We start from the raw sequence: 55,713 nt of genomic DNA, 5'->3' as shown, positions 1-55,713 counted from the left end.
TGCTGCCGCCGATGCCTTCCGCCGGTGCCAGCCCCGGCAGGTCGACCGCGACGCGGAATTGCGGATCGTGATGCGGGCCGGTGCGCTCGACCTCGCGATAAACCGGCGTCGGCAATCCCTTGCCCTGTGCCCATTCCTGGAGAACGGTCTTGGGATCGCGCAAGGGACGTCGCGGCTTGTGCATGCGCTCGGTCCAGTTGCGCTTGACGAAATCGGCCGCTGCCGCGTAGCCGCCGTCTAGGAAGACGGCGCCGATCACGGCCTCGCAGATGTCGCCGAGCACGCTCTTGCGCAGGCGCGCGTCGGCGCTGGAGCCGACCGAGCCGAGCTTGATGTCGTCGAGCAGACCGAGCGACTTGGCGACATCGGCGCAACTCTCCTTGCGCACCAGTTCGGCAAGTCGCTTGGACAGCTCGCCTTCGTCGGCGTTCGGGAAGGCGTGATAGAGCATGTCGGAGACGACGAGCCCGAGCACATGGTCGCCGAGGAATTCCAGCCGCTGATAGCTGTCGCCGCGCTTGCGCCCGGACTTCAGCGCGGAGACATGCGTGATGCCTTGCATCAAGAGGTTCGGATCGGCAAAGCTGTAGCCGATGCGTGCCTCGAGCCCCGCATTCGCATCCGAGCCCCTGACCTTGCTGCTCCGCACCCGCTTCTTCTTTGCGGGCGTCTTGATCTCAGGCGTCTTGACCTCAAGGGTCTTGGTATCAAGAGTCTTGGTCGCAGCTTCGCCGTCGGGGCCCGCTTGCGCCTCGGTCGGTAGGATCGCGATGTCCTTGGCTTCGTCTTTCATCGGACGATTTTGAAGAAGCGATTCCAGCGCACCGCCCAGGGCCAGCGCCAGAACATCCAGGCATGCTCGCCTTCGGCGATCGAGAAGAAGATCATCTGGGCGCGCCCGATCAAATTCTCCTGCGGCACGTAGCCGACCTGGCCGAGGAAGCGACTGTCGGTGGAGTTGTCGCGGTTGTCGCCCATCATGAAGAAGTGGCCGGTCGGCACGGTGTAGACGTTGGTGTTGTCGACGTAGCCGTTGTCGGCGCAGTCCAGCGTCTCGTAGGACACGCCATTCGGGAGCGTTTCCTTCCAGCGCTTCACCCGGGAGACGCCGCTGCCTTCGGCGCCGCAGGGGTCCTCGCCGACAAATTCGCTCATGCGCTGCCGCTCGACCGGCGTGTCGTTGATGTAGAGCAGCCCGTCCCGCATCTGGATGCGGTCGCCGGGCAGGCCGATCACGCGCTTGATGTAGTCGGTGGAATCGTCCTTCGGCAGGCGGAATACGACGATGTCGCCGCGGTTCGGGTCCGAGCCCCAGATCCGCCCCGAGAACAGCGGCGGCGAGAACGGGATCGAGTAATGGCTGTAGCCGTAGGAATATTTCGAGACGAACAGATAGTCGCCGACCAGCAGTGTCGCCTTCATCGAGCCGGATGGGATGTTGAACGGCTGAAACAGGAAGGTGCGGATCACCAGAGCGATCAGGAGAGCGTGGATCACGACCCGGATCGTTTCGCCGATGCCGCTCTCAGTTTTCGTTCCTGAAGTCACGCTCATTGCTCTCTCAATTCCGGCGGGCGGTCACAGCGCGCCCTCCTCCCGCGAACAGCCCATCGCTCGCGGCCCAAGGAGATTGTCCTGATTCTGATAATGAGGGCCAATTCCGGCGTAAAGCCGAATTCGCCCAGCCTGATTTGCGTCCGCGGACTTTTAGACGGTTGTCGGAGACCACGCAATCAAGGATCGCGTCAAAACTGCATAAGCGCTTGATTTTGAATGCGAATTATAAAATTATCGGAGCACCGTCAGGGTTTGGCCAGCGGCACGGCCGAAATGATGACGAAGGCCTGTGCCAGCGGCCAGTCATCGGTGATCGACAGGTCGATCTGCGCCGCGAACCCTTCGGGCGTCAGGGCCTGGAGCCGGGCCAGCGCCCCGCCCGTCAATTGCATGGTTGGCCGCCCTCCCGGCAGGTTGACCACCCCCATGTCGCGCCACCACACGCCGCGCCTGATGCCGGTGCCGAGTGCCTTGGAGCAGGCCTCCTTGGCGGCGAAGCGCTTGGCGTAGGTTGCCACCACCATCTTCTCGTTCTTGGCGCGCCGCTCCGCCTTGGCCCGCTCGGCCGCGGTGAAGATGCGGTCGAGGAAGCGCTCGCCATGGCGGTCGATCACCTTGCCGACCCGGGTGATGTCGATCAGATCGGAGCCGATGCCGATGATCATGCCCGGCTCCGGCCGCGGTCCATCGCCGCGCGCATGCTGCGAACCGTCTCGGCGAGACCGACGAACAGGGCTTCGCCGATCATGTAGTAGCCGATGTTGAGTTCCATGATGTCCGGCAAGCCGGCGATCGTCTCCGCAGTCGCGTAGTCCAGCCCGTGTCCGGCGTGAACCTCCAGCCCTGCTTCTTTCGCCAGCTTCGCCCCTGCCACGATCCGCCGCCATTCGGCCTCGGCCTTGTCGGCGTGACCCTCGACGACGGCGTCGCACCAGGCGCCGGTGTGGATCTCGATCACGGGTGCGCGCAGCCGCGCCGCCGTCTCGATCTGGGCGGGATCGGCCGCGATGAACAGCGACACCCGGATGCCGGCATCGTTCAGCCGCGCGATATAAGGCGCCAGCGCATTGTGCTGGCCGACGACGTCGAGCCCGCCTTCGGTCGTCACCTCCTGGCGCCGCTCCGGCACGAGGCACACCGCATGCGGCCTGGTGGCGAGCGAAATACGCATCATGTCCTCGGTCGCCGCCATCTCGAAATTAAGCGGCTTGGAGATCTCGGCTTTCAGCCGCGCCATGTCCTCGTCGCGGATGTGCCGGCGATCCTCGCGCAAATGAGCGGTGATGCCGTCGGCGCCGGCCTCGATCGCCAGCAGCGCCGCGCGCACCGGATCGGGATTGCGGCCGCTGCGCGCGTTACGCAGGGTCGCGACATGGTCGACATTGACGCCGAGGCGGAGCGGAGGTGCAGGCATTTCAGGACTCACGGAATCATAGGAATGGACCATGACGGAAGGCGTCTATCCATTAACACGTTCGGCGCGGGCGACGACCGCCTTCGCGCGCAGCTGGGCCAGGATCGCGCTCAAATGCTTGAGATCGTAGACTTCGAGATCGATCGTCGTCTCCGTGAAGTCCGGTGAGCGGCGCTGCATGCTGATGTTGTCGATGTTGCCGTCGTGCTCGGCGATCACGGTCGCGATCTGCGCCAGCGCGCCGGGTTCGTTGACATTCTCGACCTTGATGCGGGCCGGGAAGCGCTGCGGCGCGGAGTCCTCGATGTCCCAGCGCACGTCGAGCCAGCGCTCCGGCTCTTCTTCGAAATCCTTCAGGGCCGGCGCCTGGATTGGGTAGATGGTGATGCCCTCGCCCGGCGTGACGATGCCGACGATGCGGTCGCCGGGCACTGCGCCGCCATTCGGCGCAAACTTCACCGGCAGGTCGGAATTGATGCCGCGGATCGGAATCGCGACCGGGGTGCGCGGCGGTTCGAACGACTTCTCCTTGAGCTTGCCGGCAAGCCCCTTCTTGACGCCGTAGCGCGCGATGCGCTCCTCCTTGTAGTCGGGATACATCGCACGCGCGACGTGGGAGGCCTTGATCTCGCCGCGTCCCACAGCCGCCATGACGTCCTCGATCGAGGTTCGTGCTAGCCGCGGCAGCGCGCCCTTGAGCTTGTCGTCGGCATATTCGATCTTGGCGCGCTCGAACAGGCGCTCGACGATGCGCCGGCCGAGACCGACATATTGATCGCGCACCGCAGTCCTGGTGGCGCGGCGGATTGCGGCGCGCGCTTTGCCGGTGACCGCGAGCGTTTCCCAGGCGGACGGCGGCGCCGCTTGCGCTTCGGAGGTCAGCACCTCGACCTCGTCGCCATTCTGGAGCTCCGAGGACAGCGGCGCAAACTGGCCGTTGATCTTGCAGCCCACCGCGCTGTTGCCGACGTCGGTATGCACGGCATAGGCGAAGTCGATCACGTTGGCATGGCGCGGCAGCGCGATCAGCTTGCCCTTTGGGGTGAAGCAGAACACCTGGTCGTGGAACAGCTCGAGCTTGGTGTGCTCGAGGAATTCCTCGGGGTTGGCGCTCTCCGAGAGGATGCCGATGGTGTGGCGCAACCAGGCGAACGCATTGGACTCGCGCTTGAGGAATTCGGTCGGCGAGCCCACGCCTTCCTTGTAGAACACGTGCGCGGCGATGCCGCGCTCGGCGATCTGGTCCATCGCCTCGGTGCGGATTTGCAACTCGACGCGCTGGTTGCCGGGGCCGATCACGGTGGTGTGGATCGAGCGATAGTCGTTCTGCTTCGGCGTCGAGATGTAGTCCTTGAACCGCCCGGGCACGACCGGCCAGTTCGTGTGAACGATGCCGAGCGCGCGGTAGCAGGCCTCGATGTCGTTGACGACGACGCGGAAGCCGAAGATGTCGGACAATTGCTCGAAGCCGACCGACTTCCGCTCCATCTTGGTCCAGATCGAGAATGGCTTCTTGCGGCGGCCATAGACCCGCGCGCCCAAGCCCCGGTGGCGCAGATTGTTGGAGAGCTGGTCCTCGATTTCGCCGATCAGATTGCGGTTGCGTTCCGCCAGCGCATCGAGCCGCTGCATCACCACCGAATAGGCTTCCGGGTCGAGGGTCCGGAACGACAGGTCCTCCAGCTCCTCGCGCATTTCCTGCATGCCCATGCGCCCGGCCAGCGGCGCATAGATATCGAGCGTCTCCTCGGCAATGCGCCGTCGCGATTCCGTCGGCACGAAGTCCAGCGTGCGCATGTTGTGCAGGCGATCGGCGAGCTTCACCAGGAGCACGCGGACGTCGTCGGCAATGGCCAGCAACAATTTGCGCAGATTCTCGGCCTGTTTGGCCTCCCGCGACACCAGCTCCAGCCGCTTCAGCTTGGTCAGCCCTTCGACCAGCGCGCCGATCTCGGGCCCGAAGATCTGGTCGATCTCGGCCCGCGTCGCTTCGGTGTCCTCGATCGTGTCGTGGAGCAGCGCAGCCACGATGGTGGCGTCGTCGAGTTTCAGGTCGGTGAGAATCGCCGCCACTTCGAGCGGATGGGAGAAGTACGGGTCGCCCGAGGCGCGGGTCTGCGAGCCGTGCGCCTTCATGGCGTAGACATAGGCGCGGTTCAGCAGATCTTCGTCGGTGTTGGGATTGTAGGACCTGACGCGCTCGACGAGGTCATATTGACGCATCATGCGTGCGCGAGGCTTCGCCGGGCGCGCCACCGGCGCAGTCGGGGCCACGGCAACCGATTCGGTTGCGGCCTGCATCTGCGTTGGTGTGCGGCGTCGATATACCATGCCGTCCTGCCTTCAAACGGACCACGACAGAGCCCGTTGTATACATCTTAGCTCCGATCGCGCGCGTGTCCGATCAATTCAGTGACAGGGACAGGCGCGAACCGACGACGCTATGGTAACCACGAAAACGCCAACAAAAGCAAAGGCCCGAACAACGGTTCGGGCCTTTGATCAGATCACAAAGAAGTCGATGAGCGCGACGGGACGATTTACTCGTCTTCCTCGGGTTGCTCCTCGGGCGGCGCGAGGCCTTCGAGACCCTTCAGGAGCTCTTCTTCCGTCATGCGCTCAACGGCGACTTCGGTATCGTCTGCATCCACGCTTGCACCGGCGGAACCGATCAGCGGCACAGTGTCAGGCTCGGGCTCGTCGACCTCGACGAACTTCTGCAGCGAGTGCACCAGCTCCTCGCGGAGGTCCTCCGGCGAAATGGTGGTCTCAGCAATTTCGCGCAAAGACACAACAGGGTTCTTGTCGTTATCACGGTCAACCGTTAGTTGTGAACCAGACGAAATCATGCGGGCGCGGTGGGCGGCCAGCAGGACCAGGTCAAACCGGTTGTCGACCTTGTCGATACAATCTTCTACGGTGACGCGAGCCATCGACTGTCGCTCCGTTGTGGGTGGGACGAAATATGTGGATGAATGCCGGTAGTTATAGGGACCGGGAGGGTTTCGCAAGGCCAATTTGTGATTTGGCCTCGCCAAACGGCTCTGCTACCCCCACATTGGCGCTGGGATGGGTGGTTACCCGGGCCGCCGGCGAGGGCGGCGCCGGGTATGTGCAAGTTGGCCATAACTATACCTTGATTGCCCCGACTTCTCCGGATTTGCGGTTTCGACGGGTTTCGGCGGGACTTTAGAAGCGCGCGGCTTGCTGTCGCCGCGCCAACAATAAACGATCAATCACGAACTCTACGCGAGCAAACTGAATGTCACCTTCCTCTACCGACAAGATCGCGCTCTTCATCGATGGAGCCAATCTCTACGCGACGGCAAAAACTCTGGGCTTCGACATCGATTACAAGCGCCTGCTGAAGGAGTTTCAGAGCCGCGGGACGCTACTTAGGGCGTTCTACTACACCGCGATCATCGAGGATCAGGAGTACTCCTCGATCCGGCCGCTGATCGACTGGCTCGACTACAACGGCTACACCGTCGTCACCAAGGCGACCAAGGAGTTCATCGACGCCTCCGGCCGCCGCAAGGTCAAGGGCAACATGGACATCGAGCTCGCCGTGAACGCCATGGAGCTCGCCGAGCACATCGACCAGATGGTGCTGTTCTCGGGCGACGGCGACTTCCGCTCTCTGGTCGAGGCCGTTCAGCGCCGCGGCGTGCGGGTCACCGTGATTTCCACGATCGCCAGCCAGCCGCCGATGATCGCCGACGAGCTGCGCCGGCAGGCCGACGTCTTCACCGACCTCGTCGAGCTGCAGTCCAAGCTCGGTCGCGACCCGTCCGAACGCCCCGCCCCGCGTGACCGCGGCGACCGCGAGGCGCGCCACCACGCTCCGCAGTTCCTCCAGCGCGCAACCACGATGGCGCCGGCGAGGGGCGATGACGACTTCGAGGAGTGAGGCGGCCCGGTCAAGCCGCCAGCCTCTCAGCCTCGTCCCCGACCGTGACTGTCCGCTCTGTCCGCGCCTGGTCGCCTTTCGCGAGGCGAACCGCGCGCGCGAGCCATTGTGGCACAATGCACCGGTTGCGCCTTTCGGCGACATCAAGGCGCGCCTGCTGATCGTCGGCCTTGCGCCGGGGATGCAGGGCGCCAACCGCACCGGCCGTCCCTTCACCGGCGATTATGCCGGCGACCTGCTCTACACCACGCTGCTCGAATACGGATTCGCCAAGGGCCAATATCGGGCGCGTCCCGACGACGGCCTGAAGCTGGTCGACTGCCGGATCGCCAATGCGGTGCATTGCGTGCCGCCGCAGAACAAGCCGCTGCCGGTGGAGATCAACACCTGCCGGCAGTTTCTCGCCGCGAATCTCGCAACGATGCCGAACCTGCGCGCGATCGTCGCCCTCGGGCGCATTGCGCACGACACCGTGCTCAAGCCGCTGAACCTGAAGGGATCGCAAGCCCCCTTCGGCCACGGCGCCGTGCATCAGGCCGGCGCATTCAGGCTCTACGACAGCTATCACTGCTCCCGCTACAACACGAACACCCGCGTGCTGACGCCGGACATGTTCCGCTCCGTGTTCGCGAAGGTGAAGGCCGACCTCGACTAATCCCTAGACAAGCCTTTGGCCGGATTGGCCTTCAGCCAGTCCAGCACATCGCCGGCGTTCCGGTCGGGCGGAAACACCGGATAGAACACATGCGTGATCCTGGCGTCGTCGACGATCAGCGCAAGGCGCTTGATCAGCGTCAGGCCCGCAACCTCCATGGTCGGCAAATTCAGGGCGCGCGTGAGCGCCAGCTTCTCGTCCGAGAGCACCGGGAACGGCAGATGCAGCCGCGAGGCCATCTCGGTCTGGTACGCGTTGCTCTGGGTCGAGAGGCCGAACACCTGCGCGGCGCCGGCGGCCTTCAGCTCGGCGAACAGATCGCGAAACGCGCAAGTCTGCGGCGTGCAGCCGCGCGCGCCCGGGATCATGTCCCAATCGTCGACCAGCGCGATCTTGCCGGGCTCGCCGGTGCGCGGATAGGCGAACACCACGGTCCGGCCACGCAGCGCCGACAGCGCGACTGACGTGTCGTCAGTGGCGAGCAGGCTGACCGGCGGCAGCGTCATGCCTTTCAGGTGCGCGGCGCCGCCGTCATCCGCGGGGGCGGGAATCCGGGTCCAATCAACCTCGAGCAGGTTTCTCTGAGTCATCCCGCTATCCCCTCGCCCGCATCAGGCGGCCCTTCTCCCGGCTCCAGTCGCGCTTCTTCTCGGACTCGCGCTTGTCGTGCAGCTTCTTGCCTTTTGCAACCGCGAGCTGCAATTTCGCGCGACCACGCTCGTTGAAGTAAAGCTTGAGCGGGATCAGCGTCATGCCTTCGCGGTCGACCGCTCCCATCAGCTTGTTGATCTGCTTGCGATGCAGCAGCAGTTTTCGCGGCCGCTTGGGCTCGTGATTGAAGCGGTTGCCCTGAAGATATTCCGGAATGGTGGCGTTGATCAGCCAGATCTCGCCGTCCTTGGAATCGGCGTAGGATTCCGCGATCGTGCTCTTGCCGTTGCGGATCGACTTGACCTCGGTGCCGGTCAGGGCAATGCCGACCTCGATCGTATCCTCGATCGCATAGTTGAAGCGGGCCTTGCGATTTTCCGCCATGACCTTGATCGGACGTTCATTCTTGTCGGCCATGGGGGACAAACCTGATCGAGATGCGCGAGGACGCTAACAGTTTGGATGAAGCGCGCGCGTCAAGACTTCTTGAGGAGATCGCGGATCTCGGTCAGCAGCTCGACCTCGGCCGACGGCTTCGGCGGAGCGGCAGGCTCCGCCTCGTCCTTGCGCTTCAACTTGTTCATGGCACGGATCACCAGGAACAGCACGAAGGCAATGATGATGAAGTTGATCGTCAGCGTGAGGAAGTTGCCCCAAGCCAAGACGGCACCCTGCTTTTTCGCGTCCGCGAGATTTGCGGCGGTGACCTTGCTCGAAAGCGGCGTGAAGTAGTTCGAGAAGTCGAGGCCGCCGGTAACTGCGCCGATGATGGGCATGATCACGTCGCCGACCAGCGACGTCACGATGGCGCCGAAGGCCGCACCGATGATGACGCCGACCGCGAGGTCAACGACGTTGCCCTTCATGGCGAATTCGCGGAACTCCGTGAGCATCCGCGTGCCTCTTTCCTCGATCGCCATGAAAGCTCCCCGATCGGCCAGCGCGTCAGTTGATGAGGCCGGCATGAACCATTGCGCTGCGCACGGCAACGCGGGTCGGCTCGGTGACCGGCACCATCGGCAGCCGCAGCGTCTCGTCCAGCTTGCCGAGCAGCGACAGCGCGTACTTGATCGGCGCCGGATTGCTCTCGATGAAGAGGTTGTTGTGCAGCGGCATCAGCTTGTCGTGCAGCTTCAGCGCGGTGGCATGATCGCCCTTCGCCCAGGCGGCCTGGAACTCCGAGCACAGCCGCGGCGCGACGTTCGAGGTCACCGAGATGCAGCCATGGCCGCCATGGGCCATGTAACCCAGGATGGTCGCATCCTCGCCCGAGAGCTGGTTGAAGTCCTCGCCCATTGCCGCGCGCTGCTGCGAGACGCGAACCATGCTGGCGGTGGCGTCCTTGACGCCGGCGATGTTCTTCAGCTCCCACAGCCGCGCCATGGTGTCGACCGACATGTCGATCACGGAACGCGGCGGGATGTTGTAGATGATGATCGGAATCCCGATCGCGTCGTTGATCGCCTTGAAGTGCTGGTACATGCCTTCCTGGGTCGGCTTGTTGTAGTAGGGCGTCACGACCAGAACCGCGTTGGCGCCCGCCTTTTCAGCGTGCTGGGCGAGCTCGATCGCCTCCTTGGTCGAGTTGGAGCCGGCGCCGGCGACGACAGGCACGCGGCCTTTCGCTTCCTCGATGCACCATTCGACGACCTTCTTGTGCTCGTCATGGCTCAGCGTCGGGCTCTCGCCGGTGGTGCCGACCGGGACCAGGCCGTTGGTGCCCTCCGAAATCTGCCAGTTGACCAGGGAGCGGAACGCCGCCTCGTCCAGCGAGCCGTTCTTGAACGGCGTGACCAAGGCGGTGAACGATCCCCGGAATTTCGTCTTGGCTGCCATGGACTTCCTCCGTACGCGGCGATCTCGAGCAAGCCGCATTCATATCGGGTCTATCCCGCCGGTAAAAGACCCGCTTCCGTGTGACGCACGGGTTTAGGCCGCGATTTTGCCGCGGTGGTGGTGCAAACCCGGCAAAGGTAAGCGGCTGTTGGTATTTGTCCGCATATTCAATCAAATATAGCCAGATCTTGTACAGCTAGGTCTTGAGCCAATTGACTGATTCGGGGCGACGAAACGCCGTGATCTCCTTTCCGCGCGCCGCATGGCGATCCACCGGTCTGGTCGTGTGCCTGATGGCAGGGCTGTCGGCCGGCTGCGCCGCCTGGGCCAAATCCAATGAGACAACCGCGGAGACCGCCAAGGAAACCGCGAAGGAAATCGCAAAGCCAGCCGCCAAGGACACCACGAAGGGGGCGTCCAAGGGAACCGGCAAGGACATTTCGAAGGACGCCGCCAAGGGCGCAAGCAAGGGCGCGACCAGTCCACCCGCCAAGGATGCCGCGAAGAAGCCTGCCAAGGACGCTGGCAAGGATGCTGGCAAGAACGCAGCCAAGGAACCTGCAAAGGACAAGCTGAAGCCTGCGGCTGTCGCGCCGAAACCTCAGCCGGCCGCTGGCGGCTCGGTCCCGAAGACCGCACCCGCACCGGCAGCAACGGCCATCGTCAGACCGACCGCCCCGGCCTCCGCCAAGCCCGTCGCGGCTCCTGTCCTGGCTCCGGCGACCCGCCAGCATGCCGCCCCGCGCAAGCCGGTCACACCGGCTGCGGTTGCTGCGACCTCCTCGACGCCGCAAGCCGACAAGGACACGCTGGAGACCGTGATCGAGCTCGTGCGCAAGCGCAAGGCGGGCGACGCCACCAGTGCCGCGGCCACGATCTCGGATCCGGTCGCGCGAAAACTCGCGGAATGGATCATCCTTCGCAGCGAGGACAATGGCGCGACTGTGGAGCGCTACCGCGCCTTCCTGTCCGCCAATCCGAGCTGGCCCTCGCAGACCTTCCTGCGCCGGCGCCTGGAGGCCGCGATGTGGGACGACAGGCGCGACGACCAGGTCGCGTGGTCGTGGTTCGAGAACGAATCCCCCGTGTCCGCCAAGGGCCGCTTCACGCTCGCCAAGGCGATGCTGGCGCGCGGCGACCGTGCCAACGCCGAACGTCTGGTGCGCGATGCCTGGCGCAGCGACCCGATGTCGGAAGAGACCGAAAACAACGCACTCGACCAGTTCGGCGCGCTGCTGACGCCCGGCGATCAGAAGGCGCGGATGGATACGCTGCTCTACGGCAGCGAGAACGAGGCCGCATTGCGGGCTGCAAAGCGCCTCGGGGCCGGCTATGTCGCACTCGCCAAAGCCCGCATCGCCTCCCTCAAGAAAGCGCCGAACGCTCGTGCGCTGCTCGAAGCCGTGCCGCGCGAGCTGCACGGCGATCCGGGCTTCATCTTCAGCAAGATCCAGCTGCTGCGCCGCGAGGAGAAATTTGCGGAAGCCGCCCAGCTCATGCTGTCGGCACCGAAGGATCCGGGCCGGCTCTACAATCTCGACGAATGGTGGATCGAACGGCGCCTCCTGGCGCGCAAGATGATCGACACCGAGGAATTCCGCAGCGCCTATCTGATCGCGCGCGATGCGGCCCTGCCCTCGCGCGACATCTACAAGACCGAGCAAGAGTTCACCGCCGGCTGGATCGCGCTGCGCTTCCTCAACGATCCCGCGGCCGCCACCCAGCACTTTGCCCGCATCGGGATCGGCAGCGTCAATCCGACCACGCTGGCGCGCGCCGGCTATTGGCAGGGCCGCGCCGCCGAAGCTGCAGGCCGCCAGCAGGAGGCGCGCAACGCCTACGCGCGGGCCGCCGAGCAATCCACCAGCTATTACGGCCAGCTCGCACGCGCCAAGCTCGGCCTGCCGCAGATCGAGCTCAACGCTCAGCCGCGCAGCCGCGGTGCCGAACGGCTGGAGATCGTGCGCGCCGCGCAGCTGCTCTACGAGCTCGACGAGCGCGAGATGGTGATACCGTTGCTCGCCGACATGGGCGAGAACGGCGATCCCGAAGCGCTAGCCGGCCTCGGCGAGCTCACCCAGCGCCACAGCGACGCGCGCGGCATGCTGCTGCTCGGCAAGGCCGCGCTCAATCGCGGGCTGCCGTTCGATTTCTATGCCTATCCCGTCAACGGCATTCCGCAATTCACGCCGATCGGACCCGAGGTCGAGCGCAGCATCATCTACGCCATCGCGCGGCAGGAGAGCGCCTTCAATCCCTCGGTCGTCTCGCCGGCGCAGGCCTATGGGCTGATGCAGGTGACGCCGGACGCTGCGCGCTATGTCTGCAAGCGGCACGGCGGGACCTACGATCTGGGGCGTCTGAAGAACGATTCGGCCTACAACGCCACGCTCGGCTCGGCCGAGCTCGGTGGACTGCTCGAAGACTATCGCGGCTCCTACATCATGACCTTCGCCGCTTACAATGCCGGCCGCGGCAGTGTGAAGAAGTGGATCGACCGCTACGGCGATCCGCGTGACCCCAAGGTCGACGCGGTCGACTGGGTCGAGCTGATCCCGTTCTCCGAGACGCGCAACTATGTGCAGCGGATCATGGAGAACCTTCAGGTCTACCGCGCCCGCTTCGGCGGCGGCACCCGGTTGCAGATCGAGGCTGATTTGCGCCGTGGCGCCGGCAGCGTGGAATAGCGGCGTGCCTATGAGACTCGCTTGCGGCGATCCGATAACAAGGTATCCGCGCGAGGGGGTAACGCGGTCAGCTCCCGGCGTTTGAGGCGGGGCCATCAACATGGGCCGGAGTGCTCCAGACCGTACGGTGAGAAGCTGAACGAGAAGATCGTGCAGGGCGGATCGGGCGCGCCTCAATAAGAGAAGAAAAGAACTACAAACATGGATCAGGCAATGTTGAGCGTCGCCCGTGCAGTAGAGGCGGGCGCGACGACGATGAAGGGTGTGATCGACGCCACGGGACTATCTCGTCTCAAAATCGAACGTGCGTTGAATGCGCTGGAAAAGCAGAAGCTGCTGGTCCGCGACGGGCAGGGTTTTCGCGGAACCAGCCCGACGAGGACAGCCCAGCCAGCCCGGCAATGCGGCTCGTGCAATGCCTGCTGCGATATCCTCGAAGTGGCGGCCGTCGACAAGCCGGTGAACCAGCTGTGCAGGCATTGGCAGACGGGCACTGGATGCACCATCTACGAGCGCCGTCCGCAGATGTGCCGTTCCTTCGTCTGCGCCTGGCTGCAGGGCCATCTGGATGACGACTGGTTTCCGGCGAAATCGGGCATCATCGTGCATTTCAGCCAGGACGCGGTCAACGTTACCGTCGATGACCATTGCCCCGATCGCTGGCGGGAGGAGCCCTATTTCAGCAAGCTCGCCGAATGGTCGCTGAATGGCATCAAGAGGATCGGAAACCGCGGCTACGCGACCCTCGTCGTCTCCGGTGCCGGGCGGTTCCTGCTGCTCGGGCGAACCGTCGTTCCGGAGCCGACGCTGTTCGGCACCGCGTTCCTCCCGCTCACCGCCGACACATTTCGATTCTGGCGGGCGAAATCCCCGGAGCATCTGCAGCGGCTGCACGAGCGCATCGCCGAGATCGAGCGGATCAGACAGGAATTCGGCTCCTGCACAATTCCCTCGAATGAGGACGACGATCCGCAAGCCCCCTATCGGCCGGCGCTTCTACGGCTGTCGCACCACGCCTAAACTCCGACGTCGTCGACGCGGCCTAACCCGCTCTATGCCGCTCGACTCGCGCTGGTTGCGGTCTAGACGGGCAGACCACGTTGGACGCCGTGGTGGCCATGAATCTCAAGGACCTGCCGGCGCCTCCGCCTCTTGCCGCGGCGGCTGAAGTGGTCTTGATCGCGCGATCCGAACCCAGCTCTTGATCACCCAAAGCTACTGATCATTCCACACTCCACTCGTTCTTCAGAACATGTCGGAGATCCGTGGTCCGCCTGGTGCAAAAAAAGCCCCGGCGGTTTCCCGCCGGGGCTCTCTGTCAGGTCGTTAGACCGAACTTACCAGTTGCGCTGAGCGCGGAGGAGCAGAACGAGCGTGTCCTGATCCTTCAGCTCGTACACGGCGGCCGGCTTGGCCGTCGTGCCGGCACCAGCGTAAGCAACCGTACCAGCGTACTTCTGGTCCAGATGGGTCCAGGAGAGGTCGGCCGAGAACGTCAGGTTCTTGACCGGGGTCCAGCGAGTGATGACACCGACCTGGCCGATGGCGAAGTCAGGATTACAACCCGTCACGCCCGCCAGGCCGCCGAACACGCCGCCAGCACCGCCAGCGCCGCAGAGGGTGGTCTTGGCAAGAGTGCCGTACTGCGCCTGAGCGTAAGCACCGTAGATCGCGGTGTTCCAGTATGGATCCCAGTTATGGGTGTAGGCACCGCGGAAGCCCCAGGTCTTGACGGTTTCCTGACCGCTGCCGGTCACGAACACGGTGTCCGGAGCGATAGCGAAGCCGACGCTCTGGTAGGCAACGCCGGAGCTGCCGAACATCGAGTAGCTGCCGCCCGCCAGGTTCTGGAAGTTGTAGCGGGATGCGCCGTCGGTGTAGACGCCCTGGATGTTGATCACGTCACCCGCGCCAGTCGGGATGTTCTTGATCGACAAAGCGAGCTGAGCAGCCCAACCCCACTTGTCGTCGGGATGGCCAGTCGGCTCGGTGGCGCCGTAGTAGGCAACGTGGTTGTCATGCGCAGCGACCGACGCCTGGAACAGACCCCAAGCCTGGTCGACACGGACCATACCGACGAGGTTCGGCGAACGCGAACCGCCGATGGCGTTGGAGCCATACGAACCGCCGATCATGCCAGCCGCAGTCGCGCCAGTCATGTTCAGGTTGCCAGCCTGGTAATAGGCCGTCGCATCTTCAGCCGAGAACGACGCCGTCACGCCCTGACCGAAGTCAGCGGTGTAGGTGAACTGGTTGACACCAGTGACCGTGCCGGAACCGCCGACGAGGCTGTCGAAGTTGTTGCCGGGATAGTTGGTCCAGGGCGCGTCGAACTGCGACACGGCCTTACCCATGGTGAAGCCAGCGAACTGGATGAAGGCGTAGTACACGCCGAGCGAACCGCCGGAGGTCGCGCCGTCGGTGCCGTTGACGGCCGAACCAACGAGCGCCGGGGCGGCGCCGGAGGTGTTGAGCGCCAGCGTGCTGCTGTAGGCAGTGGTACCGGTCGCGCTGCCGGTGCCGGCGTAGTTGCCGGTGGTCCAGGAGAACACGCCGTCGAAGAAGGTACGGACGACGCCGTACTCGGTCGCGGTGCGCGTGTCGATGTTGAGATCTTCACGAGCGCGCATGGTGTAGTAGTTCGTCAGACGGTTGCGCGCGCCGTTGTTCGACGTGAGCTGACCGCTGAAGTCCGAGTTGGTGTTCAGCGCGACTTCAGCGCGCAGATAACCACCCAGCTTGATGCAGGTGTCGGTGCCGGGGATGTAGTAGAAACCCGCACCGTACAGGGAGCAGATCTTCACGTATTCGACCGCTTTGGCCTTCACGGGGAGATCGGCTGCCTGCGCTCCGCCAACAGCGAGCAGACCCGCCGCGGAACCGAGCAAAAGGCTCTTAACCAACTTCATGTTAAACCTCCAAGTTTGCCATAGGGAAGGTTCCGGATCCGCTGGGTGAAGACACCCTAAGGTTGGTTCCCTTGTCCCTTAAATTCACCGCTTAGTCGCTTCGCGCCTTCGGACACACCCGCTGAACGCGAGGGACTTAAGCGAACCACCTAAGACGGGACGACCTCGGGATGCCCCCCTCCGTCGCTCAGTCACAATTACCGAACCCCCTTGCACACACAACAACAGAACGCTTCAGAACCGGCCGATCGAGCGTGTTTTCCAACGGGTGTTGCACAAATAACACGCAGATGTGATCAGGGCGACTTTGTAACACTTTGAATCTGCTGATCTTTTTCGACGGGTTTAATCTGCCATCAAAAGTTCCGGCACCAGCCCCTCACATTCGTGGAGACGCCTCGCTGTGGGTCTGGGCGCCCGAATCGTGGAATCAACCAGGGACTCGCCGCGCGCCAGTCCTTCGGGAACTGGCTGGCCTGACCATCAAGCGGCTGCAAGATTGACAAAATATCGATCTGCGCATCGTCGATCGCTTGAAGGACTTCACCGTCGAGCTTGTCTCGCAATCGACAAAGCGATGAAATGACTCTTCGAGCCGCTTGCGGAGATCGCTGTTGTCGTCAGGACCGATTGAAAACGCGTACGTCTCGAAGCGGTCGGGATATTGCCTATCGATATCTCGCAGTGAGCTACCCAGCTGGATGCTCTACGTCCTGACTATTGTAAGATGAGATCCGTAGCGGCGGAGTCCTGACAGTTGAAGAATGAAACAGCGTGCCAGATCATCCCTGCTTTGATTTCCAAAGCCGTTTCCACGGAAAGAGAAATCGCCAGACAAGGCCCTCCCTGGTTGCGGCGACGCCTGGCGCGACGGGGCAGATCCTCGGCCGGCGAGCGAGTTATCCCGACTAATAGTGAGAGCGCCCTTCCCGCAGCCCTGACACGGGGCCCCGTCGGCCGATCTGAGGGCAATCACCGCTCATAGTTTGTGGCGAATCGCGGAAGAGACAATCAAATCAATCGCTTGCAAATGAATCACTTGATAGAGGCGGTCGGCGACGAAGGCAGTCGTCCCACACGCGGGCCATCCGATCCAATTTGAAAGCAAAATCAATCGTTTATATGGATGAAGGGAGCCTTTATGCGCGTCAGAACCACTCTTAATACAAGCGCCAGAACCTCCAGCTTGGCGTCCGTTATCGCTGCGTTACGTTCTCGGCCCGAGAGCAAACCGCCTGGTTTCGGAATTCGCTGGGAATATTCGAGCAAAAACACACGCTTCCAAATTGACCAGCCCAAGTAATTAGATGCATAAGGCTCGCACCGGAGAGGTGGCCGAGTGGCTGAAGGCAACGCTTTGCTAAAGCGTCATACGGTCTCAAGCTGTATCGAGGGTTCGAATCCCTCCCTCTCCGCCACTCCGCAGCTTGTCCGGCCCGAAGACATGGGTAACGGAACGTACCTAAGACATGGGTGACAGCCTCGTGCCGAACGGGTTGTCGAGAGGTTGCAGGGTTTTCTGCTCCGGGTCGAAGTATCCCAGATCATAGTGCAAGGGCGCGATCTGAATCCGCCGCCTCTGATCTGCGCCCAGTCATCTCGTCGAGATCGCTCACGCCGCTCGGAATCCCGGATGGCGGACCACGAGGGAACCCGATTAGCGAAAATCAGGTTCGCCTGCGACCGCCGGGACGTGATTCACCGCTCAGTGGGCGGAGACCCAGGCCCTCGCCTCGCGCTGGGCGGCCGAGATGTCGGCGTCCGACATCTGCCCGGCGACCTCCTGGCGCAGCGTCACGGCGTCCTTGCGGCCCTTGAGCGCGGCGAGGTTGAACCATTTGTGCGCGGCGACGAGATCAACGAGGCCGGCGCGTCCGCTCGCCCAATAGAGGCCGCGCTCGAACAGCACGTCCGACAGCGCGCCTGCGTCGATCGGCGTCGCGGTCTCCAGATCGAAAGTACCCTGAAACATAACGCATCCCCTTTTTTCTTATGCCGTCTCGTACCCCGAGCGCGGCTCCCGTCCGATCAACTGTTCAACTCATCCCCGAGGCTTTTTGCCCGTGCCGTTTGCCGGCTTGTTGGAGGTAATGATGGCGGGCAAATTTGAATGGCAGTTTAAGTATCGCGATGAAGCAGACGTAAACGCGCCCGCGCCAGGCGCGCACGACAAATGCAAGAAATCCCTATTTTGCAGGGACTTCTGCAATTCGTCAGATTCGGTTTACCTTGGGATTTTGGGAGAACGATAACCATTGCGCACGGTGACCCGCGTCCTGTGGTGTCCCCGCCCGCTGTCGTCACCGTATTCCAGAAACAGCAATGGTCCCACGAGAAGCTGCGGGGTACTGGATCGCCCGGTCGGAGCCGGGCGATGACACCGCAAATGGAGAAGAGGTGCGCGAACTGCCTGCAATTGCGCTGCAGCCTCCCTGCTCAAGTAGGGCGCGCATATGAAGAAGTATATGGCTGGAAGCTCGACTGCGGCCATCCTTCGAGACGCCCGCCTGCGGCGGGCCCTCAGGATGAGGGATGAGGATGCGGCAGCATCAACGCAGATGGATGCAGCCGAGCCTCATCCGGAGGGGACGGCTAAGCGGTCCTCTCGAAGGACGAGGTGCTCGCTCAGGCGCCGCTGACGTCATATGCGACAACCCTGACTGCTCAAGGGCAGAACGGCCACATCGCGGTCAGATCAACAATGTCGGGATATGGGAATGCCGGCAATACCCCGGCCTCATGAGAACGAGGGCGTCGGCGAACACGTCAGGACCAGATTCCACGTTGGCCGAAGGCCGCCTGTGAAATTGCGGAGCCCCTTACGGAGAGCCGCACCGAACGAAGAAAACTTGTTTCTTCTGCCGGACCGGACTTAGCGAGCGAACCCGCGAAGAGAACGATCCGACCGTTGACCTGATGTCTCGCCGACACCCTCTATCGTCGACCAGAACCTTTTGAGAGGCGCTGATGACGTGCCGGCTCTCTAGGAGCCGGCAACTTCAAAAAGCGAAGTTACTTCTTCTTGGCGACCTTGCGGGTCTTCTTCGCAGTCTTCTTCACTGCGCTCTTCGCCTTCTTCGCCTTCTTTGCCTTCTTAGCTTTCTTGGCCATGTTGCCCTCCGATGTGTGAGATGGCTTAATCGCTGCATGCAGTCGGGGATCGAGTGCACACTCATCCCGAATACACCAACACAACGAAAAAAACAGCGTCTCGCTTAAAGAAGTGTTGACGGCGAAACGCGCCTGCGCTGGCGAACGCGATGCAAACGGACTGCATGAGGTGTGCTTGCGATCGCAGAGAGTGCCCGCGGCATCGACGTTTGCAAAAGATGCGATTGTAGAAAAACACTATGCAGCAAGTATTTTCTTGCACGCGTGCATCGCGCACGATCGTTGCAATGATGCATCCTGCCGATCGCGCGAGCGCCTCGCGAAGGCGCTTCGCGGACTCTGAGTCGCGACTTTTGGCAACGAAAATATTTTCATGATTAACGGCGCGAGCGCTCGTCAGAGCGCGTGCAAGTCGCCGTTTTGCGCGAATCGCGTGACGGCGATTCGGTCGGCGTGTCGCGTTCGATCGGGATGAAGTTCGTCGCAGAGGATGTGCGCGAGCGTCGCATCGCGAACCGAAAGCGAGGTGACGACGCCTGTCCGTCACCTCGTTCGAACGCGCGAGGTCAGATGCCGAGCTTGGACTTGAGCAGCTCGTTGACGCTCTGCGGGTTGGCCTTGCCGCCGGATGCCTTCATCACCTGGCCGACGAACCAGCCGAGTGACTGCGGCTTGTCCTTGACCTGCGCCGCCTTGTCGGGATTGGCCGCGATGATGTCGTCGACAACCTTTTCGATCGCCGAAAGATCCGTGACCTGCTTCATGCCGCGGCTTTCGACCAGTGCGCGGGGATCGCCGCCCTCCTGCCAGACGATCTCGAACAGATCCTTGGCGATCTTGCCGGAGATCGTACCCTCGCCGATCAGGTCGATGATCCCTGAGAGCTGTGCGGCATCGACCGGAGAGTCCGTAATATCCCGGCCTTCCTTGTTGAGACGACCGAACAGCTCATTGATCACCCAGTTCGCGGCGACCTTGCCGTCGCGCGCGCGGTTGGCGAGTTTCTCCAACACGGTCTCGTAGAACACTGCACTCTCGCGCTCGGCGACCAGCACGCTGGCGTCGTAGGCCGACAGGCCGAGATCCGCGACGAAGCGCGTCTTCTTCTGGTCCGGCAGCTCGGGGAGCTCAGCCTTCAACTCGTCGACGAAGCTTTGCGAAAACTCCAGCGGCAGCAGGTCGGGATCGGGGAAGTAGCGATAGTCGTGCGCCTCTTCCTTGGACCGCATCGACCGCGTCTCGCCCTTGTTGGGGTCGTAGAGCCGGGTCTCCTGGTCGATCGCGCCGCCGTCCTCGAGGATTTCGATCTGGCGCCGGGCCTCGTACTCGATCGCCTGGCCGATGAAGGTGATCGAGTTCATGTTCTTGATCTCGCAGCGGGTGCCGAGCGGCGCGCCGGGCTTGCGCACGGAGACGTTGACGTCGGCGCGCAAGGATCCCTTCTCCATGTCGCCGTCGCAGGTGCCGAGATAGCGCAGGATCGAGCGCAGCTTGGTCACATAGGCCTTGGCCTGCTCGGCATCGCGGATGTCGGGTTTCGACACGATCTCCATCAGCGCCACGCCGCAGCGGTTGAGATCGACATAGGACATGGTCGGCGACTGATCGTGCAGCAATTTGCCGGCGTCCTGTTCCAGATGCAGCCGCTCGATGCCGATGGTGGCGGTCTTGCCGCCGTCCAGTTCGACCACGATCTCGCCTTCGCCGACGATCGGCGACTTGTACTGGCTGATCTGGTAGCCCTGCGGCGAGTCTGGATAGAAATAGTTCTTGCGATCGAACACCGAGCGCAGATTGATCTGCGCGTTCAGCCCGAGGCCGGTCCGGACAGCTTGTCTGACGCATTCCTCATTGATCACAGGCAGCATGCCCGGCATCGCCGCGTCGACCAGCGACACATGCGAGTTCGGCTCGCCGCCGAATGCGGTGGAGGCGCCGGAGAACAGCTTCGCGTTCGACGTCACCTGAGCGTGGACCTCCAGGCCGATGACCATCTCCCAGTCACCGGTTGAGCCCTTGAGAAGTTTGTGGGGTGCGGCAGGTGCGTTCATGGCTTGCTCCCGAGCAGCGTGGCAGCGATCCGCTCCCACTCTGCCTGTAATGAATCCGTTGCCACGGGCTGGCCGGCCTGGCGGTACCAATAGCCGGCGTTGCCGAGGTCGCCCTCGACCCGGTGCAGATAGGCGTGCACCCAAGCGGCCGCGCGGCCGCTCTCGTCCTGGACGATCTTGTGCGCCTCGTCCCAGTCGCCCTTGGCGGCCCACCATAGTGCGGCAAGTGGAGCGCTGAGGTCCGGCGGCGGCGCGGCGCCGTCGAGGCTGGCGATATACGCCGCCATCTTCACCACCATTTCGCCGGCGTGAAGCGGCCGGCGGCCTGCTCGATCACCTCGCCGAGCGAGAACAGCGTCTCCTCGTCGAAGGGACGGCCGATCAGCTGCAGGCCGAGCGGCAGGCCCTGCGCATCCTTGCCGGCGGGCACAGCGATGCCCGGCAGGCCCGCCATGTTCACGGTCACCGTGAAGATGTCGTTGAGGTACATCTCGACGGGGTCCGCGCCGCCTTTCTCGCCGATGCCGAAGGCCGCCGACGGCGTCGCCGGCGTCAGGATCGCGTCGACGCCCTTGGCGAAGCAATCCTCAAAGTCCTTCTTGATCAGCGTGCGCACCTTCTGGGCGCGCAAATAATAGGCGTCGTAATAGCCGGCCGAGAGCACGTAGGTGCCGATCATGACGCGGCGCTTCACCTCAGCGCCAAAACCTTCTGCACGGGTGTTCTCGTAGAGTTCGTTGACGTTCCGGCCCTGCTCGCGCAGGCCGAAGCGCACGCCGTCATAGCGCGCGAGGTTGGAGGACGCCTCCGCCGGCGCCACGATGTAATAGGCCGGCAGCGCGTATTTGGTGTGCGGCAGTGACACTTCAACGAGCTCGGCCCCGGCCGCTTTCAGCCAGGCCGCGCCCGCTTCCCAAAGCTTTTCGATCTCGGCCGGCATGCCGTCGAGACGGTATTCCTTGGGAATGCCGATCTTCATGCCCTTCACGGACTTGCCGATCGCGGCCTCGTAGTCCGGCACGGCTATGTCGACCGAGGTCGTGTCCTTGGGATCGTGGCCAGCCATCGAGCGCAGCAGCATCGCGGCATCGCGCGTGCTGCGCGCGATCGGACCAGCCTGGTCCAGCGAGGAGGCAAAGGCGACGATGCCCCAGCGCGAGCAGCGGCCATAGGTTGGCTTGATGCCGACGGTCGCGGTGAACGCCGCCGGCTGGCGGATCGAGCCGCCGGTGTCGGTCGCGGTCGCGCCCATGCAGAGCAGAGCCGCCACGGCGGAGGCCGAGCCGCCAGACGAGCCGCCCGGCACCAGCGTCGTGTTGGAGCCATCACGCCGCCAGGGATTGCCGACCGGGCCGAAGCACGAGGTCTCGTTCGACGAGCCCATCGCGAACTCGTCATTGTTGAGCTTGCCCAGCATCACCGCACCATCGCGCCACAGCTGCGAGGTGATCGTGGACTCGTAAGTCGGCACGAAGTTGCCGAGGATTTTCGAGCACGCCGTGGTGCGCACGCCCTTGGTCGCGAACAGGTCCTTGATCCCGAGCGGAATGCCGGCAAGCGGCCCCGCGTCACCCTTGGCGATCTTCTCGTCGACGGCCTTCGCCATGTCGCGCGCGCGGTCGGGCGTCTCCATGACGAAAGCATTGAGCACGCGGGCGGCTTCGATCGCGTTCAGATGCGCGTCGGTCAGCTCGAGGGACGTGAAAGTCTTTGCCGCGAGGCCCTTGCGGGCCTCCGCGAGCGTCAGCGATGTCAAATCGGTCATTTATTGATCGGGCTGCAGAAGAACGGAGACAGGGATTTGTCGTTGGCCGGGTCGTCTTTCTTGGTGGCCGCTTTCGCAGCCGCCTCGATCTCGTCGAGCACGGCATTGACGGCGACGTTGGGGTCGGCAGCCTTGCCCTGCCGCTCCATCTTGTCGAGATAGTTCATGTAAGCCTGATAGGCCTTCTCGTCGTCGCAAAGCATGCACATCGGACTTCGTCCTGAGACTCTTTTGACGCGTTTTCTTTACGCGAACCGGCTTCCACTTCGCTCGAAAACGCTACGTAAATTACTCAACAACCTTCGGCACCAGGAAGAAGTGGCCTTCGGTCGCAGGTGCGTTGGCAACGATATCGTCGGCGATCTCGCCGTCATTGACCACATCCTGCCGCTTCTTCATCTGCATCGGGGTGACCGAGGTCATGGGCTCCACGCCCTCGACATTGACCTCCGAGAGCTGCTCGACAAAGGCGAGCATGGCGTTGAGCTCGCCCTGCAGATGCGGAACCTCGCCCTCGGAAACCGCAATGCGCGCCAGATGCGCGATGCGGCGGACGGTAGCGGCGTCGACGGACATTATATAAGGCCTCTCACGGCAAAACCTATGTGCCGTATAGCAGAGGCCGCTTTTGCGCCGCAACCGGCGCCAGCGCATGATCCGGAAAAGTGTGCAGCGGTTTTCCGAAAAGATCATGCGCAAACAAGAACCTAAAGCACGATGAGGCTTCGCCCGAAGCTCATCGCGCTTTAGGGACCTATCCGCCCAACGCCTTCATCCGGGCAAGCGCCGATTTGGCGAGATCCCGGGTCAGTTCAGCTGCCGGGACCTCGCGGCCCAGGGCGATCGCCTGCCCGGCCCAGAGATTGGTGAAATCCACCCTGCCCTGCTTCTCGGCCGCAGCCTTGAGCGGTCCCAGCGCCGTTGCGGCATGGGGAAATGGCGGCGCGTCCGGCGAAATCGGGCCGGCCTCGCGCATCAGGCGGTTCTGAACGCCGCGCGCCGGCCGCCCGGTCATGACATTGGTAATGACGGTGGAATCATCCTGTCCCTCGGCGAGCGCCGCACGGGCCGCCGCACTGACCTTGGATTCCGGGCAGCGCAGATAGGCACTTCCGATCTGCACGCCGGCCGCGCCGAGCGCGAAGGCGGCTGCAATGCCGCGGCCATCCGCAACGCCGCCGGCCGCAATCACTGGGACCTTCACCGCGTCGACCACCTGCGGCACCAGCGCAAAGGTGCCGGGCTGTTCCGAGATCTTGTCGGTCAGGAACATGCCGCGATGGCCGCCGGCCTCCGCGCCTTGGGCAATGACGGCATCAGCTCCGTGCTGCTCGAGCCAGACCGCTTCGCTCACAGTGGTCGCCGACGAGATGACGAGACATCCTGCCGCCTTGACCCGCTTGAGCAGCGCGGCCTCGGGCAGACCGAAATGGAAGCTGACGATCTCCGGCTTCAGCTCCTCCACAACCTCGCAGAAGCCGGCGTCGAACGGCGCGCGGTTCGCGGCATTGATGGGTGCGGCGGGATCGAGGCCATGCTCATTGTAGTAGCCCGCGAGGCGCTGCTTCCAGCGCGCCTCCGCCTCGGCCGTGAGCTCGACCGGTGTGTGGCAGAAGAAATTCATGTTCACCGGCGCGGAGACGCGCTGCCGGATGATGTTGACCTGCTCGCGCGCTTTCTCCGGCGACAGCATCGCGCTCGGCAGCGAGCCGAGGCCCCCGCCTTGCGCAACGGCGATCACCAGCTCCGCGTCCATCACGCCGGCCATCGGCGCCAGCACGATCGGGAATTCGGTCTTGAAGAGATCGATCAATCGACGGTTCGGCCACATGGTTGTTCTCTCGCAGTTTAGGCGGACGCGCTGGAATTACGCCGGCCGGTTAGCAGTTGCTCGGCCTCGGTCGCGATCCGTTCGACGATTTCGGCGGCGGACGGAATATCATTGATCAGGCCGACGGCCTCGCCGGCAAAGACCGCGGCGACCTCGAAATTGCCAGCGGCCCTTGCCGCGGCATATTCGACGGTCACCTCGGCGGCGCGCTGCATCAGCTCGACCTCGCGGCCGGTCCAGCGCCTGATATGATCGTTGACCAGCGTTCGCGCGGTGAACGGGGCCGGCCAGAACAGGCTGCGTGACCAGTCGACGATGACGCCGCGCACCGTGTCATTGGGATCAGCGTCGCGAATGCGCTGCTTGGCTTCCTCCGCGCCATTGGCCTCCACGCTCGCATAGAAGCGCGTGCCGATCAGCACGCCGGAGGCGCCCAGCATCATCATCGCGGCGAGCCCGCGACCATCGGCAATTCCGCCGGCGGCAACCACCGGCACGCGCCCGGCCGTGAGATCGACGATAGCAGGTACGATATCGACGGTTGTGCGCGATGCGCCGTGACCGCCGGCTTCGGTACCCTGCGCGATCAGGATGTCCGCACCGGCATCCAGTGCCTGCTTCGCCATGTCCTCGCTCTGCACCTGGCAGATCAAGCGCGCCCCGCACGCCCTGATGCGCGCTGCAAATTGTGCAGGATCGCCGAATGACAGCATGATCGCTTGCGGATTGGCGTCGAGTGCGATGTCGAGAAGTCTTGGCTGTCTTGCCAGGCTCCACGTGATGAAGCCGATACCGAACGAAGCAAAGCCGCTTAGTTGCCTGGTCTCGGCCTCGAGCCGTTCCTGATCGCCGTAGCCACCACCCAGGATCCCGAAGCCGCCGGCCTCGCTGACAGCCCGTGTCAGCCGGCTGCCGGCGATCGTGTCCATTGGAGCCAGCAGGATCGGATGCTTGATCCCCAGGAGCTGGGTCAGCGGCGTGGTGATCGGCATGGCTCCTCCGCTCTCGACACGAATATTAGTCTAGAATACCATTCTCCAAAATTGATTTCTTACGAACGCTGCCATCTCAAAAGAGAAACGATATTATGGAACTCAGCGACCTCCAGACCTTCGCTGCCGTCGCCCGGACCGGGGGGATCACCCGCGCGGCGGAAGAGCTCAACACGGTGCAGTCGAACGTCACCCAGCGCGTGAAGGCACTGGAAGCCGAGATCGGCACGCCGCTGTTCGAACGGCACAGCCGCGGCATGACCTTGACCGGTGCGGGCAAGCGCCTTTTGCCCTACGCGCAACGGATGTCCGCATTAGCGCGCGAGGCCGTGCTCGCCGCCTGCGACGACGGCGAGCCCAAGGGACCGCTCGCGATCGGCTCGATGGAAACGACCGCAGCGGTGCGGCTGCCGCCGCTGTTGGCCGATTTTCATCGCCGCTTTCCCGCCGTCCGGCTGAGCCTGCGCACCGCACCCACCGCCGACCTCGTCGCCTGCGTGCTCGAAGGCACCCTCGACGGCGCCTTCGTCGCAGGTCCGATCGTGCATGCCGATCTCACCGCGACAAGCGCGTTCCGCGAAGAGCTGGTGCTGGTCAGTGCGCGGCGCTGGGCCACGCTCGCCGAGCTGCGCGCCGGCACGCCGGAGTCGGGCCCGACCGCACTGACGTTCCGCACCGGCTGCACCTACCGGCAGCGGCTGGAACAGATCTTTGTCGAGCTCGGCTGGCCGTCAGCCGCACGCTTCGAACTCGGCACGCTCGACGGCATGATCGGCTGTGTCGCCGCCGACATGGGCGTGACACTGCTGCCGCGCGCCGTGGTCGAACGCAGTGCGATCAACGGCAGCGTCTCGATCCACGCGCTGAGCCATTCGCACGCGCAGGTCGAGACGCTCTTCATCCAGCGTCGTGCCGGACATCAAACCAGTGCACTGAACGGATTTGCCGCCTGCCTGAAGCAAGACGACGACGTCATCGCGGCCTGAGATGCCAGCGCCGCAGCGCCACGACGGCCCAGATCGCCTCGACCACGCCAAACGGCCAGGCTCCTTGCAGGAAGCCGTAAGCCGAACCGAGCACGCAGGCCATTGCGAACGTCAGCACGAACCAGTGGCTGCGGTCTTCCAGGGCGTAAGCGACCAGCATCGCTGTCACGGCGAACAAGCCGAATAATGTCAGCGCATCCATGTTCCGGGTTCACTCCGTAGCGCGACGCGTGATATGCGCTAACACCATGCCGGCTCTTATCCTGCCTCTCGTCGATGCTGCAACCCACTGGCCCGAACGCGGCGGGTTGGTCGGCCTTGATCTCGGCACCAAGACAATTGGCGTTGCCGTCTCCAATCCAGACCGCCGGTTAGCTACCGGCGTCGAAACGATCCAGCGCAAGGCGTTCAAGCAGGATGCCGCCCGGCTGCTCGCGATCGCCAGTGAACGCAAGGCCGTCGGCTTCGTGCTCGGCCTGCCCATCAACATGGACGGCAGCGAGGGCCCGCGCGCGCAATCGACCCGGGCGTTTGCCCGCAACCTCGCCGGTCTGACCGCGCTGCCCATCGGCCTCTGGGACGAGCGCCTGTCGACCGCCGCGGTCGAGCGCGAGCTGATCGGCATGGATGTCAGCCGCGCCAAGCGCGCCGAAGTGATCGACGAGCACGCCGCGATCTTCATCCTGCAAGGCGCGCTCGACCGCCTCGCCAATCTGCGCGCAGCCCCGGGGCCTGACTGATCCATGGCCGTCGTGATCGCGGCGCTCCTCCCCGTCTTTATTCTGATCGTGCTCGGCGTGGTGCTGAAGCGCACCCTGATGCGGCTCGATACGCAATGGAACGGGCTGGAGCGGCTGACCTATTTCGTGCTGTTTCCGATGCTGCTGATCCAGACGCTGGTGAAGGCCGACCTGTCCAAGGTCCCGGTCGCAGGCGTCGGCGGCGCGCTGCTGCTCTCGGCGCTCGCGATGTCGCTGCTCTGCCTCGCGCTCCGCCCGGCCCTGTCGCGGCTCGATATCGACGGCCCCGCCTTCACCTCGATCTTCCAGGGCGCGATCCGCTGGCAGACCTATGTGGCGCTGTCCGTCTCCGCCAATATGTTCGGCGAGGTCGGGCTGGCGCTCGCCTCCGTCGCGATGGTGGCGATCATTCCGCTGGTCAACGTCCTCAGCGTCGCGGTGCTCGCCCACTACGCAGCGCCGAAGAAGCAATCCGCGCGCACCGTTGTCATGACGGTTGTCCGCAATCCCCTGATCTGGGCCTGCGTGATCGGGCTCGTCGTCAACGTCATCCACCTGCCGCTGCCGAAGATCTGGCATGAGGTGGCAGACGCACTCGGCCGCTCCTCGCTCGCCATCGGCCTGCTCGTCACCGGCGCCGGACTGCATCTTGAAGGCCTGCTCCGCCCCAGCACGGGTGCCGCTATCGGCGTGGTGTTCAAGCTGGTGCTGATGCCGATGGTCGCGCTGGGGCTCGCCGTCTGGTTCGGACTGTCCGGCGACAGCCTTGCGATCGTCGCGATCTGCGCCGCGGTGCCGACCTCGACCAGCGCCTACGTGCTGGCCCGCCAGATGGGCGGCGATGCACCGCTGCTGGCGCAGATCATCACGCTGCAGACGATTTTGGCGGCGATCACCATGCCGATCGCGATCGCGCTGGTGGCCTAACTCCCCAGCCACATCGTCAGCACCACTGCCGTCAGATTGTTAAGCGCGTGCAGCACGATCGTGAGCCAGAGCGAGCTGCTGCGGTAGCGCATGTAGCCGAACCACAGGCCGATGGAGAAGACCTCGGCGAGGAAGTACAGGTCGTATTGTAGATGCACGACCGTCCACACCAGCGACGACAGGATGATGGCGCCGGGCACGCGCAGGAAGCTCGCCGACCAGCCGCGAAACAGAAAGCCGCGGGCGAGGACCTCTTCGGACATCGGAGCGGCCACGCTGAAGGCGAACAGCAGCATCAGCGCCGCGCCCTTGTCGCGACCGGATTTCAACAGGTCGGTCATGAAGCCCGGCGTCGCCTCGCGGCCCAGACTCCGCGACATCGTCTCCCAGGCGACCACGATCAGGATCAGCCCGACGGCGCCGAACAGGAGTTGCTTCCAGGACGGCCAATAGAACGCGAGATAGTCGACGAAGGAGGCCTTCTTGATGCGGATGGCCAGCCACACGGCGGCCAGCGTCGCCGGCAGGCCCATCGTGACCGAAAACGCGAGCGACGCCGGCTCGCGACCGATGTGCTGCATCGATGCGAGGTCGATTGGGTCACGGGCGACCCAGACCAGATAGACGATGGCCCCGATCTGCCCGACGAACATGGCTGCGAAGATGGCGATGCCCCACAGCGCCGTGCCCCAGAACTTCCAGACTCGCGGCGGCGCCGGCGTCTCGGTGAGCGGCGGCAGATCGGGATTGAGGGAGTCCATCAGGAGGCTTTCGTTTGGCAGGCTCACGGCAGCGCCCGCTCCAGCAGCGTGCGCACGTCGCCGCTCTCGAGCTCGACCGCGCCGTACATGCTGGCGTGGTTCGTGGCGAGGCGCGTGGCAGCGAACAGTTCTGCTTGACGCGGTGACACGCCGTTGAGCGCGGCGGCGGCCGCAAGCAGCGCCAGCTTCTCGACCGCAAGGCGCGCTACGCGCTCGCCGTCCGGGCGGCCGAAGGTCTTGCCGATGAATCCCGCAGTCTCGCCTGCCCCTGGCAGACCTTTGGTCTCGGCAGCAAGCGCTTGCAGGACCGATACCGCTGCCTCCGGCTCGCGCGAGAGCGCGCGCAGCACGTCGAGACACATGACGTTGCCCGAGCCCTCCCAGATCGCGTTGACCGGCGACTCCCGGTAGTGCCGCGCCAGAATGCCGTCCTCGACATAGCCGTTGCCGCCGAGGCATTCCATAGCTTCGTAGAGAAACGGCGGCGCGCTCTTGCAGGTCCAGTATTTGATCGCAGGCGTCAGCAGCCGCATGTAGGCGGCCTCCGCCGGATCGAGCGGCGTCCGATCGAAGGCGCGGCAGAGCCGCATCACCACAGCCGTGCTCGCCTCCACATGCAGCGCCATGTCCGAGAGTACCGCCTGCATCAGCGGCTGATCGGCGAGATGTTTCTGGAACACGCTGCGGTGCCGGGTGTGATGCAGCGCGTGGGCGAGCCCCGAGTGCATCAGGCCGACCGAGGCGATCGCGCAATCCTGCCGCGTCATTTGCACCATCTGGATGATGGTACGGATGCCCTTGCCCTCATCGCCGACGGCTTCCGCATAGGCACCGACGAACTCAACCTCGGATGACGCGTTGGAGCGGTTGCCGAGCTTGTCCTTCAGCCGCTGGAACTGGATCGCGTTCACCGAACCATCCGGCGCGAAGCGCGGCATGAAGAAACAGGTCAGTCCCTGGTCCGCCTGAGCCAGCACCAGGAAGGCATCGCACATCGGCGCCGACATGAACCATTTGTGGCCGGTGATACGGTAGGCGCCTCCCTCGCGCACCGCGCGCGTCATGTTGGCGCGCACGTCGGTACCGCCCTGCTTCTCGGTCATGCCCATGCCGAGCGTCATACCGCGCTTCTCCCACCACGGCGCGAAGCTGGGATCGTAGCTTTTCGTCGACAGCACCGGCATGACCTTGGCGCGCAGATCAGGCTGCATCGCCAGCGCCGCAACGGAGGCGCGCGTCATCGTGATCGGGCAGAGATGGCCGGTCTCGACCTGCGAGGCCATGTAGAATTTTGCCGCGCGGATGACCTCTGCGGCATCGCCCGCGGGTCTTCCATCCGCAGTCCAAGTCGAATTGTGCACGCCGGCACGGGCGCTGTGAGCCATCAGCTCGTGATAGGCCGGATGAAACTCGACCTGGTCGCGCCGATTGCCCTTGGCATCGAAGGTGCGCAGCTTCGGCGTGTTCTCGTTCGCGACGCGCCCCCGATCGGCCATCGCAGCCGAGCCCCAATGCTTGCCGAACTCCGAGAGCTCCGGTTCCGCCGCCGCAGCGCCATTGGCCCTGACCGCCGCGACCAGCGGCTGATCCACGGCGAAGAGATCGGCGTCCTCGAACGGCGGCGACTGGTTGAAGACCTCGTGGGTCGCGAAGCTGGGCTGGGTCATCTCGTGTCCTCGGCGCGGAATCAGTTCCGCCGCGGCTGGATCGGGAAATCATACGGCGCACCGCCCGCTCCCGGCAGCGAAAAGTGCCACCACTCCTTTGCATAGTTCACAAAGCCTTGCCTTGCCATCGCAGCCACCAGCCGCTTGCGCCAGGCGCGCTGATCCGGACTGATCGTTGGTGCGGCGGTATGCCCTTTCACGTCGGTGCAGTCATAGCCGGTGCCCATGTCGACGCTGCCCTCCGGCAATCGCGCCTCGACCGGTGCCGTGCAGTCCGCGTAGGTCTTTGACGGGTCGTATTTGCCTGAATTGTCGGCGTTGAGATCGACCAGCGTGAGATCGAGCGCTGCGCCCGTCGAATGCTGCGAGCGGCTTGCGATGTAGCCGAGGCGGAACAGCTCGGTCTTGGGAATTTTGGGATTGTAGCGCCGCTCGGCGGCCGTCTCGTGGCCGTTCTGCGACCACCTGACCATGTCGAGCGAGGCCCGCGCCGGCCGGTAGCAGTCGAACATTTTCAGTGAGAGATTTTGCGCCGCCAGTTCCTGCTGGACCGCCTTCAGCCGCAGCCCAACCTCCCGCTTCACCACGCACTCGCCGGCCCCGTAGCCGGCGAGCGGACGGCCGACGAAATTGTTCGAGGTGGCGTAGCGGATGTCCTGGATGATGCTGGGCTCGATGTCGTGCAAATAGACGAAACCGCCGGGAAGCGATTGGGCGTGGGCCCCGGAAACAAAAGCCGCGACCAAGAGCGCTGTTAGAGTTGTTTTCAGCGGAAATCTCCCCTTCGTCATGGCCGGGCTTGTCCCGGCCATCCACGCCTTTTCTGCGACAGCACCTTAAGAACGTGGATGCCCGGGACGTCTAGCGCGAAGACGCGCTTCGCGCTTCGGCCCGGGCATGACGGAGAAGACGGGGACAGCTCACGCCAGCGATAAGACCGACAGATCGGGGGATAACTCCCCGCCCGGGCTTTGGCCCTTGCCCCCCCGGCCATCCCCGCCTATAGCTCTCGCTTTAATGACATCGAAATCGACCTTCGTCCTCGGCCACCGGCATTTGCTGGGCATCGAGGGCCTTTCCGCGGCCGACATCACCGGCCTCCTCGACCTGTCCGAAGAATATGTCGAGCTCAACCGCCAGGTTGACAAGAAGCGCACCGTCCTGCGTGGACGGACGCAGGTGAACCTCTTCTTCGAGGCTTCCACCCGGACCCAATCGTCGTTCGAGCTCGCCGGCAAACGGCTGGGCGCCGACGTCATGAACATGTCGGTGTCCTCCTCGTCCATCAAAAAGGGCGAGACGCTGGTCGACACCGCCATGACGCTCAACGCCATGCACCCGGATATCCTGGTGGTGCGCCATCACGCCTCCGGCGCGGTGGAACTGCTGGCCCGCAAGGTCGACGGTTCCGTGATCAATGCCGGCGACGGCGCGCATGAGCATCCGACACAAGCCCTGCTCGACGCGCTGACCATCCGCCGCAACAAGGGCCGGCTTGAGGGCCTAGTCGTCGCGATCTGCGGTGACGTGCTGCATTCGCGCGTGGCCCGCTCCAACATCATCCTGCTCAACGCGATGGGCGCCCGCGTCCGCGTCGTCGGCCCCTCCACACTGCTGCCGCCCGGCATCGAGCGGATGGGCGTCGAGGTCGCGCGCGACATGCGCGAGGGGCTCAACGGCGCCGACATCGTCATGATGTTGCGGCTCCAGCGCGAGCGCATGAACGGCTCCTTCGTGCCGTCGACCTCCGAGTATTTCCATTATTTCGGGCTGGACCAGAAGAAGCTCGCCTACGCCAAGCCAGACGCCCTTGTCATGCATCCCGGCCCCATGAACCGCGGCGTCGAAATCGACACCGCGGTCGCGGACGGCGCGCAGTCCCTGATCCGCGAACAGGTGGAGATGGGCGTGGCCGTGCGCATGGCGGTGCTGGAAGCGCTCGCCCGCAACCTGCCGAACGCGTGATGCTCATGTTGACCGACCGCCGACCCATCCTGCTTGCCAATGCCCGCCTCGTCGACCCCAGCAGGGATTTCGATGGCCCCGGCGATGTCCTGATTGCCGACGGCATCATCCGGGAGACCCGCCGCGGCATTGGCGCTGCCGGCGTCCCCGAGGGCACCGACGTCGTCAACTGCGCCGGCAAGATCGTCGCCCCCGGCCTGATCGACATGCGCGCCTTCGTCGGCGAGCCCGGCTTCAGCCATCGCGAGACCTTTGCGTCCGCGAGCCAGGCGGCTGCGACCGGCGGCATCACCACCATCATCTGCCAGCCCGATACCTTGCCGGTGATCGACAACTCGGCGACCGTCGACTTCGTGATGCGTCGCGCCCGTGACACCGCGATCGTCAACATCCAGCCGATGGCGGCGCTGACCAAGGGAATGCACGGCGAGGAGATGACCGAGTTCGGCCTCCTCAAGGCAGCAGGCGCGATCGCCTTCAGCGACTGCGACAAGAGCGTGAGCAATGCGCAGGTGATGCGCCGCGCCTTGACCTACGCGCGCGATTTCGACGCGTTGATCGTGCACTACACCGAGGATCGCGATCTCGTCGGCGAAGGCGTGATGAACGAGGGCGAGTTCGCCTCGCGGCTCGGCCTGATGGGCATCCCGAACGCGGCGGAAGCCGTGATGCTGGAGCGCGACATGCGCCTGGTCGCGCTCACCGGCGGCCGCTATCACGCGGCGTCGCTAACCTGCATCGAGTCGCTCGACGTGCTCAAGCGCGCCCGCGACGCCGGCCTTGCCGTGACGGCCTCAGCCTCGATCAACCACCTTGCGCTGAACGAGAACGACATCGGCCCTTACCGTTCGTTCCTGAAGCTGTCGCCGCCGCTGCGCACCGAGGACGACCGCCGCGCGCTGGTCGCCGCCGTCGCCTCCGGCCTCGTCGACGTCATCATGTCCGACCACAACCCGCAGGACGTCGAGGTCAAGCGCCTGCCTTTCGCAGAAGCAGCCCCCGGCGCCATCGGGCTGGAGACCATGCTCCCGGCGGGCCTGCGCCTCGTGCACAATGACGAATTGGACCTCAAGACGCTGATCCGGGCGATGTCGACCCGGCCGGCCGAGATTTTGGGATTGCCTGGCGGAACCCTGCGCACGGGCAGCCCCGCCGACGTCATCGTGATCGACCCCGATGTGCCCTGGGTGGTCGATCCCGCCGACCTCAAATCGCCCTGCAAGAACACGCCGTTCGACGAGGCCCGCTTTACAGGCCGCGTGGTGCGCACCATTGTCGGCGGACGGACAGTGTACGAGCATGTCTGACGTGCGGAGCTGCAGCCAGGGAATTTGCAGACATGGCGCTTGAACTGTTTCTGCCGGTCGCTTTCGTCATCGGCTACCTGCTCGGCTCGATTCCGTTCGGGCTGATCCTGACCAGGCTCGGCGGCACGCAGGATCTGCGGTCGATCGGCTCCGGCAGCATCGGCGCCACGAACGTGCTGCGCACGGGGCGCAAGGGCCTTGCCGCCGCGACCCTGCTGTTCGACGCGCTCAAGGGCACCGTGGCCGTGGTGATCGCCGGCTACATCGCCGGTCCCAACGCCGCGATGCTGGCCGGGCTCGGCGCCTTCCTCGGCCATCTCTTCCCGGTCTGGCTCAAGTTCCGCGGCGGCAAGGGTGTCGCCGTCTATATCGGCATTCTGCTCGGGCTGTTCTGGCCGGCCGCGCTGGTGTTCTGCCTGCTATGGCTCGCGACCGCCTTCACCACCCGCTATTCCTCGCTCTCTGCGCTGGTGGCGTCCTTCATCACGCCGCTGTTCCTGTGGTGGTTTGGCCATCTCGCACTAGCAGCGATGGCCGCGGTGCTGACGCTGCTGCTGTTCTACGCCCATCGCGAGAACATCAAGCGGCTGCAATCGGGCAAGGAAAGCCGGATCGGCGAGAAGACATAAGCCGGGAATCCACGGATACCGCGGCACCCCTTCTGCATTATATCTCAAATGGTGTTCGCAACTTGCAGCCGAATCACGGCTGTATGGACGAACGGGTTCCTGGCTTGGCCCTGACGTGGGCATGGCTCTACGCGGTTGCTCAGAATGAGCGAGAAGATTGTCAGCGCGCAAGACGATGGCGATTTGCGAGGTGCTGCCTGCACCGCGGCAAGCCGGCTACTCTCGACGACGGACATCTGGTCTGGTGCGCCCTCGCCGCTTGTCGCTCCAGCGCCTGCTTCCGTCCCACCTCCACCGCGCGAGCCCGATCCGATCGTGGAAGCGGGGAAACCAGCCGAAATCCTAACTGCAGCGCCCGTCACGCACGATCGGACCCCGCGGCAATGGCCGCCGCGAAAATTGTCGCTGGCGCTTCAGGGCGGCGGCACCTTCGCTGCTTTCACCTGGGGCGTGCTGGAGCGGCTGCTGGAAGAGCCATCGATCGCGATCGACACCATCAGCGGCGCCAGTGCCGGCGCCATCAACGCGCTGTTGCTCGCGTCCGGTTTCGCCGAGGGCGGCCGTGAAGGCGCCCGCGCGCGGCTGAACCGGTTCTGGATCCGGCTGATGCACGAAGCCTCGTTCCGATCGCTGATGCTGATCGGCGGCTTCTCGCCGGCGGGAAGCTCGGTCGCGTTCGGCCCGACGCTGCGCTCCGGCCAGTTCGATCCGTTCGATCTCGATCCGCTGCGGCAGGCGCTGTCGCGCGACATCAATTTTTCCGCCTTGCGCGACCCGCGCTGCCCGAAGCTTCTGATCGCGGCGACCCGGATCCGCGACGGGCAGCAGCAGATCTTCCGCAACGACGTGATCACCGCCGACGTCGCGCTGGCCTCGACCTGTCCACCGCTGGTTCATTGCGCGGTCGAGATCGACGGCGAGGCTTATTGGGATGGCGGCCTCGGCGGCAATCCGCCCCTGCTGCGGCTCGTGCAGGACACGACGAGCGCCGAAATCCTGCTCGTCCAGGCCACGCCGGCGCGCGACAGCTACGTGCCGATCACGCTCGCCGCGATCGACCGCAGGCTGGATCAGATCGCGGCCAACGCCGCCCTCAATGCCGAGATCGCGGCGATCGAATGGGCGCAATCGCAGGCCGCATCGTCGTTGCGGCTCTCCAGGATCGCCGCGGAAGATTTCGTGGACGGCCTGGCGCAGCGCTCATCGACCGATCTCGGCCGCGGCTTCATTCGCGCGCTGCACCGGAGCGGCCGCGAGGCTGCCGGGCGCTGGCTCAAGCAAGGTCCAGATCACAGCGCAGCGCCGGCCGCATCCGGCCAGCGCATCGTCGCTCTCGAACCTGCGCTAGCCTGATTTCGCCAGCGCCTGCTCCAGGAACCACGCCGTCGCCAGCGCATGCGCGTCGTTGCCGAAGCGCGCGATCACCTGCACGCCGATCGGCAGGCCATTGGCCTTGAGCACCGGCACGTTGACGCAAGGGTTGCCCATCAGCGTCCAGAGCCTGTTGTAGCGGGGGTCGCCGGTGCTCGCGAGCTCCTTGGCCGGCGCCGTGCCCGGCGCCGAATAGGTCAGCAGCGCGTCGAACCCCTCGAACAATTCGCCAATCTCGCGGCGGCCGTGGCGGCTGATCCGGCGTGCGTCGTCGTAGTCCTTGGGTGTGAGACCGACCGTCGCATCGAGACTGGCGCGCAGCATCGGCGCGATCTCGTCGTGGCGTTCGGAAAATTCCCAGGCGAGCGCGCGATGCGCCTCGAAGTCCTGAATCACAGGGTGGATGCGCCAGGCCTCCTGCACCGCCTGCGGCAGATCGATGGTCTGCACGCTGGCGCCAGCCCGCGTCGCCGCCTTGATCGCGGCCTGCAGCCCCTCCTCGGCGGCCGGCTCCACGGCGCCGGCAAACTCCTGCCTGATAACGCCGATGCGCGGCGCCTTCGCCGGGACGATGCCGGCGAATTCGGTGCGGCCGGTCATTGCCAGCAGTCCGCGCGCGAGATCTTCCGCGCGGGCGCCGAACAGACCGACGGTGTCGAGCGCCCACGAATAGCATTTGACGCCGACCGTCGGCAGCATGCGGAACGAAGGCTTGATCGCGGCGGTGCCGCAATAGGCGGCGGGCCGGATCACCGAGCCGCCGGTCTGGGTACCCAGCGCCAGCGGAATCATGCCGGCACCGACGGCCGCGGCCGAGCCCGAGGACGAGCCGCCCGGCGTATGCCCGAGGTTATGCGGATTGAGCGTCGGGGTCGGATCGCGCGAGGCGAATGCCGTGGTCGTGGTCTTGCCGATGATGGTGGCGCCCGCCCGCTTCAGCATCATCACCACAGGCGCGTCCGCGCGCGGCTGCCAGCCGCGATAGATCGATGATCCCATCTCGGTCGGGAAATCGGCGGTGTCGATGATGTCCTTGATCCCGACCGCGATACCGCGCAACGGGCCAGAAGCTTGCGCCTTCGCGGAGCTGTCGTGACGGACGAAGGCATGGACGTCCTTCTCCCGCGCCTCGATGGCTGCATGCGATTGCGCGATGGCGGCCTCGGGCGAAAGCTCGCCCGCTTCGATGCGGCGCTGGAGGTCGGCGAGTGAGATCATGGGCAATACCCTTCTTATTGGGATCGCTTTTAGCATCGGGGCAAGGTCGCGCAAGCGTACGTCACTGTTGCCCACGCCCTCAGGTTGTTCCATGCTGTCCCTGCAAGGAGCCGCCGTGGACGCCATCAATCCAAGTGTAGAGCTGACCGAAGCCGACAGGATCGACCGCCTGCGGCTGATCCGGTCCGACAATGTCGGGCCGCGCACGTTCCGGTCGCTGGTCGAGCATTTCGGCTCGGCGCGCGCGGCGCTGGAGCGGCTGCCGGATCTCGCACGCCGCGGCGGCGCGCAACGATCGGCGCGCATCTGCAGCGCCGACGAGGCGAAAGCCGAGCTCGCCGCGAGCCGCAAGTTCGGAATTGCCTGGCTCGCGCCCGGTGAGGACGGTTATCCGGCGCGGCTGGCAACGCTCGACGATGCGCCGCCGCTGCTCGCCGTACGCGGCGACAATGCAACGCTGACGCGACCGATGATCGCGATCGTCGGCTCGCGCAACGCATCCGGCGCAGGCTTGAAATTCGCCGGTCAGCTCGCCCGCGAGCTTGGCGAAGCCGGCTTTGTCGTCATCTCCGGCCTTGCCCGCGGGGTCGACCAGGCCGCGCACCGCGCCAGCCTCGAGAGCGGCACCATAGCCGTGCTCGCCGGCGGACATGACTGCATCTATCCGCCGGAGCACGGCGATCTGCTGGCCTCGATCCTCGACCGCAAGGGTGCCGCGATCTCCGAGATGCCGCTCGGCCACGAGCCGCGCGCCCGCGACTTTCCCCGCCGCAACCGGCTGATCTCGGGCGCCGCGCTCGGCGTGGTCGTGGTGGAGGCGGCGCACCGCTCGGGCTCGCTGATCACCGCGCGCATGGCCGCCGAACAGGGTCGCGAAGTGTTCGCCGTGCCGGGCTCGCCGCTCGACCCGCGCGCCGCCGGCACCAACGATCTGATCAAGCAGGGCGCGACGCTCGTCACCGAAGCGGCCGACGTCGTCAACGCGGTCGCACCGATCATGGAGCGGCCGCTGATGCGTACCGCGCGCGAGCCCGACAGCGAGCCGTTCGAGAGCGATCCTCAAGGGCACGACCGCGACCAGATCACCGGCCTGCTCGGCCCTGCCCCTGTCACGATTGACGATCTCGTGCGGATGTCCGGCGCCTCGCCGGCCATCGTGCGTACCGTGCTCTTGGAACTCGAGCTCGCCGGCCGGCTCGAACGCCACGGCGGTGGCTTGGTCTCGCTGCTTTAAGGAGTGGTCCGCTCGTCGAAGCGCGTACGCGCCGCGGCGATCTGCTGCTGATGCGTGATCGCCCATTCGCCGAGTGCCTTTACCGGCTGCTGCAGTCCCCGGCCGAGATCGGTCAGCTCGTAATCCACCCGCGGCGGAATGGTCGGGAAGATCGTGCGTGTGACCAGGCCGTCACGCTCGAGCCCGCGCAGCGTCAAGGTCAGCATCCGCTGCGAAATGCCATTGATCATGCGCTTGAGCTCGTTAAAGCGCTTGGGCCCGTCACTTAGCATCATGATGACGAACACGCTCCATTTGTCGCCGACGCGCGCGAGGATCGAGGCGACGCCGCGGCAGTCCGCATGGTTGGGATCCGGCCTTGGTGAGGCGGGCAAATCGATGTGCGCAGGTTTCAGGGATGTGCCCATGGCTCAAAAAGGTGCGTTCTTGCGGGGATTTCGATAGTCACTCATGTAGCTCTGGTTACAAACTTATACCAGGGTGATCCCGAATGAAACTCCTCCACATCGACTCCAGCGTGCTCGGCCCCCACTCCGTTTCGCGGCAAGTCTCCGCCGCCATCGTCGACCGTCTCAGGCAGGCGACGCCATCGCTCGACATCGTCTATCGCGACCTGACGCAGAGCCCGCTCGCCCATCTCTCCGGCTCGCATCTGGCGGCCGCGCAAGGCGCGCCTGCGCCGGCGGAGCTCGGCCCCGATCTCGCCGCCAGCAAGGCCGCGCTGGACGAGTTTCTTGCCGCCGACATCGTCGTGATCGGCGCGCCCATGTACAATTTCACCATTCCGAGCCAGCTCAAGGCCTGGATCGACCGGGTCCTGGTGGCGGGGAAGACGTTCAGCTATGGGGCCAACGGCCCGCAGGGCCTTGCCGGCGGCAAGCGCGTAATCTTCGCGGTTTCGCGCGGGGGCTATTACGGCGCGGGCTCGCCCGCCGCGTCGCTGGAGCACCTCGAAAGCTATCTGCGTGGCGTGTTCGGTTTCATGGGGATTCATCATCCCGAATTCATCAGCGCCGACGGAATCCAGGTCGGCCCGGAGCATCGCGAGAAGTCGCTCGCAAGCGCGCTCGAGGCGGCGACCGCCCTCCGCGCGGCCTGATAACGCGCACATCATCAGCCGCCGCAACATCGCTTGCGGCGGCTGATCGACCGGTGCGCGATCGGCGAAGCTAAAACCAGGCGCCCTGAATGCCCAGGATGACGGCGACGAGGGAAACGAACAGGCCGATGCCGGAGAAAAGAGCGACCCCGACGAACTCGGAGGTGTCGGAACGCTTGGCAGGAACGGCGGAGTTTTCGGTGTAAATACGCGGTGCTGAAATCGGGGAAATAATACGAGCTGCCTTTGGCATATCGGGCTCCCTTGAAATGAGTCTTCGTGACCCCCTGCCCGTAAAAGTGTCTTGGCAGCGCAAGCGAAGGTTCAATGCCTCCCGCAACGTTCAGAAAACACAGCTCGCGAGACGTGGGAACCGGCCGGCGCAACCGCTCGCCGCTGCGCCGACCGATTCAATTTGCACCAAGATTGATCAGCCGCGATAGATCGGCGCGCCGCTCGGAGAGGCAACCGCGCCGCCATCGACGAAGATTTCCTGGCCCTGCACATGCGCGGAATCGTCGGAGGCGAGGAACAGCACAGTCTTGGCGACGTGATCTGTTTCACCAATGCGCCCCAGCGGCGTCGTCAGCGCGATCCGCTTCTCGAACGCCTTCTCGGCTTCGGGCGTCGCGGTCGCGGGTCCCCAGATCGGCGTGCGGATCGCACCGGGCGCGACCACGTTGACGCGAATGCCCCGCGGCGAGAGCTCCGAGGCCATGATCCGCGCCATCGCCCGCACGCCGGCCTTGGCGGCGCCATAGGCCGAATAGCCGGGAATGCCGAGCACGGAGATCACCGAGCCGTTGAGGACGATGGAAGCATTGTCGTTGAGATAAGGCAGCGCGGACTGAACGGTGAAGAACACGCCGGTCAGATTGGTGCTGATGACCTTCTCGAAGACCTCCAGCGTGGCCGACCCCAGCGGCGTACCGCCGGCGATGCCGGCATTGGCGAACAGGATGTCGAACTTGCCGAACTTTTCGGCGCCCTTCTTGATCGCAGATTCGGTCGCGGCAATGTCGGTGGCGTCGGCGGCGAGCGCGAGCGCGTTCGGCCCGAGCTCCTTCGCGGCCGCCTCGAGCGTCTCCTTGTTGCGCCCGGTGATCACCACCTTGGCGCCCTCGGCCACGAACAGCTTTGCCGTTGCCAGTCCAATGCCGCTATTGCCGCCGGTGATCAGGGCCGTCTTGTTCTTCAGTCTCACGTTCGCCTCCAGTGGTTTCATCATAAAACTACGATTGCCATCTAGGCCACCTGGTTTTAAGATGCAACCACAAGAGCGCGTGAACGGTGACAGGACCGTGCGATCGCGAAAGGACCAGATCATGGTGAAACGGACGAGCTTCGAGGGGGACGCCTGCCCGATCGCGCGATCGCTGGAGGCGATCGGCGACCGGTGGTCCCTGCTGATCATCCGCGAGGCGCTGTTTGGGCTGCGCCGCTTCGGTGAGTTTCAGAGCAAGCTCGGCATGGCCAAGAACATCTTGTCGACGCGGCTGCGCGCGCTGGTCGATCACGGCATCCTGACCACGGCCCCCGCCTCCGACGGCAGCCCTTACGAGGAATATGTGCTGACGCCGAAAGGCCGCGGCGTCTTCCCGGTGTTGGTAGCGCTGCGCCAATGGGGCGAGGATTTCGACGATCGCCCGTCGGAGATCGCGACCATCCTGGTCGATCGCGAGAAAGGCCGACCGGTGAAGAAGCTCGAACTGCGCGCGGAGGACGGGCGATTGCTCAGCCTCGCGGACACCTCGCTGAAGCCGCGGCCTGCGCCGCGGCGACGGTCAGCGGGATAGCGGTGCGCTGTCTCTTCAACGTCGTCCTGGCGACCGATTCCGCTCGGTCTTCGCGGCTACGACAGCCCGCGATTGCTCCGCAGGTTGACCCACTTTCATCGAAGGCGGGTCGGCATGTACCCGAGCGTCCCAACTCGCAATATGGCGTGGCGGACTTGTACAAGCCATCGACAGCGTCAAAGATGGCGAGGTCCCACCAAACTGGCACCACCATGCCCCTGCTCGCCATCACCTATTTTTCCATCTCGGGCACCACCGAGAAGCTGGCGCATGCGGTTGCGCGCGGAGCAGATGGCAAAGCGCAGGTCACGCTGTGTCGCATCACCGGCGGCGACATCGTGTCAGGCCGCTTTCAGAATGAGAGCTTACTGGAGACGATCGATGGCGCCGACGCAGTTGCGTTTGGCAGCCCGACCTATATGGGCGGGCCAGCCGCTCAATTCAAAGCGTTTGCCGATGCTTCAAGTGATCGATGGAGCCAGCAGCGCTGGGCCAACAAGATCGCAGCCGGGTTCACCACGGGCGCCTGCGCAAGCGGCGATCAACTCCACACACTGTCCTACTTTTCCATTCTGGCCGCGCAGCACGGCATGCTCTGGTGCGGACTGGATATTCCCGGTGGCGAGGATCCGAGCGGCCGCAATCGTTTGGGCAGCCAGCTTGGTCTGGCAACACACTTGATTGACGGCTCGTTGCCGGAGAGCGACCTCGGCACGGCCGCATATCTCGGCCTGCGATTGGCCAAAATGGCAAGCCGCAACGGCTAACCGCACCGTCGTTGGAGCAGTACATCGCCCCCTTCACGACAGCCTGCGCTTGCTCCTCAGCCGCAGATGCTCGTCCGCCTCGAGCTTGGTCATTCCCAGGAGATAATGCAGCACGTCGAGCCTGTGCCGTTCGGCAAGCTTGCGCAGGGCCCCGACCTGCTCGGCGATGAAGGCGACCGCCTCCTCGACGCCGCCCTCCCCCGGTTCCTCGTGACGCAAGCCTCCCCCCGCGCGCGATGCGGCGCCCGCCCGTTTCTTTCCTGGCTTAGTCACCAGCCCCCACCCGAATCCATGCCCCGCGGCAACATTACGCCGACATCGACCGCAACTCAAAGGTGGTATTTTGCAACTTTCTCGATATGAAACTTTTCCCATCGGGAGGGCTCTCAACAGCCCTCGATTTGACAGCGACGGCCTCACCACCCATGTTCGGGACGAAAGGGCCGACCCGAATCTCATCGAATTCGGCCCCAAATTTCCCCATAAGTTACTGGAACTACATGAATATCGTCATTGTGGAGTCGCCGGCGAAAGCCAAGACGATCAACAAGTATTTGGGCTCGTCCTACGAGGTTCTGGCCTCGTTTGGCCATGTCCGCGACTTGCCGGCAAAGAACGGCTCCGTCGATCCCGACGCCAATTTCAAGATGATCTGGGAGGTCGACCCCAAGGCGGCCGGCCGGCTCAACGACATTGCCAAGTCCCTCAAGAACGCCGATCGCCTGATTCTCGCCACCGACCCTGATCGCGAGGGCGAGGCCATCTCCTGGCACGTGCTGGAGGTCCTGAAAGAGAAGCGCGCGATCAAGGACCACAAGATCGAGCGCGTGGTGTTCAACGCCATCACCAAGCAGGCGGTGACGGACGCGATGAAGAATCCGCGCCAGATCGACGGTGCGCTGGTCGACGCCTATATGGCGCGCCGCGCGCTGGACTATCTGGTCGGCTTCACCCTCTCCCCCGTGCTGTGGCGCAAGCTGCCGGGCGCCCGCTCGGCGGGCCGCGTGCAGTCGGTGGCGCTGCGTCTGGTCTGCGACCGCGAGCTCGAGATCGAAAAGTTCGTTGCGCGCGAATACTGGTCGCTGATCGCGACCCTGCTGACGCCGCGCGGCGACGCCTTCGAGGCCCGTCTCGTCGGCGCCGACGGCAAGAAGATCCAGCGCCTCGACATCGGCACCGGCGCGGAAGCCGAAGACTTCAAGAAGGCGCTGGAAGCAGCCGCCTACGCGGTGACCGCGGTCGATGCCAAGCCGGCCCGCCGCAATCCGCAGGCCCCCTTCACCACCTCGACGCTGCAGCAGGAAGCCAGCCGCAAATACGGCTTTGCGCCGGCGCACACCATGCGCATCGCGCAGCGGCTCTATGAAGGCATCGACATCGGCGGCGAGACCACCGGACTCATTACTTATATGCGTACCGACGGCGTGCAGATCGACCCGTCCGCGATCACCCAGGCCCGCAAGGTGATCGGCGAGGATTACGGCAACGCCTATGTGCCGGACGCGCCGCGTCAGTACCAGGCCAAGGCCAAGAACGCCCAGGAAGCCCACGAAGCGATCCGGCCGACCGACATGTCGCGCCGTCCCGACAGCATGAGCCGCAAGCTCGAGTCCGACCAGGCGAGACTCTATGAACTGATCTGGAAGCGCACCATCGCGAGCCAGATGGAATCGGCCGAGCTGGAACGCACCACGGTCGACATCACGGCGAAGGTCGGCGGCCGCACGCTGGACCTGCGCGCCACCGGCCAGGTCGTCAAGTTCGACGGCTTCCTCGCACTTTACCAGGAAGGCCGCGACGACGAGGAGGACGAGGACTCCCGCCGCCTGCCCGCGATGAGCCCCAACGATGCGCTGAAGCGGCAGTCGCTCGCCGTCACCCAGCACTTCACCGAGCCGCCGCCGCGCTTCTCCGAGGCCTCGCTGGTCAAGCGCATGGAAGAGCTCGGCATCGGCCGGCCCTCGACCTATGCCTCGATCCTCCAGGTGCTGAAGGACCGCGGCTACGTCAAGCTCGAGAAGAAGCGCCTGCACGGCGAGGACAAGGGCCGCGTCGTAGTCGCGTTCCTCGAAAGCTTCTTTGCCCGCTACGTTGAATACGACTTCACCGCCAATCTGGAAGAGCAGCTCGACCGCATCTCCAACAACGAGATCTCCTGGCAGCAGGTGCTGAAGGATTTCTGGACCGGCTTCATCGGCGCGGTCGACGAGATCAAGGATTTGCGCGTCGCGCAGGTGCTCGACGTGCTCGACGACATGCTGGGACAGCACATCTACCCGCCCCGCACCGATGGCGGCGACATCAGGCAATGCCCCAGCTGCCGCAACGGGCGGCTCAATCTCAAGGCCGGCAAGTTCGGCGCCTTCGTCGGCTGTTCGAACTATCCGGAATGTCGCTACACCCGTCAGCTCGCCGCCGACGGCGAGGCAACGGCCGATCGTTCGCTCGGCCAGGACCCGGATACGGGCCGCGATGTCTGGGTCAAGGCCGGGCGGTTCGGCCCCTACATCCAGCTCGGCGAGCAGAAGGATTATGCGGAGGGCGAGAAGCCGAAGCGCGCAGGCATTCCGAAGGGGATGTCCCCTGGAGATGTCGAGCTCGAGCTTGCGCTCAAGCTGCTGTCGCTGCCGCGCGAGATCGGCAAGCATCCGGAAACCGGTGAGCCGATCACCGCGGGTCTCGGCCGCTTCGGGCCGTTCGTGAAGCACGAGAAGACTTATGCCAGCCTCGAGGCCGGCGATGAGGTGTTCGACATCGGCATCAACCGCGCGGTGACGCTGATCGCGGAGAAGATCGCCAAGGGCCCGAGCCGCCGCTTCGGCGCTGATCCCGGCAGGGCGATCGGCGATCATCCCACCCTCGGCACCGTCACGGTAAAGGGCGGCCGCTACGGCGCCTATGTCACCGCGGGTGGCGTCAATGCCACGATCCCGAGCGACATCGAGAAAGACGCCATCACGCTGCCGCAGGCAATCGCGCTGATCGACGAGCGTGCGGCCAAGGGCGGCGGCAAGAAGCCGAAGAAAGCGGCGAAGCCGGCCAAGGCCAAGAAGGCTGCGGCGAAGGCCGCCGACGGCGATGACGCCGCACCAAAAACCAAAAAGCCGGCCGCGAAGAAGGCGGCCAAACCCAAATCCGAATCCACCAGCAAGGCGCGCGCAGCCGTGTCGTCGACGGCCAAAACGTCACCGACCAAGGCAGCTGGCGCCAAAGCTCCGGCCAAGAAAAGTGCCGGCACCAAATAGAGGCTAAGTGAAACGCAAGAATGACCGTGGCTTTCCCGACAGGGCAGCCATCGTCGCCTTCATCAAGGCAAATCCCGGAAAGGTCGGAACCCGCGAAATTGCACGCGAGTTCGGCCTGAAGAACGCCGACCGCATCGAGCTCAAGCGCATGCTGCGCGAGCTCGCCGACGACGGGCTCGTCAAGAAAAAGCGCCATACGATTTCAGAGCCGGACAGCCTCCCGCCGACGCTGGTCGCCGACATTACCGGCCGCGACGCCGACGGCGAGCTGGTCGCCTCCCCCACTGAATGGGACGAGGTCGAAAGCGGCGAGCCGCCAAAGATCCTCATCACGATGCCGCGCCGGCCGAAGCCCGGCACCGCGGCCGGCGTTGGCGATCGCGCGCTGCTGCGGGTCGAGCGATCCGACGAGACCGAAGGCCCGGCCTATCGCGGCCACATCATCAAGGTTTTCGACAAGACCAAGAGCCGCATCCTCGGCGTCTTCCGCAGCCTGCCCGAAGGCGGCGGACGGATCATCCCGGTCGACAAGAAGTCCGCCGACCGCGAGCTGAACATCGCCCCGACTGAGACGCACGGCGCGCAGGACGGCGATCTCGTCAGCGTCGACATCATCCGCTCGCGCGGCTTTGGGCTGGCGTCAGGCCGCGTCAAGGAGAAGCTCGGCTCGGTCAAGTCGGAGAAGGCGATCAGCCTGATCGCGATCTACGCGCACGACATCCCGCTGCAATTCCGTCCCGCGGCAGAGCGCGAAGCCGAAGCGGCGGAGCCGGCCAATCTGAAGGGGCGCGAGGACTGGCGCGATGTGCCGCTGGTCACCATCGATCCGCCGGATGCCAAGGATCACGACGACGCGGTACACGCGCAGCCGGATCCTGATCTCAACAACAAGGGCGGCTTCATCGTCGATGTCGCCATCGCCGATGTGAGCTTCTACGTGCGACCGGGCACCGCGCTCGACCGCGATGCGCTCGATCGCGGCAACTCGGTCTATTTCCCCGACCGCGTCGTGCCGATGCTGCCCGAGCGCATCTCCAACGATCTCTGCTCGCTGGTGCCGGGCGAGCCGCGCGGCGCGCTCGCGGTGCGGATGATCATCGCGCCGGACGGGCGGAAACGGTCGCACAGCTTCCACCGCATCCTGATGCGCTCCGCAGCCAAGCTGAACTATGCGCAGGCGCAGGCCGCGATCGACGGAAGGCCGGACGACACCACCGGCCCCCTGCTCGATCCAATCCTGAGGCCGCTTTATGCCGCCTATGCCTGCGTCAAGCGCGCGCGCGACGAGCGCGATCCGCTCAATCTCGATCTGCCCGAGCGCAAGATCCTGCTCAAGCCCGACGGCACGGTCGACCGCGTCGTCGTGCCCGACAGGCTCGACGCGCACAAGCTGATCGAGGAGTTCATGATCCTCGCCAATGTCGCGGCAGCCGAGATGCTCGAGAAGAAGTCGCTGCCGCTGATCTACCGGGTGCATGACGAGCCGACCCTGGAAAAGGTCCACGCGCTCGCGGAATTCCTGGCGACGCTGGACGTTCCGTTCGCGAAAGGCGGCGCGCTGCGCCCCGCTCTGTTCAACCGCGTGCTGGCGCAGCTCGAAGGCCACGACCACTTTCCGCTGGTCAGCGAGGTCGTGCTGCGCGCCCAGGCACAGGCCGAATACTCTTCGGAGAATTACGGTCATTTCGGCCTGAATTTGCGCCGCTATGCGCATTTCACCTCGCCGATCCGCCGCTACGCCGACCTTGTCGTGCACCGTGCGCTGGTTCGCGCGCTCGGCCTCGGCGAAGGCGCGCTGCCCGACACCGAGACGCCGGAAACGTTGAGCGAGGTCGCAGCTCATATCTCAGTGACCGAGCGGCGCGCGATGAAAGCGGAGCGCGAGACCGTCGACCGCCTGATCGCCCATCACCTCGCCGACCGCATCGGTTCGAGCTTCCAGGGCCGCGTCTCCGGCGTCACGCGCGCCGGCCTGTTCGTCAAGCTCGCCGAGACCGGCGCCGACGGCCTGATCCCGATCCGATCCCTCGGCACGGAATATTTCAACTATGACGAGGGCCGCCACGCCCTGGTCGGCACCCGCAGCGGCACCATGCATCAGCTCGGTGATGTTGTCGACGTCCGCCTGATCGAGGCGGCTCCGATCGCAGGCGCGTTGCGCTTCGAGCTGCTGTCCTCGTCCGGCGAGACCGCACCGCGGGGCCGCAGGTCCTCCGGTCCGCAACGCCGCCGCTCGTTCAAGGCGCACCCCGGGCGCAGTCCTGACAAGAAGCGCAAGCCGGACAAGCCGAAGAAGCCCGGCAAGGGGAAAACGGCCAAGGGAAAAAGCAAGGGCAAGGGCCAGAAGGGCAAGGCATGGTGACGACGAGCACGGCGCCGAAGATCTGGACCCGCGACACCGGCCTCGTCGAGAAGCGCGACGTCTTTGCTGCGATGAGGCGCGGCTTTCGCGGCCGCTGCCCGCGCTGCGGCGAGGGAAAGCTGTTCCGCGCCTTCCTGAAGACCGCGGATAACTGCTCCGTCTGCGGCCTCGATGTCACGCCGCATCGGGCCGACGATTTGCCAGCCTATCTCGTCATCGTCATTGTCGGGCACATCGTGGTGCCGACTATTCTGTGGATCGAGACCAACTATACGACGCCGGTCTGGATCAGCTTCGCGGCCTATCTGCCCTTCACCTTCGTCGCCTCGCTGGCACTGCTGCAGCCGGTGAAGGGAGCCGTGGTCGGATTGCAATGGGCTCTGCGCATGCACGGGTTTGACGAGAACCCGACGGATGGTATTCCGCCGGTGTAAGCAAAATAAACAAGTAGTGGTTTGGGTGAGGACATGACGGATACGTCGCAGGCAGCCGACAAGGCAAAGATCCACGAGGGCAAGGAAGCCGATCATCATCCCTATTTCCGCCCTAGGGATGCCGCGACACTGATCCTGGTCGACCGCAGCGGAGCCATTCCAAAAGTCCTGGTCGGCAAGCGCCACGACAAGGTGGTGTTCATGCCCGGAAAATTCGTTTTCCCGGGCGGCCGCGTCGACAAGGACGATTATCGCGTACCATGCGCGGCGCCGATCACCGCCGAACTGGAAGCCAATCTCGCCAAGGGCAGCCCGAAGACGCCGGCCTCCCGCGCAAAATCGCTGGCGATCGCCGCGATCCGCGAGGCCTGCGAGGAAACGGGTCTCTGCCTCGGACGCAAGGCCGAGGTAAAGACAAAACTCGAAGGCGCCTGGAAGCCGTTCGCGGATGCGGGCCTGTTGCCGGATCCCTCCAGCCTGTTCCTGATCGCGCGCGCAATCACCCCGCCCGGCCGCGTCAAGCGGTTCGACACGCGCTTCTTCACGGCGGACGCCTCCGCGATCACCCATCGCGTCGACGGCGTGATCCACGCCGATGCCGAGCTTGTCGAGCTGGTCTGGGTCGAGCTCGGCTCGAAGCCGCTCGCCGATCTGCATCCGATGACGCGCAATGTGCTCAACGAGCTCGACGCGCGCCTTGCCACCGGCCCGCTCCGCCACGATGCGCCGGTGCCGTTCTTCCATTTCTACGGCGGCAAGATGCAGAAGGATATTTTGAGCTGATCAGTTCGTGACGTCCGCATTGTCCGCGTCGGGCTCGGTGCCGACATAGTCGCGCGCGGGAAGGTTCAGCACTCGCCCGAGCTCGCTGGCGAAGCGACTGGCTTCCTCGCGCTTGGTGAAGCTCATCAGCGTGATCGGCTCGGTCCCTTTGTTGCCGCAGAGATTGACATCATATGTCGTCAGCTCCGGATCGTCGTCGTCGGTAATGCTGATGAAATGATAATCGGCGAGATCGCGATGCTTGCGAAAATTCAGCGGGCCGAACTGCCTGGTGATGACGATCTGGCGCAGCGTCTCGTTCAGCACGACGAAGGTGCGAAAGGTGAGCAGGATGATTCCGGGGATGCCCACGAGCAGCCCGAGTCCCGTGAACACCACCACCGGCATGAGATCATCGGCGAGCCGCCCAAAACCGGAGAAATCCTGCCGCAGGCCGAGCGCGACATTCCACAGCAGATAGAAGCTCGCCGCCAGCAGCGGCAATGACAGCAGCCGCCCGACCCAGGGCATGGGCCGGTCGATGCGGACGATGCGCCCGTCCACGGTCATTGCACCTGCCATCGAAGGTCTCCTCGGGAGCGAAAGTCATGGCTTGGTCGGAGTGAGCCGTGGATCGGTTCGATGGGACTCTTCCGTCATTCCGGGCGCGGCCCGGAATGACGCGAATGTGCTCAGGGCGTCGCGAAAAACAAAATAATCTTCCTACCTCCCCCGATGGCGGAGTTCCGCGGCGTGCCTATGTCTTCGGGAACGACACCAAGAACGGACACCGGGCGATGGCACAACGGCAACTCAAGCTTGGCGCGTTCATGCGCCCGATCAGCATCCACACCGGTGCCTGGCGCTATCCCGGGGCTTGGCCGGACGCCAATTTCAACTTCGGCCACATCAAGACGCTGATCCAGAAGCTCGAGGCCGGCAAGTTCGACGCCTTCTTCATGGCCGATCACCTCGCCGTGCTGAACATGCCGGTCAATGCGCTCAAGCGCAGCCACACGGTCACCTCGTTCGAACCCTTCACGCTGTTGTCGGCGCTCTCGGCCGTCACCGAGCGGATCGGCCTGATCGCGACGGGCTCGACCACGTTCGACGAGCCCTATCACGTCGCACGGCGCTTCGCCTCGCTCGACCATCTCAGCGGCGGGCGGGCGGGCTGGAACATCGTCACCACCTCGAACCCGGATGCGGCGCTGAATTTCGGCCTCGACGACCACATGGAGCACGCCGAGCGCTACAAGCGCGCCCGCGAGTTCTACGACGTCGTCACGGGCCTGTGGGATTCCTTTGCCGACGACGCCTTCGTGCGCGACGTCGAAAGCGGCGTGTTCGTCGATCCCGCCAAGATGCATGTGCTCGACCATCACGGCAAATATCTGAAGGTGCGCGGTCCCCTCAACATCGCCCGCCCGGTCCAGGGCTGGCCGGTGATCGTGCAGGCCGGCGCCTCCGAGGACGGCAGGCAGCTCGCCGCCGAGACCGCGGAAGCCGTCTTCACCGGCGGCGGCAGCCTTGCCGACAGCCAGAAACTCTATGCCGATATCAAGGGCCGCATGGAGAAGGTCGGCCGCGATCCTGAACACCTCAAGATCCTGCCCGGCGCCTTCGTCGTGGTCGGCGACAGCGTCGACGAGGCCAAGGAGAAACGCGCGCTGCTCGACAGCCGCGTGCATTACGACAGCGCCATCGCCTCGCTCTCGGTCATCCTCGGCACGGATGCCTCCGGCTTCGATCCGGATGGGCAATTGCCGGAAATCCCGGAGACCAATGCCAGCAAGAGCGGTCGCCAGCGCATGGTCGACCTCGCGGCCCGCGACAAGCTCACGGTGCGCCAGCTCGCCCAACGCGTCGGCGGCTATGGCGGGCTATCCTTCGTCGGCACGGCCAAAACCATCGCCGACCAGATGGAGGAATGGCTGGTCGGGTGCGGCTCCGACGGCTTCAACATCATGTTCCCGTTCCTGCCTGCCGGCCTCGACGATTTCGTCGACAAGGTGGTCCCGGAGCTGCAGCGCCGCGGGATTTTCCGGAAAGAGTACGAAGGGCCCACTTTGAGAGAGAATCTGGGCCTGCCTCGGCCCAAAAACCGGTTCTTCGAGGCGTAATCGGCCTGATCTGGGTGCTTTTCGAGCCCTAAAATCTTGACATCAGGCGGTTTCTGGCTAGGTTGCCGGCCAACGCGGGCCATTTGGCCGGCTCCAGATTCCCTTCATTCCTGAGGTTCTGAACATGGCCAAAGCGGTCACCATCAAGGTCAAGCTCGTGTCCTCGGCCGACACTGGCTTCTACTACGTCGCCAAGAAGAATTCGCGCACCATGACCGACAAGCTGGTCAAGAAGAAGTACGACCCCGTGGCGCGCAAGCACGTCGAATTCCGCGAAGCCAAGATCAAGTAAGATCGCGGAACGTAGAAGACTTTTGCGGGGCCCTTTCGGGTCCCGTTTTATTTTGGCCCCTCTCTCGTGTCCGGATACGCAGCAGCGCCCCGTGGACGTGACGCTACGCTGCGAGCTGGGCACAGCGAGTCATGGCCAGATTTTTTTCAACCTTCGGTTGCTCGCTCCCGAATGTATGTTACCGTGCACTTGCCGGGCGGAAATTTCCGTCCGGATTTGGAAGGACATGGTCATGAGATTCGCATCAAGCCTTGTCGTGCCTTCAACCATCGCTGTCTTGTCGACCGTCTTGCTGTGCGCGCCGGCAGCGTCGCAAATCCCAACCGGCTCCGCCGCCACGATTCCTCCCGTCACGGTCGACGCGCCGAAACAGGTGGCAAGGCCGCACGTGTCGGAGCGAGGAGCAAACACAATTGCGCCGCGTCGGACTGCCTCAACAGCTCAAACGTCAGTCGCGCGAACGCCTTCGTATGCGCCGGGTTCTGTGATGGGGAGGATTGCCAGCCTGGAGAAAGTCGCCAGCAGCTGCAACGGTGGCTGTGCATCAAGCTTCCCAAGCGGCAAAGATCCCTGGGTTGGATGCAGCGTGTCGGGCGGCAACATAGACTACGGACCTTTCTCGCCGACCTGCCGAGACACCATCACCCACAAATCCTACCTGGACTGCGTCGAAACCAGGACGTTCCTGGGCGACAACCGAAACAAGGCTCACTGGTTGTGCAGCAGTCTGGCCGCCGGCAACAGGTTTAAGGTCGCCGATCTCAAGCGGTCAGGACGCACGCGTTAGTCCATCCCGTCCGCCGGCTTTCTGGCGCAGTTGAACTTAGCTCTCCTGTCGTAAGTTCGCGGACGTCACGGAGCTTGAATGGGCTTTTTCTGGCCCGTCTTGGGCGCTCGCGTGTCCCGGGCGCGCTGCAACGCGCAAGCGTTGCTGCGCAGAACCGGGACCCAGAAAGCCACACAATACAACCAGCGACTGGGCCCCGGCTCTGCAACGCACCGCTAAAGAAGCGCCGCGCTGCGCCGGGGCACGAGAGCGCGAGGAAGCGTGCTTCTGGAACTGTCGCCTCCGCTATGCGCTCCCGCTTCGGCTGATCACCGAGACGATCAGGGCGCTGCGACTGCAACCGTTTCTTCGATAATCCTCAGTTGTCCATTTTCGCTGGTCAGTATGGATGAGTAATAACCGTGAAACGGACGGTCTCCTACCTTGGCCTCCCATGTTCCAGCGTTGAGGACAAAGCTCGCTGATCTGAAGGCCATGTTCCCTCCGTTGGGTTCGCTATTGTGAATTGATATCGCTCAGCGCCGTTCGACAACTGAGCGTTGCTGCACCTCAATAAGCGCGGCAAATAAGTCGTCTGCTAAACCTGCACTTCCGCTTTCGTACCCTGGCCATTTCGAACCAGACGCGGCTCCGTTCCCGCCAAAAGCCTTTGGATGTTGGCACGATGGCGGATGATCACGTAGAGGCCGCCTCCGATCACCAGCAACCGATACGGCAATGGGTGCTCGACCGCGCAGACAAGAACGATTGACGTCAAAGCCGCGAGCATCGAGCTCAAGGAAACGATCCTGGTCATAGCCAGCACGAGGCCAAAGACGGCTGCAGCCCCCAATCCGACGGGCCAAGACATCGCCAGCAACACACCGAGCCCCGCGGCAGCCGACTTGCCGCCCGTGAAGTTCAGCCAGATCGATCGGCTATGTCCCAACAGCACAGCAAGTCCAGCCAGACAAACAGCCCATGGCACCCAGACATGCAGATCAGACGCTGTCGGCGGCGGGGATATTTCCGCGTACAGCCAAGGGCAGAACGAACGCGCGACGATGATGGCACCCACGCCCTTCAGCACATCGCCGACGAGCACGAACAAGGCAGCCCCCTTGCCGAGAGTGCGCAAGACATTCGTTGCCCCGGTGGACTTGGAGCCATGCCTTCGGATGTCGATGCCCCTGAGCAGCTTCCCCGCCAGATGGCCCGTGGGGACCGAGCCAAGGAGATAGGCGATCAACAACCCAACCGCGCCCGCTGTCCAAAAAGCCATGGGTTTTGGATCCAGTTTCCTGAACGCTGTTTTATCCCCGACTTCGTCTGACCGCTATACGTCACAAGTGGCCGATCACGGCCCCGAGGCTGCGACTGCGATCGAAGGTCTCTGCAGGTTGAAACGCGATGATAATGTCCGGCTGCCCCCGCGACGGGAAGGGTTCCTTTTTTCTCGCCGCCGGTGTTTCATCTGCGCGGCGGAGAACGGACATGCAGGGATCGCTGGGGGAAAAGATCGGTGAAGGCGCCTTCTCCGAGGCCTACGCCTGGGCGCCCGGTCAGGTCGTGAAGCTGTTTAAGGCCGGCGTCTCTCATCTGCTCGGCCGACACGAGGTACGCATGATCCGCGCCGTGCACGCCGCCGGCGTCCCCGTGCCGGCGGTGTTGGGAGAGGTGACGCTGGACGGGCGCTTCGGCATCGTGCTGGAGCGCCTCGACGGACCGACCCTGCGGCATCTCTCGCGCACCGGCGCGGTGACGTTCGAACAGGCGGGCGCGATCATCGCGGCTCTGGCCATGTCTCTTCACAAGACGTCGCCACCGCCGGAGCTCCCCTCCATGCGCGCGTATATGGAGAGCGAGTTGCGGCACGACGACGGCAAGGTCCCGAAGCACGTCGCCACTGACATCCTCACCCTGATCGATCGCCTGTCGACCGGCGGCGGGCTTTGCCATTGCGACCTTAGCCCCGGCAACGTGATCATGACTGCGGAAGGCCCCAAGCTCGTCGACTGGACCTTCGCGATGCGCGGGCCCGCCGCCCTCGATCTTGGGTTCTTGCATGTCATCCTGTCCGAGCTCGGCCCGAAAATAGCCGACAATCCGGAGCGGCCGCGCGCGACCAATGCGGCGGCGCAATCCGAATATGCGCGGCTGGCCGGCATGTCTCTGGCGGAGTTGACGGCGGCAATGGAGCCGTATTTGCCTATCGTCCGCACCTTCGTCGTCCTCGGAAACGTGGTGCCTGCGCTGCGGGAGCAACTGATCCAGCGCATCGAAGCGGGGCTGCGCGCGAAAGACTGAACCGTCCGCAACCTCGATTCCTGTTCGCCGTCTCAAGGCGCTCTCGATCACCGAGCAAATCTCGGCAGCCAGTGGAGCCGTTTGGCACAATCGGGTTGTATCGGGAGGCGGCCCTCGCGCTTGGTACAGCCAAAATCGGCATTCTTGGTCCTGTTTTATAGCCGGGCGCAACGCATCTATTCGCTGACGACCGGCGACCGGAGCGATCCCTATCCATCAGGATGAGTGGGAGCCCCGGTCAATGCGGAGAGCGGAGATTGCGGACACGAAGACACGAGTTCCACACAGCCTGACATTCTGTGGATGCCGGTGCGTCCACGCTCTTTGCATTATTCGCCCAAGAGACAAATGACCGAGGAGATAATTCCCATGAAGGCGATCGTTGTAACGGACCAGGCCGCAGGAAGGGCCGGGATGAAGCTCATGGACCGGCCCGAGCCGCAGGCAGCGATAAACGACGTCGTCGTTCAGGTTCATGCGTCGGGATTTGTACCGACTGAGCTGGCGTGGCCCTCGACCTGGACCGATCGCCTCGAACGTGACCGAACACCGTCGATCCCTGGGCACGAGCTGGCCGGAGTGGTCTCCGCCCTCGGATATGGCACAACGGGACTATCAGTCGGACAGCGGGTGTTCGGCCTCGCGGACTGGTATCGCGACGGCACGCTGGCCGAGTATGTGGCGATCGAGGCACGCAACCTTGCACCGCTGCCGGGCGACGTCGACTTTACGGTAGGTGCGAGTCTGCCGATCTCGGGCCTGACGGCGTGGCAAGGGCTGTTCCAACACGGCCGCCTTCAGGCGGGGCAAAGCGTCCTCGCACACGGCGCGGCCGGCGCAGTCGGATCGATGGTGACGCAACTCGCACGAGAGGCCGGCGCCTACGTCATCGGCTCTGGACGCGCCGCCGACCGTCAGACGGTGCTCGACTTCGGCGCGAAGGAGTTCGTCGACCTCGACAACGATACCCTGAAGGACGTGGGCAAAGTCGATCTGGTCTTCGATGTCATCGGCGGTGACATCCAGAAGCGATCCGCAGCACTGATCCGAGCCGGAGGAACATTGGTGACGATCGTGGGGCCGGCCGAGACGCGGCCCTCCGATGGCCTGGCGGTCGACTTCGTCGTCGAGTCCGATCGAGCCCAACTGAGTGAGATCGTACGGCGGGTGCGGGACGGACGACTGCGGACGAACATCGGCAACGTCTCGACCCTCGATGATGCCGTCGCCGCGTTAAATCCGACCAAGCGACGCAAGGGGAATACGATTATCCACATTCGTCCCTGAGAGACGCACGCCCATTGATGCGCGCGACCGGCCGGCGATCACCAGCAGCTCGGATGCCCGCTGGATTATCCGCCGCGATGGAGACGAAGCATGCGCTTCCGCCCTGCCAGGGCGTGTACTCATTAAGCGGCCGCCCGCCAGATGTCCGGTTTACCGCCAACATCGGCCGCAGACCTGAAGGCCTTCGAGGTCGCAGATGGGCCACAGGACTAAACCGCTCGCGCGGTAGGCACGACGGCCGGCAGCGCGGCTGAGAGGATAGCGCAACGAGGCGTCCTGTCTTGAGATGAGGGGTTCGC

53 protein-coding genes and 1 tRNA gene (1 of these 54 only partly in view) are annotated in these 55,713 nt (G+C 64.3%); 24 read left to right on the top strand and 30 right to left on the bottom strand.

The genetic code is table 11. The features are described from left to right. From rnc to rpoZ, 6 genes are all read right to left on the bottom strand, one after another. Positions 1-793 carry the 5' portion of a ribonuclease III gene (gene rnc / locus IVB36_RS28335; RefSeq protein ID WP_085357520.1) on the bottom strand. Its footprint begins 74 nt before the window's first position, so 793 of the gene's 867 nt are visible here — the first part of the coding sequence; it begins with the start codon at positions 791-793; its stop codon lies beyond the left edge, outside the window. Continuing rightward, on the bottom strand, positions 790-1,554 hold the full coding sequence (gene lepB / locus IVB36_RS28330; protein WP_018458408.1) for a signal peptidase I: 765 nt from the start codon (positions 1,552-1,554) through the stop codon (positions 790-792). Before lepB ends, rnc begins: the two co-directional genes overlap by 4 nt. 248 nt (positions 1,555-1,802) lie before the next feature. After that, positions 1,803-2,222, bottom strand: coding sequence for a holo-ACP synthase (gene acpS, locus IVB36_RS28325; RefSeq protein ID WP_007611179.1), 420 nt, complete (start codon positions 2,220-2,222; stop codon positions 1,803-1,805). Further along, a complete protein-coding gene (locus tag IVB36_RS28320) occupies positions 2,219-2,971 on the bottom strand; it encodes a pyridoxine 5'-phosphate synthase (RefSeq protein WP_026233571.1) in 753 nt (250 codons plus the stop codon). Before IVB36_RS28320 ends, acpS begins: the two co-directional genes overlap by 4 nt. A gap of 45 nt (positions 2,972-3,016) precedes the next feature. After that, the gene (locus IVB36_RS28315) at positions 3,017-5,302 is read right to left on the bottom strand and encodes a bifunctional (p)ppGpp synthetase/guanosine-3',5'-bis(diphosphate) 3'-pyrophosphohydrolase (protein WP_026233572.1); all 2,286 of its coding nucleotides are present in this window, start codon (positions 5,300-5,302) and stop codon (positions 3,017-3,019) included. A 209-nt stretch (positions 5,303-5,511) separates the two neighbouring features. Further along, positions 5,512-5,904 (bottom strand): DNA-directed RNA polymerase subunit omega, encoded by a 393-nt coding sequence (rpoZ, locus tag IVB36_RS28310; RefSeq protein WP_007603391.1) that lies wholly within the window; start codon positions 5,902-5,904, stop codon positions 5,512-5,514. A gap of 329 nt (positions 5,905-6,233) precedes the next feature. Here rpoZ and IVB36_RS28305 point away from each other — a divergent pair, with 329 nt between their 5' ends. After that, on the top strand, positions 6,234-6,881 hold the full coding sequence (locus IVB36_RS28305; protein ID WP_007603390.1) for an NYN domain-containing protein: 648 nt from the start codon (positions 6,234-6,236) through the stop codon (positions 6,879-6,881). Further along, complete coding sequence (locus tag IVB36_RS28300; protein WP_026233573.1) at positions 6,862-7,536, top strand: uracil-DNA glycosylase; 675 nt, start codon at positions 6,862-6,864, stop codon at positions 7,534-7,536. The genes IVB36_RS28305 and IVB36_RS28300 overlap by 20 nt, the downstream gene beginning before the upstream one ends. On the opposite strand, the gene IVB36_RS28295 is transcribed toward IVB36_RS28300, so the two are convergent. From IVB36_RS28295 to dapA, 4 genes are read right to left on the bottom strand one after another with little or no spacing between them, the layout of a single operon-like run. After that, positions 7,533-8,126 (bottom strand): peroxiredoxin, encoded by a 594-nt coding sequence (locus IVB36_RS28295; RefSeq protein ID WP_085351429.1) that lies wholly within the window; start codon positions 8,124-8,126, stop codon positions 7,533-7,535. The genes IVB36_RS28300 and IVB36_RS28295 overlap by 4 nt on opposite strands. A gap of 4 nt (positions 8,127-8,130) precedes the next feature. After that, positions 8,131-8,604 (bottom strand): SsrA-binding protein SmpB, encoded by a 474-nt coding sequence (gene smpB, locus IVB36_RS28290; RefSeq protein WP_007603387.1) that lies wholly within the window; start codon positions 8,602-8,604, stop codon positions 8,131-8,133. 59 nt (positions 8,605-8,663) lie between these two features. Further along, positions 8,664-9,107, bottom strand: coding sequence for a large conductance mechanosensitive channel protein MscL (mscL, locus tag IVB36_RS28285; protein ID WP_085351428.1), 444 nt, complete (start codon positions 9,105-9,107; stop codon positions 8,664-8,666). A 25-nt stretch (positions 9,108-9,132) separates the two neighbouring features. Further along, a complete protein-coding gene (gene dapA, locus IVB36_RS28280; protein ID WP_007603384.1) occupies positions 9,133-10,023 on the bottom strand; it encodes a 4-hydroxy-tetrahydrodipicolinate synthase in 891 nt (296 codons plus the stop codon). Positions 10,024-10,316: 293 nt separating this feature from the next. Here dapA and IVB36_RS28275 point away from each other — a divergent pair, with 293 nt between their 5' ends. Together IVB36_RS28275 and IVB36_RS28270 are read left to right on the top strand one after the other, a co-directional pair. Then, positions 10,317-12,710 (top strand): transglycosylase SLT domain-containing protein, encoded by a 2,394-nt coding sequence (locus IVB36_RS28275; RefSeq protein ID WP_247377568.1) that lies wholly within the window; start codon positions 10,317-10,319, stop codon positions 12,708-12,710. Positions 12,711-12,911: 201 nt separating this feature from the next. Continuing rightward, positions 12,912-13,730: a YkgJ family cysteine cluster protein gene (locus IVB36_RS28270; RefSeq protein ID WP_026233575.1), complete on the top strand. Its 819-nt coding sequence runs from the start codon at positions 12,912-12,914 to the stop codon at positions 13,728-13,730. A gap of 317 nt (positions 13,731-14,047) precedes the next feature. Here the strand turns inward: IVB36_RS28270 and IVB36_RS28265 are convergent, their stop codons facing one another. After that, positions 14,048-15,619: a porin gene (locus IVB36_RS28265; protein ID WP_085357377.1), complete on the bottom strand. Its 1,572-nt coding sequence runs from the start codon at positions 15,617-15,619 to the stop codon at positions 14,048-14,050. A 1,325-nt stretch (positions 15,620-16,944) separates the two neighbouring features. On the opposite strand from IVB36_RS28265, the gene IVB36_RS28260 reads away from it, so the two are divergent. After that, positions 16,945-17,037 (top strand) — tRNA-Ser (locus tag IVB36_RS28260). Between the two features lie 287 nt (positions 17,038-17,324). Here the strand turns inward: IVB36_RS28260 and IVB36_RS28255 are convergent. From IVB36_RS28255 to IVB36_RS28220, 8 genes are all read right to left on the bottom strand, one after another. After that, the gene (locus tag IVB36_RS28255; protein WP_085351418.1) at positions 17,325-17,591 is read right to left on the bottom strand and encodes a hypothetical protein; all 267 of its coding nucleotides are present in this window, start codon (positions 17,589-17,591) and stop codon (positions 17,325-17,327) included. 1,705 nt (positions 17,592-19,296) lie between these two features. Continuing rightward, a complete protein-coding gene (gene gatB, locus IVB36_RS28250) occupies positions 19,297-20,781 on the bottom strand; it encodes an Asp-tRNA(Asn)/Glu-tRNA(Gln) amidotransferase subunit GatB (RefSeq protein WP_247338488.1) in 1,485 nt (494 codons plus the stop codon). Further along, the gene (locus IVB36_RS28245; RefSeq protein ID WP_085383246.1) at positions 20,778-21,080 is read right to left on the bottom strand and encodes a hypothetical protein; all 303 of its coding nucleotides are present in this window, start codon (positions 21,078-21,080) and stop codon (positions 20,778-20,780) included. Before IVB36_RS28245 ends, gatB begins: the two co-directional genes overlap by 4 nt. After that, positions 21,071-22,546: an Asp-tRNA(Asn)/Glu-tRNA(Gln) amidotransferase subunit GatA gene (gatA, locus tag IVB36_RS28240; RefSeq protein WP_085351415.1), complete on the bottom strand. Its 1,476-nt coding sequence runs from the start codon at positions 22,544-22,546 to the stop codon at positions 21,071-21,073. Before gatA ends, IVB36_RS28245 begins: the two co-directional genes overlap by 10 nt. Further along, positions 22,543-22,755, bottom strand: coding sequence for a hypothetical protein (locus IVB36_RS28235; RefSeq protein ID WP_085351414.1), 213 nt, complete (start codon positions 22,753-22,755; stop codon positions 22,543-22,545). The genes gatA and IVB36_RS28235 overlap by 4 nt, the downstream gene beginning before the upstream one ends. Before the next feature lie 79 nt (positions 22,756-22,834). Next, complete coding sequence (gene gatC / locus IVB36_RS28230) at positions 22,835-23,122, bottom strand: Asp-tRNA(Asn)/Glu-tRNA(Gln) amidotransferase subunit GatC (RefSeq protein ID WP_007611211.1); 288 nt, start codon at positions 23,120-23,122, stop codon at positions 22,835-22,837. A gap of 178 nt (positions 23,123-23,300) precedes the next feature. Next, positions 23,301-24,377 carry a nitronate monooxygenase family protein gene (locus IVB36_RS28225; RefSeq protein ID WP_085351413.1) on the bottom strand — a complete coding sequence of 359 codons (1,077 nt, stop codon included), beginning with the start codon at positions 24,375-24,377 and terminating at the stop codon, positions 23,301-23,303. Between the two features lie 17 nt (positions 24,378-24,394). Further along, positions 24,395-25,369, bottom strand: coding sequence for a nitronate monooxygenase (locus IVB36_RS28220; protein WP_085351412.1), 975 nt, complete (start codon positions 25,367-25,369; stop codon positions 24,395-24,397). 95 nt (positions 25,370-25,464) lie between these two features. On the opposite strand from IVB36_RS28220, the gene IVB36_RS28215 reads away from it, so the two are divergent. Further along, positions 25,465-26,355, top strand: coding sequence for a LysR family transcriptional regulator (locus IVB36_RS28215; protein WP_085351411.1), 891 nt, complete (start codon positions 25,465-25,467; stop codon positions 26,353-26,355). Here IVB36_RS28215 and IVB36_RS28210 read toward each other — a convergent pair. Then, the gene (locus IVB36_RS28210) at positions 26,342-26,557 is read right to left on the bottom strand and encodes a hypothetical protein (RefSeq protein WP_247338487.1); all 216 of its coding nucleotides are present in this window, start codon (positions 26,555-26,557) and stop codon (positions 26,342-26,344) included. The genes IVB36_RS28215 and IVB36_RS28210 overlap by 14 nt on opposite strands. 46 nt (positions 26,558-26,603) lie before the next feature. On the opposite strand from IVB36_RS28210, the gene ruvX reads away from it, so the two are divergent. Beyond that, entirely contained in the window at positions 26,604-27,095 is a 492-nt protein-coding gene (gene ruvX, locus IVB36_RS28205) for a Holliday junction resolvase RuvX (RefSeq protein ID WP_007603328.1), read from the top strand. Positions 27,096-27,098: 3 nt separating this feature from the next. Further along, complete coding sequence (locus IVB36_RS28200) at positions 27,099-28,022, top strand: AEC family transporter (RefSeq protein WP_247338486.1); 924 nt, start codon at positions 27,099-27,101, stop codon at positions 28,020-28,022. On the opposite strand, the gene IVB36_RS28195 is transcribed toward IVB36_RS28200, so the two are convergent. The 3 genes from IVB36_RS28195 to IVB36_RS28185 are packed head-to-tail and all read right to left on the bottom strand — an operon-like array spanning position 28,019 to position 31,241. Next, positions 28,019-28,783 carry a type II CAAX endopeptidase family protein gene (locus IVB36_RS28195; RefSeq protein WP_018458318.1) on the bottom strand — a complete coding sequence of 255 codons (765 nt, stop codon included), beginning with the start codon at positions 28,781-28,783 and terminating at the stop codon, positions 28,019-28,021. The two genes, IVB36_RS28200 and IVB36_RS28195, sit on opposite strands and share 4 nt — an antisense overlap. A 23-nt stretch (positions 28,784-28,806) precedes the next feature. Further along, entirely contained in the window at positions 28,807-30,450 is a 1,644-nt protein-coding gene (locus tag IVB36_RS28190; protein WP_247393833.1) for an acyl-CoA dehydrogenase family protein, read from the bottom strand. A gap of 20 nt (positions 30,451-30,470) precedes the next feature. After that, complete coding sequence (locus tag IVB36_RS28185) at positions 30,471-31,241, bottom strand: M15 family metallopeptidase (protein WP_247338484.1); 771 nt, start codon at positions 31,239-31,241, stop codon at positions 30,471-30,473. A gap of 226 nt (positions 31,242-31,467) precedes the next feature. Between IVB36_RS28185 and IVB36_RS28180 the strand changes: the two genes are divergently transcribed. The 4 genes from IVB36_RS28180 (at position 31,468) to IVB36_RS28165 (ending at position 35,704) form a co-directional block, all read left to right on the top strand. Then, on the top strand, positions 31,468-32,415 hold the full coding sequence (locus IVB36_RS28180; RefSeq protein ID WP_007603315.1) for an aspartate carbamoyltransferase catalytic subunit: 948 nt from the start codon (positions 31,468-31,470) through the stop codon (positions 32,413-32,415). Then, the gene (locus IVB36_RS28175; RefSeq protein WP_198959261.1) at positions 32,415-33,722 is read left to right on the top strand and encodes a dihydroorotase; all 1,308 of its coding nucleotides are present in this window, start codon (positions 32,415-32,417) and stop codon (positions 33,720-33,722) included. Before IVB36_RS28180 ends, IVB36_RS28175 begins: the two co-directional genes overlap by 1 nt. A 32-nt stretch (positions 33,723-33,754) precedes the next feature. Then, positions 33,755-34,351, top strand: a complete 597-nt coding sequence (plsY, locus tag IVB36_RS28170; protein WP_247338482.1) for a glycerol-3-phosphate 1-O-acyltransferase PlsY — start codon at positions 33,755-33,757, stop codon at positions 34,349-34,351. A gap of 144 nt (positions 34,352-34,495) precedes the next feature. Further along, the gene (locus IVB36_RS28165; protein ID WP_247338481.1) at positions 34,496-35,704 is read left to right on the top strand and encodes a patatin-like phospholipase family protein; all 1,209 of its coding nucleotides are present in this window, start codon (positions 34,496-34,498) and stop codon (positions 35,702-35,704) included. On the opposite strand, the gene IVB36_RS28160 is transcribed toward IVB36_RS28165, so the two are convergent. Next, positions 35,696-36,940 carry an amidase gene (locus IVB36_RS28160; protein ID WP_247338480.1) on the bottom strand — a complete coding sequence of 415 codons (1,245 nt, stop codon included), beginning with the start codon at positions 36,938-36,940 and terminating at the stop codon, positions 35,696-35,698. The two genes, IVB36_RS28165 and IVB36_RS28160, sit on opposite strands and share 9 nt — an antisense overlap. Positions 36,941-37,031: 91 nt before the next feature. On the opposite strand from IVB36_RS28160, the gene dprA reads away from it, so the two are divergent. Further along, the gene (gene dprA, locus IVB36_RS28155; protein ID WP_204511389.1) at positions 37,032-38,174 is read left to right on the top strand and encodes a DNA-processing protein DprA; all 1,143 of its coding nucleotides are present in this window, start codon (positions 37,032-37,034) and stop codon (positions 38,172-38,174) included. On the opposite strand, the gene IVB36_RS28150 is transcribed toward dprA, so the two are convergent. Continuing rightward, on the bottom strand, positions 38,171-38,581 hold the full coding sequence (locus IVB36_RS28150; protein WP_018458326.1) for a helix-turn-helix domain-containing protein: 411 nt from the start codon (positions 38,579-38,581) through the stop codon (positions 38,171-38,173). The genes dprA and IVB36_RS28150 overlap by 4 nt on opposite strands. A gap of 83 nt (positions 38,582-38,664) precedes the next feature. Between IVB36_RS28150 and IVB36_RS28145 the strand changes: the two genes are divergently transcribed. After that, entirely contained in the window at positions 38,665-39,273 is a 609-nt protein-coding gene (locus IVB36_RS28145; protein ID WP_018458327.1) for an FMN-dependent NADH-azoreductase, read from the top strand. 70 nt (positions 39,274-39,343) lie between these two features. On the opposite strand, the gene IVB36_RS28140 is transcribed toward IVB36_RS28145, so the two are convergent. Both IVB36_RS28140 and IVB36_RS28135 read right to left on the bottom strand, forming a co-directional pair. Further along, positions 39,344-39,526, bottom strand: a complete 183-nt coding sequence (locus IVB36_RS28140) for a hypothetical protein (RefSeq protein ID WP_018458328.1) — start codon at positions 39,524-39,526, stop codon at positions 39,344-39,346. A gap of 177 nt (positions 39,527-39,703) precedes the next feature. Next, positions 39,704-40,477 (bottom strand): SDR family oxidoreductase, encoded by a 774-nt coding sequence (locus tag IVB36_RS28135; RefSeq protein ID WP_166517487.1) that lies wholly within the window; start codon positions 40,475-40,477, stop codon positions 39,704-39,706. A 121-nt stretch (positions 40,478-40,598) separates the two neighbouring features. Here IVB36_RS28135 and IVB36_RS28130 point away from each other — a divergent pair, with 121 nt between their 5' ends. After that, positions 40,599-41,069 carry a helix-turn-helix domain-containing protein gene (locus tag IVB36_RS28130; RefSeq protein ID WP_204511390.1) on the top strand — a complete coding sequence of 157 codons (471 nt, stop codon included), beginning with the start codon at positions 40,599-40,601 and terminating at the stop codon, positions 41,067-41,069. 212 nt (positions 41,070-41,281) lie between these two features. Next, positions 41,282-41,836, top strand: coding sequence for a flavodoxin family protein (locus tag IVB36_RS28125; RefSeq protein WP_085395633.1), 555 nt, complete (start codon positions 41,282-41,284; stop codon positions 41,834-41,836). Between the two features lie 33 nt (positions 41,837-41,869). Here the strand turns inward: IVB36_RS28125 and IVB36_RS28120 are convergent, their stop codons facing one another. Further along, positions 41,870-42,055 carry a hypothetical protein gene (locus tag IVB36_RS28120; RefSeq protein ID WP_018458332.1) on the bottom strand — a complete coding sequence of 62 codons (186 nt, stop codon included), beginning with the start codon at positions 42,053-42,055 and terminating at the stop codon, positions 41,870-41,872. Positions 42,056-42,336: 281 nt separating this feature from the next. On the opposite strand from IVB36_RS28120, the gene topA reads away from it, so the two are divergent. The 4 genes from topA to IVB36_RS28100 are packed head-to-tail and all read left to right on the top strand — an operon-like array spanning position 42,337 to position 48,660. Beyond that, a complete protein-coding gene (gene topA / locus IVB36_RS28115) occupies positions 42,337-45,081 on the top strand; it encodes a type I DNA topoisomerase (RefSeq protein WP_247393830.1) in 2,745 nt (914 codons plus the stop codon). Positions 45,082-45,088: 7 nt separating this feature from the next. Beyond that, the gene (rnr, locus tag IVB36_RS28110; RefSeq protein WP_247296514.1) at positions 45,089-47,443 is read left to right on the top strand and encodes a ribonuclease R; all 2,355 of its coding nucleotides are present in this window, start codon (positions 45,089-45,091) and stop codon (positions 47,441-47,443) included. Then, positions 47,437-47,877: a DUF983 domain-containing protein gene (locus IVB36_RS28105; protein WP_018458336.1), complete on the top strand. Its 441-nt coding sequence runs from the start codon at positions 47,437-47,439 to the stop codon at positions 47,875-47,877. Before rnr ends, IVB36_RS28105 begins: the two co-directional genes overlap by 7 nt. A 33-nt stretch (positions 47,878-47,910) precedes the next feature. Beyond that, positions 47,911-48,660: an NUDIX hydrolase gene (locus IVB36_RS28100; RefSeq protein ID WP_085351448.1), complete on the top strand. Its 750-nt coding sequence runs from the start codon at positions 47,911-47,913 to the stop codon at positions 48,658-48,660. On the opposite strand, the gene IVB36_RS28095 is transcribed toward IVB36_RS28100, so the two are convergent. After that, on the bottom strand, positions 48,661-49,221 hold the full coding sequence (locus IVB36_RS28095; protein WP_247338479.1) for a hypothetical protein: 561 nt from the start codon (positions 49,219-49,221) through the stop codon (positions 48,661-48,663). It abuts the gene before it with no gap. Between the two features lie 215 nt (positions 49,222-49,436). Between IVB36_RS28095 and IVB36_RS28090 the strand changes: the two genes are divergently transcribed. Together IVB36_RS28090 and rpmG are read left to right on the top strand one after the other, a co-directional pair. Continuing rightward, the gene (locus tag IVB36_RS28090; RefSeq protein ID WP_247338478.1) at positions 49,437-50,762 is read left to right on the top strand and encodes an LLM class flavin-dependent oxidoreductase; all 1,326 of its coding nucleotides are present in this window, start codon (positions 49,437-49,439) and stop codon (positions 50,760-50,762) included. Positions 50,763-50,886: 124 nt separating this feature from the next. Then, positions 50,887-51,054, top strand: coding sequence for a 50S ribosomal protein L33 (rpmG, locus tag IVB36_RS28085; protein ID WP_007603295.1), 168 nt, complete (start codon positions 50,887-50,889; stop codon positions 51,052-51,054). Positions 51,055-52,418: 1,364 nt separating this feature from the next. On the opposite strand, the gene plsY (IVB36_RS28080) is transcribed toward rpmG, so the two are convergent. Further along, positions 52,419-53,102 carry a glycerol-3-phosphate 1-O-acyltransferase PlsY gene (gene plsY, locus IVB36_RS28080; protein WP_085395627.1) on the bottom strand — a complete coding sequence of 228 codons (684 nt, stop codon included), beginning with the start codon at positions 53,100-53,102 and terminating at the stop codon, positions 52,419-52,421. Between the two features lie 212 nt (positions 53,103-53,314). Between plsY (IVB36_RS28080) and IVB36_RS28075 the strand changes: the two genes are divergently transcribed. Both IVB36_RS28075 and IVB36_RS28070 read left to right on the top strand, forming a co-directional pair. Then, complete coding sequence (locus tag IVB36_RS28075; RefSeq protein WP_247296504.1) at positions 53,315-54,127, top strand: aminoglycoside phosphotransferase family protein; 813 nt, start codon at positions 53,315-53,317, stop codon at positions 54,125-54,127. Between the two features lie 369 nt (positions 54,128-54,496). Continuing rightward, complete coding sequence (locus tag IVB36_RS28070) at positions 54,497-55,414, top strand: NADP-dependent oxidoreductase (protein ID WP_085395626.1); 918 nt, start codon at positions 54,497-54,499, stop codon at positions 55,412-55,414. Positions 55,415-55,713 lie beyond the last annotated feature (299 nt).

The organism is Bradyrhizobium sp. 35, from assembly GCF_023073215.1.
Classification (GTDB): Bacteria; Pseudomonadota; Alphaproteobacteria; order Rhizobiales; family Xanthobacteraceae; genus Bradyrhizobium; species Bradyrhizobium canariense_D.
Note: the sequence above shows the minus strand (reverse complement) of the source record. Positions and strands in the feature narration are given on the sequence as shown.

Bases quoted from the DNA above. Each gene is read 5' to 3' on its own strand.
- lepB (WP_018458408.1), bottom strand. From the start codon at position 1,554: ATGAGCGTGACTTCAGGAACGAAAACTGAGAGCGGCATCGGCGAAACG.
- acpS (WP_007611179.1), bottom strand. From the start codon at position 2,222: ATGATCATCGGCATCGGCTCCGATCTGATCGACATCACCCGGGTCGGC.
- IVB36_RS28320 (WP_026233571.1), bottom strand. From the start codon at position 2,971: ATGCCTGCACCTCCGCTCCGCCTCGGCGTCAATGTCGACCATGTCGCG.
- IVB36_RS28315 (WP_026233572.1), bottom strand. From the start codon at position 5,302: ATGGTATATCGACGCCGCACACCAACGCAGATGCAGGCCGCAACCGAA.
- rpoZ (WP_007603391.1), bottom strand. From the start codon at position 5,904: ATGGCTCGCGTCACCGTAGAAGATTGTATCGACAAGGTCGACAACCGG.
- IVB36_RS28305 (WP_007603390.1), top strand. From the start codon at position 6,234: ATGTCACCTTCCTCTACCGACAAGATCGCGCTCTTCATCGATGGAGCC.
- IVB36_RS28300 (WP_026233573.1), top strand. From the start codon at position 6,862: ATGACGACTTCGAGGAGTGAGGCGGCCCGGTCAAGCCGCCAGCCTCTC.
- IVB36_RS28295 (WP_085351429.1), bottom strand. From the start codon at position 8,126: ATGACTCAGAGAAACCTGCTCGAGGTTGATTGGACCCGGATTCCCGCC.
- smpB (WP_007603387.1), bottom strand. From the start codon at position 8,604: ATGGCCGACAAGAATGAACGTCCGATCAAGGTCATGGCGGAAAATCGC.
- mscL (WP_085351428.1), bottom strand. From the start codon at position 9,107: ATGGCGATCGAGGAAAGAGGCACGCGGATGCTCACGGAGTTCCGCGAA.
- dapA (WP_007603384.1), bottom strand. From the start codon at position 10,023: ATGGCAGCCAAGACGAAATTCCGGGGATCGTTCACCGCCTTGGTCACG.
- IVB36_RS28275 (WP_247377568.1), top strand. From the start codon at position 10,317: ATGGCAGGGCTGTCGGCCGGCTGCGCCGCCTGGGCCAAATCCAATGAG.
- IVB36_RS28270 (WP_026233575.1), top strand. From the start codon at position 12,912: ATGGATCAGGCAATGTTGAGCGTCGCCCGTGCAGTAGAGGCGGGCGCG.
- IVB36_RS28265 (WP_085357377.1), bottom strand. From the start codon at position 15,619: ATGAAGTTGGTTAAGAGCCTTTTGCTCGGTTCCGCGGCGGGTCTGCTC.
- IVB36_RS28255 (WP_085351418.1), bottom strand. From the start codon at position 17,591: ATGTTTCAGGGTACTTTCGATCTGGAGACCGCGACGCCGATCGACGCA.
- gatB (WP_247338488.1), bottom strand. From the start codon at position 20,781: ATGAACGCACCTGCCGCACCCCACAAACTTCTCAAGGGCTCAACCGGT.
- IVB36_RS28245 (WP_085383246.1), bottom strand. From the start codon at position 21,080: ATGGTGGTGAAGATGGCGGCGTATATCGCCAGCCTCGACGGCGCCGCG.
- gatA (WP_085351415.1), bottom strand. From the start codon at position 22,546: ATGACCGATTTGACATCGCTGACGCTCGCGGAGGCCCGCAAGGGCCTC.
- IVB36_RS28235 (WP_085351414.1), bottom strand. From the start codon at position 22,755: ATGTGCATGCTTTGCGACGACGAGAAGGCCTATCAGGCTTACATGAAC.
- gatC (WP_007611211.1), bottom strand. From the start codon at position 23,122: ATGTCCGTCGACGCCGCTACCGTCCGCCGCATCGCGCATCTGGCGCGC.
- IVB36_RS28225 (WP_085351413.1), bottom strand. From the start codon at position 24,377: ATGTGGCCGAACCGTCGATTGATCGATCTCTTCAAGACCGAATTCCCG.
- IVB36_RS28220 (WP_085351412.1), bottom strand. From the start codon at position 25,369: ATGCCGATCACCACGCCGCTGACCCAGCTCCTGGGGATCAAGCATCCG.
- IVB36_RS28215 (WP_085351411.1), top strand. From the start codon at position 25,465: ATGGAACTCAGCGACCTCCAGACCTTCGCTGCCGTCGCCCGGACCGGG.
- IVB36_RS28210 (WP_247338487.1), bottom strand. From the start codon at position 26,557: ATGGATGCGCTGACATTATTCGGCTTGTTCGCCGTGACAGCGATGCTG.
- ruvX (WP_007603328.1), top strand. From the start codon at position 26,604: ATGCCGGCTCTTATCCTGCCTCTCGTCGATGCTGCAACCCACTGGCCC.
- IVB36_RS28200 (WP_247338486.1), top strand. From the start codon at position 27,099: ATGGCCGTCGTGATCGCGGCGCTCCTCCCCGTCTTTATTCTGATCGTG.
- IVB36_RS28195 (WP_018458318.1), bottom strand. From the start codon at position 28,783: ATGGACTCCCTCAATCCCGATCTGCCGCCGCTCACCGAGACGCCGGCG.
- IVB36_RS28190 (WP_247393833.1), bottom strand. From the start codon at position 30,450: ATGACCCAGCCCAGCTTCGCGACCCACGAGGTCTTCAACCAGTCGCCG.
- IVB36_RS28185 (WP_247338484.1), bottom strand. From the start codon at position 31,241: ATGACGAAGGGGAGATTTCCGCTGAAAACAACTCTAACAGCGCTCTTG.
- IVB36_RS28180 (WP_007603315.1), top strand. From the start codon at position 31,468: ATGACATCGAAATCGACCTTCGTCCTCGGCCACCGGCATTTGCTGGGC.
- IVB36_RS28175 (WP_198959261.1), top strand. From the start codon at position 32,415: ATGCTCATGTTGACCGACCGCCGACCCATCCTGCTTGCCAATGCCCGC.
- plsY (WP_247338482.1), top strand. From the start codon at position 33,755: ATGGCGCTTGAACTGTTTCTGCCGGTCGCTTTCGTCATCGGCTACCTG.
- IVB36_RS28165 (WP_247338481.1), top strand. From the start codon at position 34,496: ATGAGCGAGAAGATTGTCAGCGCGCAAGACGATGGCGATTTGCGAGGT.
- IVB36_RS28160 (WP_247338480.1), bottom strand. From the start codon at position 36,940: ATGATCTCACTCGCCGACCTCCAGCGCCGCATCGAAGCGGGCGAGCTT.
- dprA (WP_204511389.1), top strand. From the start codon at position 37,032: ATGCTGTCCCTGCAAGGAGCCGCCGTGGACGCCATCAATCCAAGTGTA.
- IVB36_RS28150 (WP_018458326.1), bottom strand. From the start codon at position 38,581: ATGGGCACATCCCTGAAACCTGCGCACATCGATTTGCCCGCCTCACCA.
- IVB36_RS28145 (WP_018458327.1), top strand. From the start codon at position 38,665: ATGAAACTCCTCCACATCGACTCCAGCGTGCTCGGCCCCCACTCCGTT.
- IVB36_RS28140 (WP_018458328.1), bottom strand. From the start codon at position 39,526: ATGCCAAAGGCAGCTCGTATTATTTCCCCGATTTCAGCACCGCGTATT.
- IVB36_RS28130 (WP_204511390.1), top strand. From the start codon at position 40,599: ATGGTGAAACGGACGAGCTTCGAGGGGGACGCCTGCCCGATCGCGCGA.
- IVB36_RS28125 (WP_085395633.1), top strand. From the start codon at position 41,282: ATGCCCCTGCTCGCCATCACCTATTTTTCCATCTCGGGCACCACCGAG.
- topA (WP_247393830.1), top strand. From the start codon at position 42,337: ATGAATATCGTCATTGTGGAGTCGCCGGCGAAAGCCAAGACGATCAAC.
- IVB36_RS28105 (WP_018458336.1), top strand. From the start codon at position 47,437: ATGGTGACGACGAGCACGGCGCCGAAGATCTGGACCCGCGACACCGGC.
- IVB36_RS28100 (WP_085351448.1), top strand. From the start codon at position 47,911: ATGACGGATACGTCGCAGGCAGCCGACAAGGCAAAGATCCACGAGGGC.
- IVB36_RS28095 (WP_247338479.1), bottom strand. From the start codon at position 49,221: ATGGCAGGTGCAATGACCGTGGACGGGCGCATCGTCCGCATCGACCGG.
- IVB36_RS28090 (WP_247338478.1), top strand. From the start codon at position 49,437: ATGGCACAACGGCAACTCAAGCTTGGCGCGTTCATGCGCCCGATCAGC.
- rpmG (WP_007603295.1), top strand. From the start codon at position 50,887: ATGGCCAAAGCGGTCACCATCAAGGTCAAGCTCGTGTCCTCGGCCGAC.
- plsY (WP_085395627.1), bottom strand. From the start codon at position 53,102: ATGGCTTTTTGGACAGCGGGCGCGGTTGGGTTGTTGATCGCCTATCTC.
- IVB36_RS28075 (WP_247296504.1), top strand. From the start codon at position 53,315: ATGCAGGGATCGCTGGGGGAAAAGATCGGTGAAGGCGCCTTCTCCGAG.
- IVB36_RS28070 (WP_085395626.1), top strand. From the start codon at position 54,497: ATGAAGGCGATCGTTGTAACGGACCAGGCCGCAGGAAGGGCCGGGATG.